The following is a 57,671-nucleotide window of genomic DNA, read 5'->3' as shown; positions in this document are numbered from 1 at the left end:
AAGATTCCCCTTTCAGATGCCTCTCATATACTGATCACCATTTTTAACCATTGGATGAAATTATCACGTTTTTCCATCTATTCTGAAGGAAATACCCTATAAAGATTGGAATAACTGAGCGAAGGACTACTGCTTACAAATCATGGTTTTTTACTAGTCCATTGTATGGACCCCAAATCACCATGAGGGTGACTATGTGCTTGAAATATTCTATATTCATTTTCTAGTTCTGTTAGTGTTAACTCCAAAAGATGCTTATCTTCTTTTTTATATACATGAAAAGCAATCAGTTTATTTATTAATATTTTGCGTCGATCCTCCACAGTTTTCCGTTGGCTCATTCGAACCCCTCCTTTTTATAGATTCATCTAAATGAAATAAATAAAAACCCTCCTTCTTAAAGATAAGAAGAGGGTTTCCAAATGAGTGGGACCGCCTCAACTTATCTTCCAAGCGGTTAAGCTTGTTGGAGTTAGCACAGTCTTCTAAAAAGAAGCTGTTGCTGAGGTTTCAATGGGCCATTCCCTCCACCTCTCTGGATAAGTTTCTGTATGATATTGATCTGAATAATTATATACATTATAATTATATACTATCTTAATCAAACAAAACACATAAGTCAAGTATGAATTAAATTTCTAATACACAAATTCAAGGTGTGTTCTTATTTTATACTATACAAGATAATAGATATGTGACTGATAGTAAAGATGGTATATGAATCTACTCTCATCACCAATATATCCCAGTATTACACAAAATCACTAAGTGTTTTTAGACTGTTTTCATGTAGCTTTAACATCCTGGGTAGTGATTGACACTTCCTTACTGGACGATTCTGTATTGGAAATATACGGCATTATTTAGAATAGCGCTTTTTTATGACATCGGGCGGATGGACTATGCTTGCATTCAGACTCCCTACATGTGCTCTATGAATCCCTATAACCTGATTTTTGGTGTTGAGCATCATCACAAGAAATACTTCTCTATCTTCATCCGCGATAAATGAAACCACTAATTTAATCCAACGAATATGCTGAGAGGTCACTAAAAGAGCTAATTGGCTCTATTAACAGGTCAATCCTTCACTAATCCTGCTCTCAATTTATTAACACCAATTTTTACCTAACCCTTCATGATAGGCCCACAAAAAAGGCTACTCATAAAGGGCAGCCAATATTAGTGAAGGTTAACCCATTATATGTACCTTCATGTCTGCCCGTTCATCACACGAGACAGTCTATGATTGAATTACCTATGCCTGCATGCAGGATACAAACTACAAACAATCAAGATTTTTTTCAAATTCATATCTATTAAAAAAACAAAATTGATACATATTTAAATAGAAAATACTCTGGAGAATATCTCATCCCCAGAGTATTTTCTATTTAATAGATCTATTTATATTATTTTACAGCCTCTTTTAATTCCTTACCTGGTTTAAAAGCAGGTACTTTAGAAGCAGCAATTTGCATCTCTTCTCCTGTTTGTGGATTTCTACCTGTTCGAGCTGCCCGTTCACGTACTTCAAATGTGCCAAATCCAATTAATTGAATTTTCTCTTCTTTAGCAAGCGTATTTGAGATTGTTTCAATCAATGCAGCGTGCATAATAAATTTCGTAGGTTTATCACCAATAGATTCTTCTTAGATGTGATCTTTATTTCGAATAAGTTCTGATTCAGCTTTATGAGTTTTATTATGTCTAATATCTCTAATTATAGTACGTTTTTCAGCTATAGCTTTTAAAGGTTCTAGAAATTTAGAGTCTTGCATCTTAGGTGTTTTACTAAGATTCGTGAAGTTATATAGTGATACCTCTTCAATATTTTTATTAATATCTTCAACAACATTAATAAATTGAGCCTATTCTGTTCTATTAATCTCCAACAGAAATTATCTTTATTTTTTGTAAGTAATCAGACAATGTATTTTTGCCAATTGGTATAGCAGCCCTGCTGCCACCTTTCTTTTTCACATCTTCAAGCACTATTGCAAGAGATATTTTAGAAGAATCTAAATCTGTTACAATGAACCAGCCATCTTCACTTCCATCTTCATCATCTTGAGATACTTTTATTTCAGCTGTTCCTGTTTTTCCAGCTAATTGAACTCCTGAGATTTTTGAAGCAGTTGCTGTTCCACCTTCTTCATGAATTACAGCAGTAAATGCACTTTGCAATGTAGATAGATGCTCAGGTGATATGGCTGATTCTTTCCAAATCTCTACTTCCTGATCTTCTGTTTGAATAAGTGATGGTACCATTATATTTCCATCATTTGATAATGCACTATAAGCAAGAGCCATATTTAAGGATGTAACCATGACTTCTCCTTGTCCGTATCCTGAATCAGCAAGAAGAATATCACGACCAATGCTTCCATCATTTGAGATTTGGCTATTGCCTAAAGGATAACCAATTTCTAATTCTTCCCCAATTCCAAATTTTTTCGCTCCAGCAATAAAATCATCATTTCCCAGATCAAGAGCACTCATGGCGAAATAGATATTATCCGAGTATTTCACTGCACCTTTTAAGTTGACAGATGATTGATCATTCACCCTTGTAATACTATAGTTCCCCCAGGAACTATCTTTTTTCCATGAACGACCATTGATGGAAATTTGCTTCTCTGGATCAATTGTTCCTTTTTCAAGTCCAGTTGCAGCAGTAATTAATTTAAAGACAGAACCTGGTGAGTACAGTTTACTAAATCTATTTACTTGATCAGCAAAATCACTTTCTTCACGCTTTTGTTGTTCTTCTCTCGTTACATATGTTGTGTAGCGATTAGAATTATAAGAAGGAGAACTAACAAGAGCAAGAATTTCTCCAGTTTTTGGATTAACAGCTGTTGCTGAACCTTTCCCGCCATTCATTTCATCATAAATTTTAGCTTGTAAATCAGAGTCAATTGACAATTTAATATCCTGACCCTTTTGTGGTTCATGTTTTGCAATTGTTTCTACCTTTTCTTCGTCTCTTTCAATATAAATCTCTGCTCCATCTATTCCTCTTAATGTATCTTCATATACCTGCTCAAGACCCGCTTTTCCAATGAGTGAAGTAGTACTATATCCTTTTTCTTTGTTCTTTTCCATTTCCTCAGCAGTAATACTTCCTACGTATCCAAGAAGTCTTCCGAAAGCTTCATGATTCATATATCCCCTTGAATCTTTACTGTTTACGAAAATTCCGTCATCTCCTCTATCTTGTAACTTTCTTAGTTTTTCATCATCGGATAGAATATCGACAATTGGAACAAAGTAATTTGGTTTTGTATTATCATCTAGTTTTTTCATAATATTTTCTTCACTTATGTCTAAAATAGTTGCCATTTCTTTTATTTTCTCTTCTTGATTGCTTTGATCAAACACCTCTGGATTTATTCCAACTGTTTTGATTACTCCATCTTTAGCAAGTGGATTTCCATCTCTATCAAGAATACTGCCTCTTATTGCTTTATCAATATCTACCTTGACCTTATCTCCTTTTTTCATATTAGGGAAAATCAAGCTCTCATCCCATTGGATTTTCCATTCTTTCTCTTCCTTTACTAACTTTAACTGATAATCCGATATATTAACCTTGCCTGCTACAGTTTCCATTCCTATAGAGAATGGAATCACATTATCTTCATTATCTATTTCCTTTTCTAAGTTTATATCAATGGCTTGAATACCAGAGTAAATATTTGTATATCTTGTCACAAAGTCTTCCTCTGTTATGTATTCTTTTGATTCTTTCGATAATAAAGCATACAGCTTACCGTAATCTTGTTTCGTTAACATTTCAGAAAAGCCCTCAAATATCTCTTCTTGTTTACTCTCTTTTGAGCATCCAGATATAAATAAGAAGCATAAAATCATCATCATAAACAGTTTATTTTTTTTCATTACGTTACCTCCTAAAAAACAACTTGTTAACTCTCTCCATTCCATGAATTTTTTAAGGTTAATTTATTATCTTATTCCACTAAATGTGCTGACTTTGTTAAGCTTTTGAGAGATTGTATCCTACTTCGTCATTATTTAAGGCTTTAACTTTTCTATGACATTAGTTTCTCCCATCTATTATGCTATATCCCCTATCTACCACTTATTCGAATAATAAAACTTACAAGTGTAAGTTTTAAGAACATTATACTTGTAAGATTTAAATTCAATACCTTTTTTCTTAAATTGATAACTATATACTTAAAATATTACAAATGTAAGTTTTAGAAGGTGAAGAGTAGTATACTAATAGAATATTTTAAAAATATCCTACTTTTTGCTATTATTCTTCATTATTAAAACTTTGATTTGATTGCCGATGTTCCTTTAAATCAAAATATGCTTTTAAGATTTTTTGACCGATATATTTATTAACTGGATCTGAATCTGTATCTAAATATGGAACCGCAATCGAGAATGCAACCTCTGGATTATTGTACGGAGCATAGCCGACAAGTGTTAAATTGTAAGTGGAATGAGTTTTTTTCGTATTTGGATCTTGATAAAAAGACTCTGCTGTCCCTGTTTTTCCTGCTGCTTGAAATCCTCGGAACCTACTATCCCCTCCAAAATATTTATAAGCAGTCCCACCAGGACTTTGGTACACTTGTCTAAATCCTTCTTGCACATTACGTAAGTACGCATCATTCATTGTTATTATATTTAAAACTTCTGGTTGAAATTGTGTATATACTGCCCCTATTTCATCAGTATTTGAGGGTTCATGAATTTCTTTCACCAAATGAGGCTCAAGTCTGTAGCCGCCATTTGCGATTGTTGATACATACTGTGCTAATTGCATCGTTGTATAATTATCGTACTGGCCTATTGAAAGGTCAAGGAATAAACCAGGTTTATTATATGCTTCTTTACCTAACAACCCCTCCGATTCATTCGGAAGGTCGATTCCCGTTTTAATTCCTAAACCGAACTGACCAAATGAATTTCGGAAATCTTGTACAGCATCAGGCGTTCTAGGAAGTGACATTCCAGAGTGGTATTCTTTCCCCATCATTTGGATGACTGTTTTAAACATATAAACATTCGAAGACTTTTTTAATGCATCTACAATTCCATTAGTACCTAATGAGGTCGAATACGATCCTTTAAGTGGTGTACCTTTTAAATTTAATTTTTCATCACTAAAGGTAGTTCCAGTTGAAATTGCACCTGATTCTAATCCAGCTAAAATGGTCGCACCTTTTACTACAGAACCCATTTCATACTGTGAATTAATTGTTCCTAATGCATAATCATTAAAAACATATTTGCCGTTTTCGCGAACAAGTTGTTTCCCCGCCATTGAAAGAACTTCCCCAGTATTAGGGTCCATCATGACGACAAAGGCACGGTCTAAAAATCTATTTCTTCCCTTCGTTCTGCGAAGCTCATCTTGAATTACTTGTTCTACTGCCTCCTGCAGGTCAAAATCAATCGATAGGACTAGATCTTTCCCTTTTTGGCCTTCAGAGATGATCTCTGTTTCTAAAAGGTTGCCGCCTTTATCCGTAACATTTTTCATCTTTGCTTTTTGACCATGCAGCACATCTTCATAATATAATTCTAGCTGACTTTTTCCAACACGGTCGTTTTTGTTATATCCTCTAGATAAAAAGTAATCTAAGTTAGAGCTTGGCAAACCTTCTTTTGACGATGTCACATTCCCTATTACAGAACGGAAAATGCTTTCGTGCGGATAGTGACGATCCCAATCAGTTGAAATATCAACATTCGGCAAATCTGCTAAATGCTCAGCTACGATTGCGAATTCCTCTTCAGTCGCATTTCTCTTGATGACTTGTGGAGTGAGAGCATAGCCACTATTCATGTTCCTAAATAGCTTCGCAACTTTTAGCTCTTCTTTAGTAATTTCTTTTAAGTCATTAGACGTAATTCGTTCGATTTGCCGATCATACCGATCCTTATTCGTTAACTCTTCATCTTTTAATTCACTTTCTTTTATTTTCTTTTTCGCCTCATCTGGTCTAGTGACGATCCAATAATCCTTTAAATCCCGCGGTTTAATTTCTTCTGCTTCAACGTCGATTATTTGCGCAAGCTTCTTTGCGGTTTCAACCATTTCTTCTGAAGTTGTCCCCTGTAGCCTAGTATACGTGATTGCATTGACAGGAACATTGCCAACAATGACTTCCTCGTTGCGGTCATAAATTACCCCACGAGGAACCGGCGTGCTGACGACCCCATCCTTTGTTCTTCCAACTTCCTTTTTGTAATCCTCTCCATAAACGACTTGGAGAATTACAAGTCTTAAAATTAGAGCGACAAACAATAAAAATACAACAAAAAAGAAGACATTAAAGCGAATACGTATTGTTTTTCTCAGCTTGCGTTGTTCTTTACTACTTTCCCCATCCTCTGTCACATCTTTATCTCCTTTCAATATTTAATTCATAGTAAACAATGAATATACACCCTGTCCTTTATCAATTCTAAGTATTACATCAGTGCACTCGATTTCCTCCTAGGGACTTTATTAAAAATATGATATTAATACACAATTATCATTCTCATAATCTTTTATGGTTCCAAGAACAACCACGCCAAACCCTTTTTTCATTCAATCTTCAGAAATGTAGTGATAGAAAACAAAACTTTCAATTGTAGTTTTTAAAAGTATTACACATGTAATATTTAAATTCAATATTTTTTTACTTAAATTAATAACCATATATTTTAAATTCTTACAACTGTAGGTTTTTAGGACAATTGCAGTCTACTGAATCTTTTTTAAAAGCAAATAGTAGTAAGTAGCATGAAATGAAGTTACAACCAAAAATAGAGTCAATAATAGAAAAATTAATGTAAAAAACCAATAACGCTAATTTTTTTGTGACGATCGAGCTTTCGTTGTGATGATTGAGCCAAACACCACAGATGAAGTATTAGCCAAGTTTGGTAAACAAGTTGTGAAGGATGACGCATCAGAAAAAAAGAGATATAGGATTATAATTAACTGGTATTTGTTGAAATTCTAAATTCTAAAGTATCTTTTTCAATAGGAATACTTTGTGCTTCTTCCATTGTTTTCTTTGAATCTATTCAAAGAACTGACATCAACTGTCATCATCGGTGCTAAAATACCCAATATCAACGGTTTAAAATTCCTAAAAAATAACAGATACTCTTCTCATCACTTAATAGGATTGGAGTGTTCGAGACGATGCTGAAAACTGGGGAATTTTTTATGATTAGTGACTTACAGCTTGATTGCTATTCTCATATAAACAGATTAGAAATTTGAAATATTATCCATTTACTATTAGCGGTTTGCCATCAATAATGACTTTCAGTCTTTCTTTATGTATGACCAATTCTTGTTGTTTTATGATTTGCTCTTCAATCGGGACAACAAATTCCTTCGTTTGTTCCCATTCACTTTCATTTTGATTGATCAACGTTAGTTGGACACCCCCTCTAGCAAGTGTAAAGTGACAATAAAGTTATTTAATTTTAAAACCTCAAACACGTATAACCCCGTTCTTCTTTTAGGTCGGGGTTAAAATTAATTGTTTAATTTTTGATGTAAATAATTTTGTCGCACTTAAAAATATAACAATAAAATCGTTTAAATCTAAGGATTTATCCTACAATTTCACCCTTTAATGGAATATCATAAAGTTGTTTTATAAATACGGGAATTATCACCCCACGGATGATAACTTGTACCGATATATTCAAATCCATATTTTTCATAATAACCGATATGATCTGTACAGAGGCATAAATAGTTAAAACCGCCTTCTTTTGCGTTTTTCTTCGTTTTCTCCAATAAAATGGTACCATAAGCATTTCCTCTGTATTCCTCTTCAATATATAAGACGCACACCCAAGGATATAAGTCCATTCGGCTAATAAAATCATTTGTAACAAGACCCGCACAACCAATTATTTTATCATCGTCCATCAACAAATACCATTGTGGCAAAGGATTAGAGGGGTTAGTACAATGGGTTATACAGTCCTCATATACCATCATACTTTGTTCGCTTGCCCATTTACTTTGAAAATATCTAATTGCTCTATCCATAAATTTAGGATTTTCTTTTACAGAAATGAGTTTCATTTTCTTTACACCTCACCATTTAACTTTCCTATTAGATAATTAATAACACTGTTTGATCACTACTTCGACATTCTTATTTAACCTCCTTATTCCACAATTTGGCCCTTTAATGGAATAAGAGATTGAAGTTTTTAAACAACTTTATTGTAAACTAAACGACTTTATTTGTAATTAAACACCTTTATTGTTATTTAACAGCAAAAGTAATAGAATCTTTATGATTAAGAGGAAATGGCTGGTTATGTTATAAGCTTAAGCCATTTATTTCAATCCCATGTTTGCTTTTTAAATCTATTATTGTGTAGTAGTCATTTTGATATTGAAAGACCGCATGTCTTCTCGAAATATAAGGATTCGTTTCTGAAAAACCCTGTCCTTTATCAATTCTAAGTATTACATCATGCACTTGATTTCCTCCTAGTTGCACTTTATTAAAAATATAATCTTAATTTAATCCACAATTGTCATTCCCTAATCTTTTTTGGTTCCAAGAACAACCACGCCAAATCCTTTTTTGTTCTTTTATTTTTTCTCTATACGAGAACGATATTTTTCCGACATTTCTTTGTTTCTCCTACCATTTTTTCATTCAATCTACTGAAATGTAGCGTCTTAAATATTACAAACCTAATATTTAAGACCAATGTTTTTTCTTTATCCTATTGTTCAATTGACTACTTAAGATAAGAACAATATAATAAAAATATTACAATCGTAAGTTTAAGGATGGTTTATATGAAAAAATTACCTCAAATTTCAGAAGCAGAATTAGAAGTTATGAAAGTAATCTGGAAACACCCTTCTATCAATACCAATGAGGTTATTGAAAAGTTGGCCAAAACTAGTAATTGGAGCCCTAAAACAATTCAAACAATGTTGTTACGGCTAATAAAAAAAGGAGCACTGAATCATTATAAGGAAAGTCGTGTATTTGTTTATACACCAAATGTAGCTGAAATTGATTACGTAGAAATTGAGAGTCATAGTTTTTTAAATCGTTTTTATAATGGTACTCTTAATTCTATGGTATTAAACTTTTTGGAACAAGATAAGCTATCAGATGATGAAATTAATGAGTTGTATCAAATTTTAGAAGAACGCAAGAACAGAAAGAAGGAATAACATGGGCAATTCTTTCTTTACTCTCTTTCTCATTAGTAATATCATATTATCTGTGATTTTTTGCATCATCATACTCATAAAAAAATTATTAAAGGCCCAAATAACTGTAAACACCCAATATCATATCAGTGTGATTTCTCTTTTGACATTGATTGCTCCTTTTATCCCCTTTCATTTTCTAAAAATAAACTCTTTTTTTGACTGGATGATAAACTTTGGAGCAAGTAATTCAAAATTATCTGATATCCGTTCTGCAGGTAAAACTACAGAAACAATTAACCAAAATGCAAATTGGCTACAAGACTTTTCTATGTCAATTGAGCAATCGTCTTTCGGAATGATGGATTCTGTCTTTTTCATAGTGTGGATATTAGGAATGATTGTTATCCTTATGGCTACTTTATATAGCAATCTAAGAATCGTCAAAATAAAAAAAAGCCTACAAGTAGTTGAAAACAAAGAGTTATCAACACTTTTTTATACATGTAAAGAGGAAGTCCATTTTCATAAAATGGTTGTTTTAGGATATTCCTCATTGATAAAATCACCCATTACCTTCGGAATTATCTATCCATATATTGTCATACCAAAAGATATTTCCACGCTTTCTACTAACGAGATGAAATGTGTATTGCTTCACGAGTTATACCATTGTAAACGTAGAGATATGCTAGTAAACTACTTCATGTGTCTGTCTAGAACTGTTTATTGGTTTAATCCTCTCGTATGGTATTTCTTAAAGGAAATGAAAACAGAGATGGAGATTTCTTGCGATTATGCAGTTTTAAAAACGCTAGATAAGGAATCACACCTTAAATATAGTGAGGTTATTTTAAAATTTGCTTCTATTTCGCAACGAACATCATCTTTGTTAGCTGCTTCAGATATCAGTAGCTCTTACAAACAAGTAAAAAGGCGTATTGTTACAATCGTAAATTTCCAAGTAGAATCACATCTGTTAAAAATGAAAAGTGCTCTAGTATTCATCATTGTTCTTGCGATCATTTTGATTAGTATTCCTTCTATATCTATATTGGCTGTGAACAAAGAATCACATCCTTTTTCTAATACCAATGTAGTGTACAAAGATTACAGTAGCTTTTTTGATGAACTTTCAGGGAGTGCTGTACTGTATGATTTAAAAATGAAACAGTATACTATATACAATAAGGAAGAAAGTACTACTAGATTCGCACCTGCTTCCACTTATAAAATATTCAATGCATTGTTTGCTCTAGAATCTGGGATTATTACAAGGGACAATTCTCAAATGACTTGGGATGGAACTCTCTATCCATATGAGGAATGGAATCAAGATCAAGATTTATTCTCTGCTATGGAAAGCTCCGCCTCATGGTATTTTCAAAATCTTGATCAACAGATGGGCAAGAAGAAATTGCAGAACTACTACGAACAAATAAATTATGGAAACGGCGATTTATCGGGCAATATCACTAATTATTGGCTAAATGACTCTCTAAAAATTTCTCCTGTTGAACAGGTAGATATTTTGAAAAAGTTTTATGATAATGAATTCGCTTTTGAACAATCTAGTATTCAAACTGTGAAAGACTCCTTACTTCTAGAAGAATCAAATGGTAATCGTTTATCTGGAAAAACGGGAACCACAGTTTTAAACGGGGAAAATATTGAAGGTTGGTTTGTAGGTTATGTAGAAACTGTAGATAATACTTTTTTCTTTGCTGTTCATAGTCAAGGTGAAAAGCAGGCAGGTGGAAGCACCTTATCCAAGATAGTACTTTCCATTTTGGAGAAGGAAGGTATTTATCAATCTATTTTCTCATGATAGAAATGATTTTATATCTAGTTTTTCTTATTACTTTATTGGTAAATAAAATACGTAAGGTATATAATAAATTGCAAATTTGTGAAAAAGGTGATGTTGTTCGGATTATCTGATGTCACACAATCGGTGGCATAAATATTACTTGAGAAGAGGAAATAATATCAAATGGAATAGGCTAAAATCAACTGTTCAAGCAGTTTCTTTTCTATTCCTAATATTTGATTTTATTTTACTATACACTTATCTTCACCATTAGAGGATTAGCCGCAGAGTAAAATCTGCGGTTTTTCAATATAAAACCAATCGATTGAATGGGCAGTTGTTGGCATCCATTTCTTACGACGGATTCTAATCTTTTCGTGATTTGTATAGTGTGGATAAATCACGGTGGACTTCATACCTTTTACATTGGATTATTGAATACTTTCAATCTCATTCCAGTAGACTTTATTCCCTTGTAGGTCAATTACAATCCCTTCATCATTCCAATAAAACCCCTTACCCTCTCTTCTTTTTCTTAAGAGATAAAAGGAATACCCTAAAAATACAGATGAAAAAAATAACCCAACAATAGAGATGAATATATTTGAGAGAATGTCTATTAAACCCGTAAAGCAAAATGAGAAGAACATTATTCCACCAGTAAATATTAGAGCCAATATTGTGTAGTTAATAAATTGCTTTCCAATTAATATTACCCATTTTCTAACGTTATTCTGTAAATATATCTACACCATTTACCAAAATACAATTTTTCACAAATTCATAAATATCCCCCTATTTTCACACAAATTGAAGTAATGTATTATCATTTAATTGTATTTTAGAGGGATGGAGTGATTTATATGTTTTTAAATGGTAAAGGACGTGTCATTTCTTGTGGACATTTTAATACAAAGAAAAACAATAAGAAAATGAGAGTTTTAAATATTCAAGTTAATGGTGAGGTCCGTAAATTTTTTGGAAGTGGAAAGGTTCCTAATTTTAACTTTGGTGACATCATTGAATTTACTGTCATAGCCCAAAAATAAAAAGGATTAGATTATACTTTCTATCTTGCAAAAGCAGAAAATATAAAGCCAAATGAGAATATTTAAAAATAACTATAATAGCATCACCAATATTCGAACTGAAGCCAGAACAGGCAAAACCTATAAATGTTTGTTTGTGAAATAATTTTCATTTTGCCGTATCATATCAATGTGTGACGTGCCAAGGTCTCTGACTCCAGAGAGGTTTTATCCTTCTTGCCTTTAACGATGGATAAAATGTAGCTTTCTGCTGTGCTGAAGGCATCAGCCCTCTCGATTTACTAACATTATAGAGCTCAATCCCTTCAACCGTTTGGCTTTCGGCCCGCCACCTAACTGTCTACGCTTAAAGGCTAATGTTACCATTAGCCCTCCAAAACTCGCTACGAGTGAATGGCTAGTTCTTTCTCGACGGGAATCCCACCCGCTATATGATACGACCTAGGCTCGGCCGCACACCTGCTTCGTAGTTTAAGTGAGACTCTTCACAATATCAATTATTATTCTAACGTTATACGTGATAGCGATCCTCAACAATCTGGACCTATAATGGAAATAAGCGCTGTTGCTTGTTACAGAAAAGCGCCCTTCGTATTATAAGGTCAGCCAGAAGATATTTCTGGTTGACCTTTTTTTATATCGATATATGCTAACCGTCGCCGGGGTAGAACGTAAGCGCCCTTGGGACTTGATCCCGTCCATTAAACAGTTCGCCCCCTACTTGTAGAAACATGATTGAGGCTGGTTGGGACTTAGATCTCGTATAACAAGCGAAGCTATGACACTACATGGAGGAATAGGGGTTACCGGTTAATAATTTTCAAGGGGGAGATAGAAATGATTCCAGTCATTGGTCTGGATGTGCCAAAAGGTGAAAGGAGCCCCTGCTTTTCGTAGTCATTTCCTAGAATTTATCATCGAGGAGTTGGAGGGTGAAGTAGATGTAACCGAAGGAAAAAATCAGGGATTAAGTAAAGATTTAATTCTTATATTTTTTGGAGCTGCCATCGTAGAGTTAGTAGAAGCGTGGATCACCAATGGAATATCTGAACCAACTCGAGTCGTGGCAGAACAAGTGGGGATTTTGTTAGATAGGAATTTATAGTTAGTGAATAGTTTATCATATACAACGAAGATTGTGGAGGAATACACTTAAACAAACGGGTGCGTTAGTTTAACAAGACATATACTTATAATCTTCCATAATTGGGCGCTACTCCGAAGTAATGATAGAAGTCCAATTTCTTAATTTTAATGTTGAGAAATTGGGCTTTTTATATTTACTTATACTGCAAAATAACTCCTAAAGTGACATTTTAAACATCTTTATTGTAAATTAAATGACTTTATTTGTAATCAAACAACTTTATTGTCAGTCCACAATATCGTGCGAACTAATACTCAACAATAAATAAAAAGAATCCATTTTGAGTAAAGAATGATCAAAATGGATTCTAGATATTCAAGGAAAAATCAAATTTTTTATTAAAAAGTTTAATAAAACTGTTAAATTATTTTAAAGCATTTTTCATATGAACTAAGTGATGATTACCATGCCATGATACTTTAATTAAGATACTATTTTATTGATAGACGAATAGAAAGGACATCGTAGGCAGGTATAATATATTTTTCATTATACTGAACTTCTTCAATAGCATTAACTATTTCTGGATTTCGGCCATTAAAATATATCTCATCTAATCTAATAGGGTTAGATGTGGGGTTTTGTATCCTAATTAGAAACTTATTCTTATCATAAAATGAAGGATGGCATGCCGTTACAAGATATTCTTCAGGTAATTTCAGCATTTCAAATTCTTTACTCACTTTAAGATTTTTTTCAGATTTCTGAATTTTATTGTCAATACGATGTAAAAAATAATTATATGCTTGTAATTGGTAATCAATATTTGCATATATATATTGACTATTTCGAACAGCAGTTTCATGCTCATTAAACTCTATATCCCCTACAAAAACAGCAAACATAAATTCGTGTTTTCCAATTAACTGTGCTTTAGGTGTTGGAATTAAAACATGCCCTTTTTTTGTAGTATCACCAGATGCACGACCTGGACGATATAATAAATCTGGTTTTCCTAATTGACCTGTAGTAGCTAATAACGTAATAGCAATCGTATCTTGCACATGTTGATACTCTTTTATGCCTTTTGTAAAAACTGTACAACACTCATTTGAAGATGTAATAGATACATTTTGTACTAATGGTTCGATATCTACAGGCATTTCAATATATGTTTCTGACCAATTTTTTCGACATTGATTCTCTCGCTTGATATAGCCAAATGGCAAGGATGCTATATTGAAATTAGTGTGGATACCTGATTTAACATGTATACGTAGTCTATGGCTAAAGATCTGGTTATCAACTTCTAAACGACACTCTATTAACTCATTTGCTTTCTGAAGCGTAATAAATAATTTTGCTTTTAAGTACCCATAATTAGTTTCTTTTTGTCGATCTTCTAATTCAAGAGGTAATTTAAATTTTCCTTCTAATATCAAACACTCTGTTGTATTAGAGGTTTCTGCATATGCATGCTCAAATGATAGAAATCTTGGCTTATCATTTGGAAGCGGAGAAAAGTCGTATGTGTCACCAGCATTAGATATATTTTCTAGTTGTATAAATGATGGTACCTTCTCACCATTTGGTTTCACTAATACAACATCTTGATTCTCGAACAATATTTTATAAAAAGCATTTTCAATAGAAACACAATTTTTTTGCCTCATTTGTTCTAGAGGCTCTTCACATTTAGAAAATGAAATTACCTTATATCCTAATCCTGGTAGCTGTATCTCTATTCTTACCTTCAAAATGAAGTATCCCGATTCCTCGATAAAGATATTTCCTGCAGATGTTTCTTGTAAGATATTTTCTCGAGATTCAATGTATTTTTCTTCCAAAACCGTTACATTGGGATACCCAGGAAAATAAATATTCTTATCTTTTGTAACTACTTGAATATCTTTAAATCCAATAAAAGGATGTAGCTCTGTATTAAAAACAATTATTTCTTGATCAGTTAATCTTAAGCCATCTGCAATTTTTTTGACAATCGTATTTTCTATACTAGCTGCCATTTCTTCTGCTTCTTTCATTCGATGAAGAATATCGTCCGCAACGGTATCAGAAACACATCCTGCTAAACTATCATGTGCTTGTCCTTCTAATACTTTTTTCCATGTCTGCATTAATAATCTTACGCTGATAAATATTCCATTTTCTTGGGCAATGACCATTAGAGGTTCAACCCGTTTTAATAAGATCTGCTCTAAACGATCATTAGCTAATTTAATATTCATACGACTGGATCCGATGGTTTTATGAACTCTTGCTAATACAGGTTCGCGGAATTCACCTTGATATATTTCAAGGTTATCTAATGATTTTATATATTCAAGGAATGTAGTATACGTACTTATTTCATACTGATGTTTCCCCATCTCATTAATTGTTTTTAACTTAGAAGAAAAATCATGTATTATGTTTAACTGATCGTTTCCTGATGGGATTAGTACTTCCTCTGTATTACTATGTTTTTCTATGAAATCAATAGCTGGATCTAAACGGCCGTCTACATAGGCACTTGTTGGTTCCAATAACATTCCGGTACCATAACCTTGTGGCATATTTATTGCGTAAACTTCTTTCTCACCACCAAGTCCACGCCATTTAAAATACGTAGATTGAACATGTTTTCCTAAATGAATCCCTCTCCAAAATACAATATTATCAAATCCAGCTTGTCTTAATAATGTAGGCATTTGTGCATTAAAACCAAATGTGTCAGGCAAGTACCCAATAGGCATGTATTGTCCAAAGCGTTTACTATCAAAGATGCCAATCATTGCATTTCGTAAGACTGATTCACCTTGAGTAAAGAAAGCATCGGTTTGTGTATACCAAGGACCAATAAAAAGTCGTTTTTCTTCTACTAATTGTTTAATGTCGGATAATTTCTCAGGATAAAGATTTACATAATCATCTAGTATAGACATTTGTCCATCCAGAACAAAGTTTGCTTCTGGATGATCAATTAATTCATCAATTACTTCTGTAAAGAGTTGTTCACTTAATACTAATGCATCTGCTGATGTAAAGTACCATTCTCTATCCCAATGCGTGTGATTTACGATATGTGCTTTAACCATCACAACCTCCTCCTCAGACCAATATTCTTACGCTTCCCATTCTGCTTCGTCAAAATCATCTTCTTCCACTTTATCTTCTACTACCAGTGGATTTCCACGTAAAAGTATACTTAAACCTGCAACTATGAGTGTTCCTATTAATATTGAGAGGATATACAAGGGCCATTGTATAATTGTAAACCAACCGTAAAACCCACTTATAGGTGCTTGATTAATAGATCCTAATCCTACCGCTAGAGCTCCACCTGCCGCGGAACCTAGAACAGTAGCTGGAATGACCTTAAGTGGGGATTCCACTGCAAACGGTATGGCCCCTTCACTAATCCCTACTAGTCCCATTACAAGAGAAGATTTCCCAGCTTCACGAAGTTCCGTATTATATTTTCTCTTAGCCAACACAGTTGCCAGTCCTAAACCTAAAGGAGGAATAATAATAGCTACTTGAGCTGCAGTGTTTGGGGCGTATATTCCACTTGCTAATAGTGCCATTGCAGTTGTTACGGCAGCTTTATTAACAGGTCCACCTAAATCAAATCCCACCATTGCTCCAATTATTGCTGCCATTAATATTTGGTTCGATCCTGATAATCCATTTAGCCAATTTTCAAGTCCAAAATTAAGATTTGCAAACGGTATTCCAATGACATAGTTAATTAATAAAACAGTAATTAATGTTCCTAAAACCGGAACTAAAAATACAGGGACAATCGATGCAGCAGCTTTAGGTAATTTAATATGTTTCTTTATTAATAGACAGGCATAACCAGCTATCAATCCAGCAGCTAAAGCTCCTAAAAATCCTGACCCAATATCTTTTGCTAACAATCCACCAACAAGTGCAGGGGCAATAGCTAATTTATCCGCAATTGAGTAGCCAATAAATGCAGCGATGACCGGAAACATAAGTCCAAGAGCTATACCACCAAAACCATCTAAACTGTGCAATAGTTTAATAATTCCGTTTGAATTTTCCGCATAATTTGAATCCCATATATCAGTAATACCATAGAACGATCCACCAACTCGTGCGATGGCCATAATAACAGCCCCAGCAATTACGAGTGGAATCATATAAGAAATTCCTGTTAGGACATGTTTCTTTAATTCACTACCAATTTTCTTAACCATCTACATCCCTCTTCTCACTTTTCATCTATTAATCTAAGTGCGTCACTAATTACTTTTTCTGCATTTTTAATGGGTGCATTAACAGGGACTTCTAAAATGATTTTCCCATCAAAGCGACCTTTATTCCTCACTTTTGTATCGACTGCGAAAATTACTACTTCAGCAATGTTTACATCTTTTTCAGTTAACTCATTTTCTACTCCTGTAGCTCCCTGTGTTTCTACCTTAATTAAATTCCCCATCAATTTAGCACCTTTTTTTAAAGCTGAAGCTGCCATAAATGTATGGGCAACACCTGTAGCACACGCTGTAACTGCAATTATTTTTCTTTTCATAATTCAATATCTCCCTCATTAAATATTTTAATAACTTCATCAGCTGTTTGAGTTTTTTGAAGACCTAAAACAATGTCATCGTCCATTAACTTCGAAGCAATTTGAGACAATAGTCTCAAATGACCATTTGTTTGATCTAGTTCACTAATGGCTAATAAAAATATAAGATTTACTGGTTTTTCATCAAGCGATTCCCATTCAATATCTTTTTTGGTTTTTGCGAATACAATGGCTGATTTAGTCACTGAATTGCTCTTACCATGTGGAATAGCAATATTATTTCCAATTCCAGTCGTGGAATGATTTTCTCTTTGCAATACTGCCTTAATATACTCATCTTTATTTAATAAAAAACCTTGTTCCATTAATATATTACTTAATTCCACTATAGCTTTTTCTTTCGTATCACTATCAAGATTAAAAATTATTCGATCCTTTGATAAAACATCTTTTACTTCCATTAAAGTTCACCCTTTTCTATACTCTTGGTTACATCACTTGGTGTTTCCGCTTGTTTAAGAAGATCCATCATTTTTTTACTCTCAAGATAATCAAAGAAACCATCATAAATTTCATCTAATTTTAATGAATGTTCCTCTTGCAAAGCTATGAAAAAAACTTTATCTACTTTGTGTTTCCCCCATTGAATAGGTTTTTTCAGTGTTGACACGAGAATCGTAGACTTTTTGATGAATTCACTATTGGCATGCGGTGTCGCAATATCTTTAAAAGAAGTAAAAGATAATTCTTCTCTTCTTAGTGCGCTTTCTACAACACCTACTTTGCCATACTCATTTTGAATCAAATGATTTCCAAGGATAGTGATAACTTCATCCATGGATGCTACATCTAATTGCAATAGGATATTACTTTCATCGAATAGATCAACAAATGATTGCCCCAATTTTTTTTGTTCTTTAGGATTTATTAAGATTCTCCTTTCCAATAATTGGATATCTTCTTGAGTCATCATTGGACTTACAATTATTGTCGGAATAGATGTTAACTCAAGATGGATAGTGCTAATCACTATATCAGCTTTTACTTCTTCAACCATTAATTCCTGGACAGACAATATTTTTTCAATTTTTATTGTAGGAAAGTACTTATTAATTCGTGCAGCTAATAATCTTGATGATCCTAAACCCGTACTACATACGAGAATCGCACTAATTTCATTGGGTAAACCACGTAACCTCTCATAATAAGCTTCAAAATGCAGAGCGATATATGCTGTTTCATTATCGTCAATTGAGATGTTAAACTGTTCCTCCACCTTTTCTTTCACATATAGAGCTTGTTCGAATGATCTCTTAAAATTCCTCTTAATTTTTTCAGTAAAAGGATTTTTTATATTCATTCCCAATTTAAGCCTATTAATTGCTGACTGCATATGAGTTGTAAGCCCTTCAACCAATAATAGATCATAAGAAATGGTTTTTAGGCACTCTTCTATAAATTGTGATAACTCATCCATATGTTGATTCAAAGAAAAATTATTGGGCTTCTTAACAAGATTATCATTCAATTGATTGTAGGCAGCTGCTAAATGAACATTGATATAGCCCTTTTCAAATTTTGGAATAACTATATCTAATTGTTTCTCTAACATTTGAATTAGTATTGACGTATCCTCTTCTACTTTTCGATATATCTCATTGGACCTGTGAGTATCTTCAACTTCTACATATTTTCCTTTCCTAATTCTTTCAACTGCGATAGCTAAATGAATGACAATAGATTGAAAAGAATAATCCGTAAAATGGAAGTCTTGTAATTCACTAAATTCCCTAACTAGGTCAATGATCTCTTTAAATCCCTCTTCCAGAAATAGTCCTTTTACATCAATTTGAATCTCATCAAATGACTGAAATAATCTATTCCCTTCTTGTTTTAGATACCAATTATTCCCCCAAAAGTTTTGAATGAATATAGACATCAATGCTCTCTTTTTTCTCTCACTTATTTGTAATTTGATACCTTTACTTGGTTTCTTATGAAGTAAAACTCCTTCTTTCTTTAATAATAGTTCAACCTCCTGTAGATCTTTTTCAATTGTGCCACGACTAATAAATAACTCATCAGAAAGCTGTTGAATGGTTAAATAACCACCTGTTTTTAGCAAACATAAGAATATATAAATGACTCGATCTTCTTTTTCTACTGGAATGATTCGAGTATTGTCCAAAATTCGTAAGACATGATACACATCTTCTGAATTCCCATCAATATAAACTCCAACTTTTGGTTTACGGATAACAGCCATATTATATTCATTAAGGAAAGAATCGATCGTTTTTAAGGAATTTGAAACAGTTTTCTCAGATATCCGCATATATTCTGCAATTTTCTTTATTCGTGTATTCCCTTCTTTAAGAATAAAATGAATAATTTTCTTTTCACGATTTTGAATCATATTTGCTACCGCTTTCATTTTTATTTTCCTTTCCTTAGTCCTTATTCTAGTGCACACAAGTACCACTGAAAACAATCAAAATTACGGTATTTATTACGGTAATTTTGGTGTATTGCCAGTAATTAGATGACGATGATAGATTAAAAAATAGATTGAACAACTTATAGAAAGGTAACCAACTATGCTAATGTATCTCATCGCATTACTTCCTGTTCTTGGATGGGGATTGATGCCTATTATTGCCAATTTAAAAAAGAGTAATCCTGAAGAACAGTTACTTGGCACATCGATAAGTGCACTTCTTTTTTCGGTTGTTTTATTTATAATCATAAAACCGGAAATTTCTGGGATATCTTTTTGTGTCAGCTTTATCTCTGGTGGGTTTTGGAGTATTGGTCAACTATTACAATTTACAGGCATTCGATTATCAAGCGTGTCTAAAGCTATGCCTGTTTCTAATGGAACTCAACTAACTTTTACAACCCTGTTTGCTGTCCTAATTTTTAATGAGTGGAAAACTGTAAATATGATGTTGATTGGGATCATGGCAATACTAATTATTATCATTGGCATTACACTCACTAGTTATCAGAAAAAGCAATCAAAAATTACAACAAGCCCAACACTCAGTATCTACCTTATTCTTAGCTTCTCGTCACTATTTTTATCTCTTTATGTAGTAATAAATCAATTATTTTCTGTAAGTGGCTTTGCTATCATACTTCCTCAATCGATTGGAATGCTATGTTCAGCTTTACTAATTTATAAATTCACTCATAAAGGGCCTAGTAATATCCAGAATATTTCATTTAATTTTATAACTGGATTTGTTTGGTCTTTTGCAAATCTTGGTATGTTCTTAACCTCAATTCAACTAGGAGTTGCTACCAGTTTCTCCATTTCACAAGCATGTGTCATTGTAGCAACAATTGGAGGTATCCTTATCTTTAAAGAAAAGAAACAAAGATTAGAATGGATTATCATTTTATCAGGAATATCTCTCATTATGTTAGGGGTAACTTTACTCAGTTTACTAAAGTAAAAGTATTTAAAGAAAGAATCAATAAGCTCCACCAACTCTTTTTATACAATATACCAATAATGAAAGGTAGTTTTTATATAAAAACCACTTACTAAAACAATTAAAAATGAGGTGAACAACATGAAAGAACCAATCTTTTTTTCCCCAGTTTTCCACGAAAGATTATGGGGTGGATATAAACTAAAAACAGAATTTAATTATAATATCCATTCCAATAATATTGGAGAATGTTGGGCTATTTCTGCTCATCCGAATGGCCAATCCGTGATTCGAGATGGCTTATATAAGGGTCTTACCTTAGGAGAGTTATGGGAAGGTAAAAAAGAGCTTTTTGGTAGTATTATTGGAGATAAATTTCCTCTATTAATAAAAATTTTAGATGCGAATGATGATCTATCAGTTCAAGTTCACCCTAATGATATGTATGCAAATCAACATGAAAATGGAGAACTTGGTAAAACAGAATGTTGGTATATTATAGATTGTGAAAAAGATGCAGAACTTATTTTCGGCCATTATGCACAGTCTAAAGAAGAGTTAGTGAAAATGATTGATGAAGGAAGTTGGGACACATTTCTACGTCGAGTAAGAATCAAAAAAGGTGACTTTATCAGTGTCCCTAGTGGGACTGTACACGCACTTTGCAAAGGTACCCTAGTACTTGAAATACAGCAAAATTCTGACACAACCTATCGATTATATGACTACAACAGAAAAGGCGAAGATGGGAACATGCGTGATTTGCACCTTGAAAAATCAAAAGAAGTGATAACAGTACCATATCATGATGAAAAAATAATATTTCAAGATAAAACTACTGATACAATGAAAATTACTACATTTTTAAATGGCGATTATTTCACTGTATATAAGTGGGTACTGGATGGGAAAGAAACCATTAATCAGGAATTTCCATTTTTGTTATGTAGTGTTATTGAAGGCGAAGGATTATTGATAAAAAATGAAAAGGTTCATTCTCTAACAAAAGGAACACATTTTCTATTACCACATGGTTTTAATGAGTTTCAATTAAAGGGAATGATGGAACTCATAGTATCTCATGTTTAATGGATATATGGATAGAAATACAAAATAATAAGAAACAGTGAAGGCATTATAAATGATTGAGAAGAAATCAATCTGGTATTGGCCATTTGTTATCTAATATTGTCGAATTTTGTCGAAAAGGTTAATTTTTTAAGTTACATTTTATACTTTATAATAGAGCTTTCTCCTTTAGATGAGTGTTGAGTTTGTGTGTACTCTCATCTAAAGGAGGGGTCTTTTTTTATCAAAGTTAAGTTTTAAAGCTATATAGAGATGCTATCCTGCTAGATAAGAAATAAGATACCGTACCAATTCCCTATCATAAAAGCATCTTATACTTAAGTTTGGAGTTTAACAAACTATTAGCTAGCGGCGTATGAAAGTTTAATTGGCCGTGAATACGTCGACGATTATACCAGCCTTCAATAAACTGAAACAAGGCTACGTTCGCTGATTCGAAATTTAAATAGGTTACGTGTTGGACTTCTTCCTTCTTTAAAATGGCATGAAAAGACTCAATACATGCATTAATGTCCTATTGATAATACTTCTTCTTTTAACAACTCTTCGTTTACATCCCATAAGTCCTTCTTTAATAGATTTATTATGATAGCTATACATATTATACCGAAAGCAATAATCACTAATGTCTTTTTAGATTTCATGTCTATGCTCCCCCTTGAACTGCAATTTTCCTAACGACAATTCCCTGTTTTATTATAACAAATATTACCAATATATATATATATATATGGATTCTTATTGAACTAAACTGCCCCGTTAGTTGAATATGAAAATGAAACCCAATGTCTTTCAGGCGACAGTATAATCTTAGTTTGGAAATATACAACTGTTTGGGCATAAAAAAGACCATCGAAATGATGGTCTTGCAGACTGTAGACAAATGCTTAAAATAGAGGATGAACCTTTCTCTGTACACTTACTTTACTTCTTTCATAAATACTCTAACGTTTTCAGTGATTTCTTTGAATTTGGTATGGTGTAAATAATGTGATCCATCCATGGTTACTACTTTTCCATGTACCGAGTCTTTGATCTGCCCTTCATGCAGAGGTATCCATCCTGCTACACCTTCATTATTCGCTTGTACAAAGAGAAGAAGTGGAAGATCTTTAGGGAAGGTTAAACCTCGAGCCCCTTTAAAATTAGACGAAATATGGTCCATCTCATTCAAGGTAGTGTCATTATACATGTTTTTATTCGAAATCATTTTCATTTGCTCTACGGTTTTTTCATCAAATGCCAGTCCAGCATAGGGGTCAGCACTTATTTTCATGGTCAATCTTAAGAGACCTGATTTTTTGAGAAATGCAAACGTTTTTAATGGGAATTTGATATCCATACCCGGTTGTGTTGCAACACTGCTATCGATTCCGACAAATGCAGTCACCTCGTTTGGATATTTGTTCACATAATCAATTCCGTAAATACCTGTAATGGAATGGCCCATGAGCATGTATCTGTTAATATTAAGCTGCTGTAGAACTTCATGAACTTCACTTACCATATTCTCCGTGGTTCGCTCTTTTTCAGTTTCATCACTTAATCCATAACCGAAAGGCTCTACCGCAACAACTTTGTAAAATGGAGATAATTCATCGATAAGAAGCTTAAAATCAAGCCCTGGTGTAGCTGTTCCATAACCAGGCAGGAGCACGATCGTTTCCTCGCCCTCACCTTGAATTAACACATTCATATTTTTCCCGTCTATAGATACGTGCTGACCGTAGGGCACTATTCGTTTTTGCTCCGAATGACTACTCATCACATTAGCGATATAAACAATACCTAGAAAAAGAACAATGGCTATAACGATTGCTCCTATGATTTTAAGTAAGATGTTTCGCACTTTCTTTATTTTCGTTCCACTCCCCGTTTTCTTTTCCTCTTGTTGTGTCACTGTCATCTTCTCCTGTCCTGATCTGTTTGTTTGGCTTCCTTCATGTGCCGCTAATGAAATCTTAACTAATGAAGATATACTCCCCATGACGACAATATGAACTGAATATGAACAAGCAAAAAAATACTACGGCTCACATACAAGAAAGCTTGCATGTGAGCCGTAGCATAGAGAATGTCGGAAATGTAAGATGACTGCTGTTATTGGTGGCCATGGTAGACATTGGAGCTAGCATCGTTAGCACGAGGGTTACTGCGATTATTGAAGTTCGTTTTCTACCTGTTCTCGTGCACATCCTCATTTTCATTACCTCTCATATTTTCATTCGTATCTTCTCCTATCATTATCTGTTTATTGGGCTACCTTAACGGTCCCTAAGGAAAGCCTATACGATGAAGATGGACAGTATGAACAAGTGAAAAAACCGTCCTAAAGGGCGGTTTTTTGTCACTTATGATCATGTACAAAATCGTGGAGGGACCTTTTTCAATGCACTTATTTTATTCCTTCCATATACGCCCTGAAGTTTTCAACGATTTCCTTTGATCTGGTATGGTGTAAATAATGTCCTCCTTCAAATGTCATCACTTTTCCATGTACAGAATCTTTGACTTGCTCTTCATGCAGTGGTATCCATCCTTCCGTTTCGGTATCATTCGCTTGTAAAAAGAAAATAACAGGAAGATTCTTGGGGAAGGTCAAGTTTTCAGCAGCTTTAAAATTAGGGCTAAAATGTCCGCCTTCACTTAGGATGTTCGGATTAAACATGTTTTTGAGCGTGAGGATTCTGATTTGTTCTCTTGTTTCATCATCTACGGTTGGTGCAACCAATTGGTCAGGGGTCAGTTTCATTAACAATCGGGAGAAACCTGATTTTTTGAGCAGTTTATATGTTCCTGATGGAAATGGATCATCCGTACCACCCTGCGTTGGAACACTGCTATCGATCCCGACAAATGCACTTACTTCGTTTTCATATTTGTTCACATAATCCAGTCCGTAAATGCCTGAAATGGAGTGACCCATTAGAATATATCGGTCAATGTTCAGACTCTGCAATGCTTCATGTATTTCATTTACCATATTGTCCATGGTTCGTTCCTTTTCCGTTACATCACTTAGTCCATAACCAAAAGGCTCGATCACGACGACCTTGTAATAAAGAGACAACTCTTTCACCAACGGCTCAAAATCAAGAGCTGGTGCTGCCGTTCCATACCCTGGTAGTAGCACGACGGTTTCTTCGCCTTTTCCTTGAATTGTAACATTCATATTTTTCCCGTCTACAGATACGTGCTGACCATAGGACTCTATTCTTTTTTGCTCCGAATGATTGCTGATCACATTAACGGTATAAACACTGCCTAGAAAAAGAACAATTGCTAGAACGATTGCTCCTATGATTCCAAGCAAAATGCTTCGTACTTTCTTTGATTTCGTTCCATTCCTCGTTTTCATCTCCTCTGTTTGTGTCACTCTCATCTTCTCCTGTCCTAATCTGTTTATTCAGCTACCTTAACGGTGCGACTAATGAAAGTTTAACCAACAAAGATGTACTCCCCATGACAACAATATGAACTGAATATGAACTGTCAAAAAAATGCTACGGCTCATATGCAAGGAAGCTTGCATATGAGCCGTAGCATAGAGAATGAATCTAACTAATCTGTTGGCGTAGTGATTGGCAAGGTGACAATGAGGGTCGTTCCTTGACCAGGTTCACTTTCCACTCGGATGTCACCTTGATGAAGCGATACGATCTGTTTAACGATGGCGAGTCCCATACCACTACCGTCATACTTACGACTGTGGGAACGATCGGCCTTAAAAAACCGCTCGAATATACGCTTCTGGTCCTCAAGGGGAATACCAATGCCAGTGTCGGATATTCGGACTATCGCGTTTTTGATATCTTGTTTGAAGCTTACGTTAATCATGCCGCCATCCTCGGAAAATTTGATACTATTTCTGAGGATATTCGTCCATACCTGATTTAACTGGTCATGATCAGCCGTTACTTTAACTGTCTGTAAATCAAGCTCGAAATGTATGTTGCGAGCAGACCATTGCGGCTGGAGCGCCACGATTACCCGTCGGATTTGTTCATCGAGGCTGAGCGTGACGAGCCGCAGTTGCTTTGACTGCGATTCAAGCATACTCAGCTTTAGCAGGCTATCGCTCATTTTGGACATCCTTTTAGCTTCAGCGATGATAATATCAAGATAACGGCTTCGTTCGTGATCAGAGAGGTCAACTTGCTTAAGCGCTAGAGCATAACCGGATATCGAAGTGAGCGGAGACTGAACCTCGTGCGACACGTTCGTTACGAATTCCCTGCGCATCTGCTCAAGTTGCTGCAGATCGTGCATCATTTCTTCGAAGCTGCGAGCCAAAGTACCCAGCTCACTCGTTTGCTTAATATTCAGCTTGACGTTGAAATCTCCAGATGCTATCCGCTTGGTCGCTTTTGTCAGCTTTTTGATCGGTCTTACCAGGAATACAGAGGCAACTAGAATCAATAAGCTTCCTGCAATCAACGAACAGGTTGCAAAGATCAATGCCCACTTTGTGACAAAAGAGGCAGAAGGGGGGGCGAGCGTTTCCAAAAACATCGCTTTCGTTCCCATTTCCGTTTTCAACGGCAACCCTAAGAGGACCGTAGCAATACCATTCGGAGTGTCCTGAACAACGCCTCCATCTAATACTTTCTTTAGTTGCTCCATCGTCACAGGCGCAAGTTTGTGTCCGTAAAGTTTTCCGTAAGACTGGAACTGACCCGTTGCTTCGTAAATTCGAATATAATAGGAATCGAGCTGCTTCATTTCACTTACGAACGAGTCCGCTTCACGTAACGGAAGGGTCTTGTAAATCCGGACGATGTCTTGGCCAAAGTTACGTAAGTTGATTTGAGCGCTTTCGTTCAATTTATCTTCGAATATCCAAGTTGACACAAAAAAAGAAATGATCGTGCCCCCGATGACGGAGACTAGAAATGTCAGGACAACACGTATATATAAGGATCTGATCATTCGTAAACCTCAAGCCGATACCCAAGCCCGCGCACCGTTTCGATCCGAAAATCGGGTGTCGTCGCGAACCGTTCACGCAGGCGTTTAATATGTACGTCTACCGTTCGATCATCTCCGGCGTAATCGATACCCCAAATCTGATCGATCAACTGCTCGCGCGTATAGACTTGTCCGGGTGTTCCAGCGAGCTTATACAGCAATTCGAACTCCTTTAGCGGCAACGTAAGCGACTCCGTCCCACTCATCACCTTATAGGTCTGTCGATCAAGGATGACGTTCCCGAAATGGATCGTCTGCGTGGAGCCAATCTTGTATCGTTTGAGTAGTGCCCTAACACGAACCGTCAATTCTAACGGATCGAATGGTTTCGTTAAATAATCGTCCGTCCCAAGTTCGAAACCTTTCACTTTCTCCCATGTTTCTCCTCTCGCAGTCAGCATAAGTAAAGGAAGATCAGGATTGGCTCTTCGGAGCTCCTTGCATAACGTCCAACCATCCATAATCGGCATCATAATGTCGAGCACGACAAGATCGACATGCGTTGAAGTGTAGACGGCCAGTGCTTCCTTGCCGTCCGCGGCTTCGGCTGTTGCGAATCCGTCTTTGCGTAGAAATAAACAGACGAGTTCGCGAATGTTCGCATCGTCGTCAGCAACCAGTATAGTAGGCATCGGTTCCCTCTTTTCCATCGCATTATTTCAAGTAATCATTATACTATAAATTAACACGTATGTTGATTAACCAAAGTTATACAGTTTCTTGATTTATCGACCTGTAAAATTCCAGTGTTTCTTTCAAACTAATTTGCCACTCAATCGACAGGGCATCACAAAGAAACAGGCGTGTGAAACCTGCAAATGACAAGCGTTTTCTTTTGTTTTTTCTTCTGGCCTTGTACATGAAGAAATTCCAGCAAAACATAGGCAATCATAGCTGTGAATAACTAATTGAACAACGCATTGGATGTTGTGCCTGTGCCAAACAATACGGAAACGTTCAAATTCTGCTTAATCCAGCGGAAAAATGACTCAATGGCCCAGCTCGATTTGTGCATAGCGGCGATTTCTTCTACTGTTACGTCCATCAAACTGGTTACAACACCCGATTCCTTCGGACTGATAGCTTGGTAGAACACATATTCCACAAACTACTCCAGTAATTATACCATCTGAACTAACACGTCCCATACCCACTAATTGTTTTTCATCAAATGCGTAAATGGCGTACCAACTTTGATTGCACATTCGTTCCAAATCATTATTTGTTAATTTAAGTGAATTCCATCCTAATGATTCATATAGGGTTAGCAATTGGTCAAAGTTATTAGGGGTTCTGTCGTATAATTTATATATTTTACCATATAATCACCTCCTGATTTTTGTATATTATAGTTCTACATCGACACATAATATATAATTTTTTCTCATTGCTTATTCAACTAATTGCCCCGTTAGTTTAAGTGTAACATTTCACATTGTATCGGTGAAATCACTCTTGATGTTTTGGACGTAAAAATAGACCATCGTAATGATGGTCTTGTTTAACTAAACCAGCTAATAGGAAGCCAATATCTTTCTCTAAAATTTTCATTTCCCTTATGATATACTATTTTTAGTCATGACAAATAACCCTCCAAAACCCTTTTGGAAGGATTTTTCTCTGTTTCACAAAACCGTTAATTAGGTTAAATCTAGGAACATTTCTTTTCTCTTTAATAAAGCGTAAATCCAATGAAGAAGCTTATTAATACAGGCATCGATTGCCACTTTGGCTGGCTCTCCTTCTGATTTTTTCTTATCATAGAAAGCTTTAAGCTTTTTGTTTCTTGAACTCCTTATCCCGTATAAAACGGCAAGATACAGGGAATGACGTAGTCTGCTCGAACCTCTTTTAGTAATACGATTGATGGTTGCCGTAAATTTACCTGATGAGTGAACACTAGGGTCGATTCCAGCGTAGGCAACGAGTTTTTTCGGATGATTAAACCGATCGATTTCACCAATCTCAGAGATAATCATGGCAGCGATTTTTTCTCCGATTCCCGGAATCGATTGGATGATCTTGTATTCCTCCACTTCATTTGTCAAGGCAACGATACGTTCTTCCAAATCAGAAAGGTGTCCCTGGTAATGAAAAAGCAGATCAATATACATACGCAGATTAATTAAGTGACTTTGATACACGCTTGTTCGAAATGGATTTCGAGATGCGGAATCCATTATTTTTTTGGCTTTTTCCCATGCCCATTGACCAGATCGGCTAGGACAGAACTCCATTACACTCTCTGCTAGTTTACTTTCCCCGACTGTTAATACTGCCTCTGAAGTAGGGTATTCTTTTAACATCAATAATGAAACCTTTGAAAATAAATCGCCAAAAACCTTTCGGTATTCAGGAAACACTTGATCTAAAATAGTATGAAACTGAAGTTTAGCTTCCACATACATATTCATTACGATTTCCTGTTGTCTTGACAAATTCCGAAGGTCTAAAAGCTGAATCCCTCTAATTTTATGAGGTTCAAAATCCTCTTTGTAATACAACACGCACAACTGGTACGCATCGATTGCGTCTGTTTTTACCTTTCGTAAACTAGACTTCTTTGCCTTTTAAGAAATAATGGGATTTAGTAAGATATATAGAACCCCTTGTTCCTCCAAGTATTGAATAACGGGAGTATGGTAATGCCCTGTAGATTCTAAAATGATCATAGGCATTTTCCCTGTCACCTCTTCGATCTCTTTTAAAAATCCTATAAAATGATCTAATTCCTCTCTAGTATGCTTTATTGAAAAGCTCTTTCCATACGGTTTTGATTTATTTAAAAAGGCCTGAACTTGGCTCTCTCCCTTTGCCACATCCAGACCAACTACTGGATTCATCGTTTTTTCCTCCTCTACGTACTAACCAGTACCCCTAGTCCTCCATATAGTGTCATAGCTTCGCTTGTTATACGAGATCTACGTCCCAACCAGCCTCAAACATGTTTGTACAAGTAGGGGGCGCGGACAGTTTAGCTCACGGGATCATGTCCCACGCACCCGTACGTCCTACCCTGGCTACTGATATAATAGATTCTATTAAAAAAAGGTCAACCAGTAATTTTTACTGGTTAACCTTATAATACGAAGCACCCGTTAGTTTAAGTGTAATGGTTCACAAAGTTTTATCTAATGAATATTATTTTTTCTAAAATTACCGCCCTTTACTTCTGCTACTTCATAAACTGTAACAAAAGATTTTGGGTCAATATCATTTATAATTTCCTTTAGTTTAGTTTCTTCTAAACGATTAATGACACAGGTGATTTCTTTAAACTTTTCGCGGGAAAACCCTCCATAAACTTCATTGAACGTTGCACTTCGACCTAAGCGGTCACGTATAGTTTCAACCATTAGTTCAGGTTGAGTTGTGATAATTTTAAAGGTTTTAGAACCACTTAAACCTTCTTCTACAATGTGAATTACTTTAGAAGCAATAAAGTAAGCAATTGCCGAAAGAATTGCCCCTTGAAGACCGAACACGATTGAAACGATCATAAACACAAATACATTTAAGAAAAGAATGAAATCACTTGTCCCAAATGGTAATTTTCGAGATAGTAGTACGGCAAGCATATCAATTCCATCTAATGCACCACCATTACGCAAAGCTAATCCCATCCCAAAACCAAGGATAATACCACCAACAATAGTAATTAACAAAGAATCCCCTTTAATAATCGCTGGAGTATGGTGAAATAAAATTGTACCAACAGCTAGTGAAACAATTCCGATAATCGAAAAAAATGCGAAGGTCTTTCCAATTTGTTGATAACCTAACCAGATAAATGGGATATTTATTATAGCAATAAGAGCTCCTAATGGTAGTCCAAATAATTGAGAACCAACAATGCTTAGTCCGGTCACACCTCCATCTGATACGTTGTTTGGGATTAATACTGTTTCTAGTCCATATGCAGCTATAAATCCCCCCATAATGACTAATAATCCTCGTAAAATCATTCTTAGTTTATTGGTCTTTTGCTTCTTGTTTGTACTCATATAATTCCTCACTTCAGATTTTTTTGTTATTTAAGTGTACCACAATATCTTCTTAAATTTCTGCACATTTGCCATAGTAGATATGAACAAGGAACTCGTTATTAAGCAATAGTTAACCCCTGTACTATTTTGTTAAATAAACTTATTTTCGATTTCTGCCTTATTTAACTAAACTGCCCCGTTACTTGAAGAAGAAGAATGGATCTAGGTCAATATCCTGGACACAAATAAGTTAACTTTTCATGCTGATTGATGGAACTGATTTTCAACTTCTTGCGGCGTATGAAAGTTTAATTGGCCGTGAATACGGCGACGATTATACCAGCCTTCAATAAACTGAAACAAGGCTGCGTTCGCCGATTCGAAATTTAAATAGGTTACGTGATGGACTTCTTCCTTCTTTAAAATGGAATGAAAAGATTCAATACATGCATTATCGTATGGGCAACCTTTGCGACTAAAAGATGGAATAATTTTCTGTTCTTTAAGCGCTTGGCTAAAACCTTCACTTGTGTATTGCGAGCCAAGATCTGTATGCAAAATGAGGCCAGGCGTTGGCTGTTGGATAGAAACGGCATTGTTTAAAGCATGCAAAACAAGTTCAGTCGTCATGGAACGAGAGAAAGAATACCCAATGATTTTTTTAGAATACAGATCTAAGACCGTCGCTAAATAACACCAGCCATCTCGCAAAGTGTGGATATAGGTGATATCGGCCACCCATTTTTCGTTCAATTTAGACGTGGAAAAATCCTGTTGTAGCACGTTCTCACGTGCCTCAATCGGTTTTCTATTTGTTTGTGGACGAAATTTTTTAATCGTAATCGAATAGATTCCCGCCTTTCTCATGATTCGTTGAACTCGTTTAAGACTAACCGAAAACCCTGCTTTTAATAGAAGGAAATGAATCTTAGGTGCTCCATATCGGCCTTTACTCTTGATGTGGATCAACTGAATCTGTTCAAGAAGCAGTCGGTTTTCCCGGTCACGTGCTGATTCTGTTTTAATCAAGGACTGATAGTAAGTGCTTCTTGGCATATCCAACACTTCACACATGAACTGGATGGGGAACACTTCTTTTTGATCGTGAATCAAGTTTGTTAGCTCGGTATCGGTTACTTTCTGGCGAATATGGCCATAGCCTTTTTTAAGATTTCAATTTCCTGTTTCATTCGAAGATTCTCTTTTTGGATTTCAGTTATATCCTGTGGTGTTAGACTATTTTCCTCTCCATTCACTGGAGTAAGAGCTTTAATCCATTTATAAATTGTGACTTCAGATACACCATATTCGCTGCTTAACGTACTCACCGAGCTACCAGTGTGATAAAGTTCCACCACCATTTTCTTAAAATCATCGTTATAATTACGCTTGTTTATTGATTCCATGCCGGACACTTCCCCTCTTATTTTTTATCATAGAGAGTTAACTAAACCGTGTCCAAGAAACTATACTAACTCCAGAAGGTGCTTTAAGAAGAAAGATGTATAAAAATATAAATTACTTTTACTTATTATTTTTAGTACTCGAATTAAGTTTTTTAACTTCTACAATTAAACAAACTAATAATCCTGCAATAATCCCCAACTGTAGATAAATCCCTATTAAATGGAAAATGAGCGCTTCCTTATTCAAGAAAGGCGCCCTATAATTCAATGGTCATTTTCACAATTTCTGCAAATTGTACATCAGGTTTTGTTTTCGAAATAATTCATTAAAGTAATTTTAAAACTCAACAGTTTTGGCAATGCTTTCGTTTTACTAGGGGTCTTCAAAATTTAATATCAATCGTAGTTCCATGACCAATCTCACTGTTAATCGTAAGCTCTCCATTATGTTCCTGAATAATATCTTTGGCTATGGCCATTCCTAGTCCAGAACCTCTATGTGCATCTCCAGTGTTTGTTCCTCGATAGTAACGGTCAAAAATTCTATCGAGTTCTTCTTTCTTTATGCCTTTTCCATCATCTTTTATGGTTATATGTGTTCGTTTATTTTTTTCTATCCTTACATTTATTTTCACATTTTCATCATTGTGAACAATTGCATTATAAATTAAATTATTTATTGCTCTTCGAAATAGAATTTCATCAATTGCTACAGGAATCTTCTCCTGATTTACATGAAATACGATATTACGATTAGAATATTTAGGATCATTTAATATATCAATCACAATATTTCTTAATAAAGCAACAATATTAACAGTTTTTTTGTTTAACGATAGTGCTTTATTTTTCAATCTTGTGGTTAAATTTAAATCTTCCATAACTTCTTTTATATATAATGACTTTTGTTCAATAATTTCAGCGTACTCCCTTATTTCTTCTAAAGAAAAATGATAATCTGGATCTTTAATCAATTCAGCATATCCTTGTATAGATGCTAGTGGTGTTTTTATATCATGGGAAATGTTTCCTATCCAATCCTCTCTCATCATCTCCAATTTCTTTCTTTCCTTTTCATTGGCTGTTAGCTGATTGGATAAAAAATTGACATTATTAAAGACATCTTTATAAACTCCTTTAGACTCATAATTGACAGTATAATCTTTATTTGCCAATCTCTTGATCCCATTAATGAGTATTTGTAAGGGTTGTGTTAGTCGTTTACTAAAAAAGTAGCCAATTAGTAAGGCGATGAATATGTCTATTATAAAAACAATGCCAACAACCTTAATCACTTGATATATGTCTCGATTATTATAAGAAATAAAATAGCGATTTAAATTTGGGTTCTCGATCCCTATAAAATAACTGTAATTGTTGGCTCTTTCCTTTTTCTCACCGACAAAAACCGTCGTGTCCGCATTAATTTCCTTATACTTATACGTTTGAACTATTTCTGATGGCGTGTATTTTTCCTTTATTCCCACAGGTGCTCTAAAGCTATAGACTACCATACCATTTTCGTCTAAAATTTGTATCCATGCATTCTTTTTAATTAATGCTTTTTTTCCTGATTCGGTAATAGTCACATAATTACTTGTTATATTTATATTATCTTGAAATTGTCTTGCAAAATGTTCAGGAGATGTTTTGTTTCCTTGAAATATTTGCATGTTAAAAATAGACTGGGCTATTAATAAAGCAAACATAATAAAAATGTTTATGAAAACAACTAGGATAACGACTAAGACGATGGAAAGTATATATCTTCCAGTTAGCTTCCACTTCACGAACTATTCATCCTCTACAGTGAATTTATAGCCCAAGCCTTTTACGGTAATTAAAAATTTTGGGTGAGAGGGATCTGCTTCAATTTTTTCTCTCAGTCGCCGGATATGAACCATTACCGTATTATCAGAGCCAAAATATTCCTCACCCCAGACTGTATCATATAGCTTTTCTTTACTAGTCACCTTTTTAGTATTTTGGAGGAAATACTTTATTAATCCTATTTCTTTTGGCTTTAATTCAATGAATTCCCCATGCTTTAATAATTCCGCTTTTTGCTCGTTTAATTCAAAGGGGCCGGCTTTTATAATAGAGTCTGTCTTGTCACTCGTCTGCATATAGTCTGCTCTTCGCAACTGCGCTTTTACTCGATAAGCAACCTCTTTAGGACTAAATGGCTTTGTTATATAATCATCACCACCTATAGCAAAGCCTAAAATCTTATCTAATTCCTCCGTTTTCGCTGATATAAATAAAATCGGCACATTCGAGATATTCCTTATTTGTTTACATACATCATAACCTTCACCATCTGGTAACATAATGTCTAATAGAACAAGATCTGGTTGTGTTTGTTGGAATTCTGCGAATCCTTCTTTTGCAGTAGTAGATGTGACAACTTTTTCAATTCCTTCTTTTACCAAGACTGTTTTAATAATTCTCAAAATATCTTCCTCATCGTCAATAATTAATACTTTTTTGTTCAGAGTCATTCATCACTACCTCCATACCTTCAGTGTCCTTATTATAAAGGAAATAAATCCAAAACCCATCATAATATTTATCATCATTTGTACGCAAAAAAGAACCCTTTCGGTCAAGGATTCTTACAAATTGGTATTGGCAAAATGTTAGTCCAACATTTCAACGGCTTTTCCAGGTAATTCATCAGAAGTCACTTCCTGATAAGATGTAACTCCTTTTCCATCTTTCACAAACAGGAGTAAATACGCATTTTCTCGAAGCTGTTTGCCAGCAGTAAATGTGAATGTTTTTTGGTTGCCATCTTTATCATAAGCTGGTAATTCATATTCATATCTTATAAAAATCGTTCCACCGCTCCCTTTCTCCTCTATTTTAGTTCCTTCCCCATTTATTTGTGTGTAATATTCATTAGCACCTAACCGATTAAAATTTACATTTTGCATAAAAATTAAACCAACAACTAAAATCACTAATACTATTCCAATAACTATCATTGATTTTTTCATTCATATACTCCTCACTCTATTTCATTTGGTTACAATTTTATAGTAGGTACGCACTGTTAAGAAGTAATAGATCACATAGATTAAAATATATATGCCTATACATATGAATACAGGAATCACTAGGTTTGTTTGCAATAGCCTAGATAAGGCAGTTAAAGCCACTGCGGAATGTGCTATACCAGCTAATAATGGTAAGGCAAATATAAAGAATACCTGTTTAGCAATTGATTTTCTTACTTCCTTTTTATTCACACCGATTTTGTGTAGAATGACATAACGCTCTTTATCAGAATTTGCTTCTGTCAACTGTTTAAAGTAGATGATGCTCCCTGTTGCAGCAAGGAATACTAATCCCAAGAAGGCACCGATAAAGATAATTAACCCTGCTGTCTCCATTCCTAGAGCATAATCATTGTAAAAGCTAGAAAAGCTTGCATTATCAGGTAGAATAGATTCAATTTCCTTATTTATTATTTCGGCATAACTTTCGTTCGTAAATTTGTAGGCTTCCATGTTTACATGGTCTGTTTCTTTTTCCAACTTAGAAAATAACTCATCACCTATCACCACAGTAATATTTGCTGTCTTGGGATTAAGAACGTTATATTTCATCAATTTTTTAAACGTAATGTCTTCCGCTAGAATATCTACGTGCAATGGAATGCTAGAACCTACATATTCTGGTGACAATCCTTCATAGTAGCCTGCATCTAGTACAGCTGCATTATTGCCTTCCAGTGAAAGATGATCTTTTCTCTCTTGAAGTCCTGCCATTTCATTGAATGTTTTAGTAGAGATGATTGTATATTCCTGTATGATTTCGCCCATTTTGCTATTTAAACTAGATGTATCCACCTTTATTTGCATTGTCGGTATCGTTTTATGATAGATGATCTCATGGTTTCCTTCTTGTAAAATCTTATCATTCACCTTATTCGCTATATGTTCGTCATGATTAATAAACATGATGCTATTTGGATTTGCCAACTCGGCATTACTTTTATTGTTATAATACAAACTATAAGATGCCCCGACAGCTGTCAATGTGGTAGCACTAAGAATGGCAATGATGGTTAAGGTTCGCGCATTTCCTTTCATACGATACAGAAGTTGAGATGTACTTATTAAGTTAATCCCTTTCCAAAGCTTTCTTTTATTCTTTTTTGAAAGCTTCAAAAGATAGACAATTAAAGTATTAAATAATAAATAAGTACCCAGAATAACGGATACGATGATAACAAGTGGTGTTAGCATGATACCGATTTTTCTCCAAGCTTCTGACTCCAATATATTTTGAAGTGCAAGCCAATAACCAATCCCTATAAAGATAATGGATAATACTGCAATGAAAAAAGAAGCTCCTAGCTCTTCTCCCTCTTTGTCTGCTTGAAATAAATCAATCAGTTTAAAACGATAAATTAATCTATATCCATGAAACGAGGTAATGACTGTAATAAGTATGAATACAATAATGGTGTTTATAATTGCAGCAGATGAAACGGCAAAATTTGCAATCACATCATAGCCCATCACCTTCATCAAAATGGTTACAAAAAACTTTGATAAAACAGAACCAAGTAAAATACCAATAAAAAGGGCTATAATCCCCATTAAAAAGTTTTCATAAAATAGCAATCGGCCTATTTGTTTCTTACGTACACCTAGTAATGAATAAAGTCCGATCTCCTTTTTTCGTTTCCTTGTAAAAAAAGAGTTTGAATACCAAATAAAAATGGCTACAAAGATGATCAAGACGAACGATGCAGCATTGAAAACAGAGCTAATTCTTGTTGAGGATTCCGTTGTAGCAGCGATCATTTCATCATATTTTAAAGAAACGAATGTAAAGTAAATCACAATACTAAAAATCATGGAAGAAAAATATAAAAAGTAATTGGTAAAATTTTTCCTTATATTTTTCCTAGCAATGCCGAACAGTGTCATTTAATTCCCACCTCCAAGTGAAGCAAGAACATCTAATATTTTTTGAAAGAACTCCTTACGAGTTTGTTGCAATTTATGAATTTCAGCATCAATCCTACCATCTTTAATAAATAATATTCGTTTACAAAAGCTTGCAGCAAAAGCATCATGTGTAACCATCATGATGGTAGAGTTATTCTGCTCGTTTAACATAGATAAGCTTTCAAGTAAACTGGTTGCGGATTTGGAGTCTAACGCACCTGTTGGTTCGTCCGCCAATATTAGGCTTGGATTAGTAATAATCGCCCGAGAAGCTGCTGTTCGCTGTTTTTGACCACCTGATATGTGATATGGATATTTATCAAGTAATTCACTTATTCCAAATGTCCCCGCGATTCTTTCAACACGTTTTTCAATCTCACTAGTCGAAACTTTTGATAATGCAAGTGGAAGTAAAATATTTTCTTTAACCGTTAACGTATCAAGAAGGTTATAATCTTGAAATATAAAGCCTAGCTGATTTCGGCGGAAGTCGGCCAGTTGTTTTTCTTTCATGCCTACAATATGTTGGCCGTTGATAGTAATATCCCCTGACGATGGTGTGTCTATAGTAGATAAAACATTTAATAATGTCGATTTCCCAGCACCCGAAGGCCCCATGATTCCGATAAATTCTCCTTCTTTAATCTCCAAATTAATATCTTCTAATGCTTTATAAACATTTCCCTTTGTACCAAATACTTTTTGAACATTTTTTGCTTGTAAAATAATTGTCATTGATGAATCCTCCCCGTAACTACAAAGATGATTATATGCCCTAAACCTTACATCATTTTAATATAAACCTTACATAAACCTTAAAAATAACAGCAAACCCCGAAGTGGGATTTGCTGTTTTGGATAATATTTATTTTTTCCTTGGTACTAAATCCGCTACATAGTCAAAGTAAAAGTTCCGTTTCCCTCTTTTAATTAGGATGAACATAGTATGGATAAATAATACGGCCCACATAATGATGAGAAATGCAAATATAGTCACAGTGATCCATACATGATAAGGATAAAGATTTGAAGTTATATCTAACTCAATGCCGGCGAATATCGTTAGGAACCATGATGTTGCCAAAGGTAAATATAGCGCAAAGAATCTTTTTAGCAAGTACTGCCACATAGGTACTTCTCCATCAACATTAATTAGTTTAAAACGCAGTATATTTGTTCCAATTGTTTTTCCATCCCAAATAAATGGAACTACATAGAAAAGAATAAAAAAGCAAATCGTTTTATAAACAAATTCTGCGAATCCGCTTGTTGTAAAGAGTCCAACTGTAAGGGTCCAACTAATCTTAATCAATAGATAGTCTATAAACACAGCCAATAATTGCGACAACGGAGGTACCAAAGGACTTTCTTGCATTTTTTCTCCCTTAGCAATAAGGTTGTTTCGAGACGGAAACAGAGCAAGTATGACAGGGGCAATGATGAATCCAAACAAAGCACTAGTACTATTTAATAAAAGATCATCCACATCAAAGATACGATATGGGCAATTATAGATCCCATAAATACCTGTTATTTGTGTTGTCTCAAAAAAAAGGGATAACGCAAATCCCAAACCAAGTGCTTTCTTCCAAAATCGTTTGTGTTGGAAAAAATACCTTAGATAAACACCAAGAGGCAGCAATAATAGGAAATTGAATGCCGCTTGCAAAAATGCGCTTTGTTTAAATATTTGAATATAGGTAGATGGTTGTGACCAAACAACTGAACTACTATTAATAACATCCCAGATAAAATAAAACGGGACAAGTGAATAATGCACCGTATCAGGTGATTGCAAAGCACAAGTATTTCGAGTATCCGGAAGTGGCAAAAGAACTAAAAATAAAGCCGATAACATATAGAAAATAAAGGAATAAGCCACTATTGAAGCCCAAAGACTTAAATAACCATATTTTCTATAACTGTAAATTAGCCAAGGGATAATAAGAAAAAAGCCCAATAGAATAAATGTAAGAAATGCGGTTCTGGTGCAAGAATTCCAAGAAAATTGCAATGAATCTCTAAATCTTGGACATACTGATACTATTACTCTAAAAAAGGTGTGTGATCGGTATGGAAAAGGAAGATTTGTTCAAATGGAAGCACTATCAGCCTGACATTATTTTGTTAACAGTAAGGTGGTACCTACGGTACAACTTAAGTTTTCGTGATTTGGTGGAAATGATGGAGGAACGTGGCTTATCCATGGCTCACACAACGATTATGCGTTGGGTACATCAATATGGACCTGAATTAGATGAAAGAGTACGGCGTCATCTTAAGTCAACCAATGACTCCTGGAGAGTAGATGAAACCTATGTGAAAGTCAAAGGTCAATGGATGTATCTGTATCGTGCCGTTGATTCAGAAGGGAATACCATTGATTTTTGTCTAAGCGAATCAAGAGATAAACAAGCAGCCAAATGCTTTTTTAAGAAAGCCTTGGCTTTTTCGCACGTTTCTAAGCCTCGTGTGATAACAGTAGACAAAAACCCGGCTTATCCAATCGCTATCCAAGAGTTACAAGAAGAAAAGCAGATGCCTGAAGGCATCCAACTAAGGCAAGTTAAATATCTCAACAATATCGTGGAGCAGGATCATCGCTTTATTAAAAAACGAATTCGCCCGATGCTTGGATTAAAGTCCTTACGGACTGCCAAACGAATTATTGCGGGGATAGAGGCTATGCACATGATCAAAAAAGGACAGACTCTCCAAAGGGAGAAGTCTGTCCAAAATCAAAAAGAATTCATCCATCAACTGTTTGGACTAATTGCTTAGGATCAGGGGTCACTAGAAAACTTTCGCTTTTTTATATTTTCTTCAAGTATTTGCACCAGAACCGAACAGAATACCTTATAATCCAAAAGCTCGCTAATTCCAATGCATTGGAATTAGCGAGCTTCATTAGTAGTTTTCTTTTCATACATGATACATTAGAAAATTTCTTCTCCATTTGTTGCAATTACATTCTTATACCAATTAAATGATTTTTTCTTCATTCTCTTTAAAGAACCAGAACCGTCATTCTCTCTATCCACATAAATGAAGCCGTAACGTTTTTTCATTTCTCCAGTAGTGAAGGAAATTGGGTCAATACATCCCCAAGTTGTGTAACCTAGAACCTCTACACCATCTTCTTCTACAGCCTTTTTCATTTCAATAATATGAGAAGCTAAATAATCAATTCGGTTTTGGTCCTCAATATTTCCATCTTCTTCGACACGATCGGTTGCACCGAATCCGTTCTCTACAACAAAAATCGGAAGCTCATAACGACTATACATCATATTTAAATAATATCTGAAGCCAATTGGATCAATTGTCCAACCCCAATCTGATACTTTTAAATATGGATTATTTACGGCATCTCCACCACCAGCTAAATCACTACCTGTACGTTCTACATCTTCATCCGCTGTAAGAGTATTTGTTAGATAATAACTACAACCAATAAAATCTACCGTACCTTCTTGCAAAATTTCTTTATCTTCCTTAGTGATTTCAATTGAAAAATTGTTCTTTTTCCATATATTCAATGTTCGTTGAGGGTAATGACCGCGCACATGAACATCCGTGAACATTAATTGTTCTTGATCCGCCTCAAAGGCCTTCATCACATCATTAGGATTACAAGTATAAGGATAATTTGGTAATGCTGCAACCATACAACCAATTTTAAAATCCGGATTGATATTATGCCCTAACTTCACGACTTTTGCGCTGGCTACTAATTCGTGGTGAACGGCTTGATACATAACTTCTAATTTGTCTTCTTCTTCATCATAAATGACACCTGAATTGGTGAAAGCATAAATAGGATTACTTATAATTGTTTGATTGTTGATCTCGTTAAATGTCATCCAATATTTCACTTTGTCTTTATATCTATTCATTACTACCTCACTAAATCGAACAAAGAAATCAATTAATTTACGATTTCTCCATCCTCCGTATTCCTTAACCAAATGATAAGGCATTTCGAAATGGCTTAGTGTGACCACTGGTTCTATTCCATATTTTTGTAATTCATCAAATAAATCATCATAGAATTGTAATCCTTCTTCATTCGGTTCATTTTCATCACCTTTTGGAAAAATCCTTGTCCAAGCGATGCTAGTTCTGAAGCACTTAAAGCCCATTTCCGCAAAAAGCTTGATATCTTCTTTATAACGAGCATAAAAGTTGATTCCTTCATGGTTTGGATAATATTCACCTTCCAAGACACCATCCGTAATTTTACGTGGTATAGTATGTGTCCCAGCAGTCATAACATCTGTAATACTAATACCTTTTCCACCTTGATTCCAACCACCTTCAACTTGATGAGCTGCTACAGCTCCACCCCATAAAAAATTCTTTTGAAATGCCATTTTGTTCCCTCCAATTTTTACTCTTTAATTAATTTCATCACGATATTATTATTTGTGACTAGATCTTGTTCCTCAATTACAATAGCTTTATACTCAGCTGAATTTGTTACAATTACAGGCGTTACCATACTAAATCCTTCTGATTTAATTTTCTCTATATCAAATGTAACCAATAAATCGCCTTTTTTAATTTTATCTCCGTTTTGTACGTGAGTTTCATAATACTTTCCATCCAACGAAACAGTGTTCAAACCAACGTGAATCAATATTTCAGCTCCTCCGTTGGAAGTGATACCGATAGCATGTTTAGACGGAAAAACAGTTGTAACAATCCCATCAACAGGTGACCAAACCTTTCCTTGTTCCGGGTAAATAGCTAATCCTTGACCGACTGCTCCAGATGCAAACACTTTATCTTCCACTTCAGAAAGTTTGATTTGTTTCCCTGTCATTGGTGATATAACTTCTTCAAAAGGTTGATTTACTCTTTCAGTTTCTAATTCTGTATCAGACTTTGTATTAATTATTTCTTTTTCCATATTTTCCATTTCTTCTTTATTTAATCCGAAGAAGTAAGCTAATACCGCACCTAACACTAAGGCTGCTCCAATTCCAAATAAATAACCAATAAATGGTGAATATACTGGCATAGAGAAAACATTATGGAAAACATAAGCATTGCAAGTAACACCAAGTCCACCTAAGATAGCTCCTCCAACACCACCAGCGATAGCAACAATCGGAATAGTTCGCTTATATCTCATTATGATTCCGTAAACAATTGGTTCAGTTACACCAGCCAAAATACCAGTAATGGCAGTTGGTCCAGCCAAGGATCTTAATTGAGAATGTTTTTTTGCTTTTAAGAAAAGGCCAATAGCAATACCTATTTCAGCAAAGACCGCCGCAACGGCTGCACCTTCAATTGGGTCTCCACCCATTGTTGCTAAATTTTGTAATGTAATTGGTGTGAATCCCCAATGTAATCCGAAAATAACCATAAATGGCATACCCGCACCAAGAACAATACCCGCAATAAGGGGGCTCTTATCAATCAACCACATAACACTTCCTGCTAATACATCACCAACTGTTGTTCCCATTGGACCAAATAATAGGATTGTAAGAGGAACCATAATTAATAACGATAACATCGGTTCTAAGAATAATCTCAAATCTTTCATTATGACTTTTGAAAGACCTTTGTATACGAAATAATAAATAAATATTGCCACGAAAATCGGAAATACACTTGAAGCATAATCAATTGGTGTAACAGGAAGACCAAAAAGTGTTACAACTTTTTCCGATTCAATTAATCCCGTGAAATTTGGTTCTAAAAGTGCTGCACCAATTACACCACCTACATAGGGATTCGCGCCCATCTTAATGGATAGTGTAATTCCTAAAAAGATTGGAAGGAAATAAAAAACTGCATTTCCTGCTGAAGAAAGAATAGCATATGTTGTTCCTTGATCAGACATCCATTCAAAAGTAGTCAAAACAGTTAACAATGCTTTTATCATACCTGCCCCAGCCAATGCAGGAATTAAAGGAGAAAATGCACCAGAGATAACTTCAAAAACTCTCGAAATCAACGAAACTTTTTCTCCTTTTCCGTCATCCTTAGACTCTTGAGCAAGTCCTAGCTCAGCTACTATCGTATCGTAATAGTCTGTCACTTTGTTTCCAATAACAACCTGATACTGCCCGCCACTGTTTACTACTGAAAGAACATCTTTCATTTTCTCCAGTTCTTTTTTGTTTGTTTGTTTGCTATCTTTTAGCTTGAAACGTAAACGCGTGGCACAATGTACTAAGCTGACCACATTCCCACGCCCGCCTACGAATTCAATAATTTGTAAGGCTTCTTTTTCAAATTTCATATTCTCCACCTCTACACTTCTTATTTTTTGGCACTATACATAAAAAGACCTAAGCCAATAAAGAAGAAACAGATATGGATAAATTCCATTCTATTTATTTCTCCTTTATTGACTTAGGTCACGCCTGCTAACCAGTAACGATCCTATATCGATTCAGTCTATTCAATTGTATAGTTAACTAAATTAATTCGTCTTTATTAATTTCCCAACGATAAGTTGTCTCTAAAAACTTTTTAATCTTTTTACAAAATATCTAAGATAAGATATGAACCTTGAAAAATCATATGATTTACCATCTAGCTCTATACAATAATGGTATTTCACAACGTTCAAAATTTGATCAATAATTTTGGTCAACAACATAGTTTCTTCCATTACACTATTATTTTTTTGGCACTATACATAAAAAAACCTAAGCCAATAAAGAATAAATAGATATAGATAGATTCCATTCTATTTATTTCTCCTTTATTGACTTAGGTCACGCCTGCTAACCAGTAACGATCCTATGTCGATTCAGTCTATTCAAATGTATAGTTAAATAAAGTAATTCGTCTTCACTAATTTCCCAACGATAAGTTGTTTCTAAAAACTTTTTAATCTTTTCACCACATTTGAAATCATATGGATACTGTAATTTGATCAAGGATAAAAAAGATGAATCGACTTTATTCTCTTCGTTCTTCAATTGCCTTTTTACAAAATATCTAAGATGAGTTATGAACCTTGAAAAATCATATGATTTACCATCTAGCTCTATACTATAATGGTATTTCACAACGTCTAAAATTTGATCAATAATCTTGGTCAACAACATGGTTTCTTCCATTCCTTTCATTTCCAAATGGGCATTCGCAAAATGCAAGGAAATGAAAGCTGCCTCTGAAATTGGAATCTCAAGCCCGGTTTTATCTTTCAAAAATTCCACAGCTTTTTCACCAAAAGCGTATTCTTTTGGGTATATGTGCTTGATTTCCCATTGTAATGGACTGTTGAAAAAAAGACCTCTTTTGACCCTTTCAAGCATATGACTAATATGATCAGATAACGTTATAAGAATACAATCGCTCAATGGAACTAATAAATCCTGCTTACCCATTTCCACAATTTCACTTGCCAATTCCACATCATGTAAAGGAATTCTCCCTACCATCTGATAAAATCGGTTAACATCATCCTGTCCTTGAAAAATAAATTGTTTCTCAACTAGTTCTGAATCAATAACATCCCCAGGGAACTTATTAAAACCTATACCTTTTCCCATTACTATTTCTTCCGTAGATGTATCATTCACTACTAGTACAACATTATTGTTGAACACCTTTTTTACTATCACTTTTAAACCTCCAATCATTGACTTGGAGAAGGATATAAAAGCTCTTCAAAAATGGATAAATTACGAATTCATTCATCATTTTTCCCTTCTCATTATAACAAAAGGAATACTAATGTTGATGTAAGTTATTATAATGCGACAATTACGATTTGTAAATAAAAAATGTAAACGGTTGACGAAGAATAATTTTTTTAAAAATTATTCTTACAAAAAGAAACACTTATTTGGGTTCTGGTGCAAATACTTGAAGAAAATATAAAAAAGCGAAAGTTTTCTAGTGACCCCTGATCCTAAGCAATTAGTCCAAACAGTTGATGGATGAATTCTTTTTGATTTTGGACAGACTTCTCCCTTTGGAGAGTCTGTCCTTTTTTGATCATGTGCATAGCCTCTATCCCCGCAATAATTCGTTTGGCAGTCCGTAAAGACTTTAATCCAAGCATCGGGCGAATTCATTTTTTAATAAAGCGATGATCCTGCTCCACGATATTGTTGAGATATTTAACTTGCCTTAGTTGGATGCCTTCAGGCATCTGCTTTTCTTCTTTTAACTCTTGGATAGCTATTGGATAAGCTGGGTTTTTGTCTATTGTTATCACACGAGGCTTAGAAACGTGCGAAAAAGCCAAGGCTTTCTTAAAAAAGCGTTTGGCTGCTTGTTTATCTCTTGATTCGCTTAGACAAAAATCAATGGTATTCCCTTCTGAATCAACGGCACGATACAGATACATCCATTGACCTTTGACTTTCACATAGGTTTCATCTACTCTCCAGGAGTCATTGGTTGACTTAAGATGACGCCGTACTCTTTCATCTAATTCAGGCCCGTATTGATGTACCCAACGCATAATCGTTGTGTGAGCCATGGATAAGCCTCGTTCCTCCATCAATTCCACCAAATCACGAAAGCTGAGGCTGTACCGTAGGTACCATCTAACCGTTAATAAAATAATGTCAGGCTGATAATGTTTCCATTTGAATTCTACTGGTTTTTTCATACCGATACACGTCCTTTTTAGTTTAGTAGTATCCGTATGTCCGAGATTTAGAGATTAGTTTCAAGTTAGCTGAAATTTTTGCACCAGAACCTTCTTATCTAACTCAGGACTTCGACAATAATAAGAAAGAGAGATACATAAAAATAATGAAAATTAAAAAGGAAATTAGGGTAGATACAAAAACAATAGAATGGTTAGAAGGAATAAAAATACCTTCTTGAATTTCTCTTCTTTTCTTTGAATATTGAAGAGTTGACAATATTCCTGTTATAAAACCAACAATACATGCAAAGATTCCTAGGAATATAGCTAAAGTATTAATATGCTGATTAAAGCTAAGTTTAATAGTAAAATGCAATGAAGTTGTCAAAAAGCCTACCCCTACAATAGATACAGCCGTCCGTACCCAGGCTAAATAAGTTCTTTCGTTAGCTAAATGTTGTTGTGCATATATTACACTTTCTCCCGGTACTTCTTTCTTTTTACTTAAAGCTTCCATGAATTGTAATCCCCCAATATTAATCAACTTTAATAAAGAAACAATGCAAATGTGACTAATACTCCTGAAAACATTTCAGCACTTTGTTCTAATAGGTATAAAAGTTAATAATTAGCAGCACAACGAAATCCCATATGACTTGTTGTGCTGTCTGGAGTATTGGAACTGCGTGCTGCTACTCTATAACGGTTGCAGTAAGACTTATGACAAAGATAAGATCCTCCACGAATTACCTTAGCTTCTCCTGTCGCTGGTCCTTTCGGATTAACATGACTTTCATAAGTTTGAAATGTAGCACTAAACCAATCAGAGCACCATTCCCACACGTTTCCTGCTACGTTATAAAGTCCATATCCATTTGGTGGAAAGGATTTTACTGGAGCAGTACTTAAATATCCATCAGATCCATTGTTTCTTTCTGGGAATTCCCCTTGCCAAATATTGCAGTAATGTTTCCCATTTGGGGTTAAATCATCACCCCATGGATATGTTTTTTGTTCAAGTCCCCCTCGAGCGGCATACTCCCATTCAGCTTCGGTTGGTAATCGTTTCCCTGCCCATTTACAATACGCGCTTGCATCGTGCCATGAAACATGAACAACCGGGTGATCCATCCGATCTTCAATCATCGAATCAGGTCCTTCGGGATTTCTCCAATAAGCTCCCTCCACAGCCCACCACCAAGGGGTTTGTTGAACAAATTGTTTTACGTGTTTTTTTGTTTCTTTAGATACAAAATGATAAAAAACAAAAGACCATCCGTACAACTCCGCTTCTGTCTTATACCCAGTATCTTTTACGAATGCTTCAAATTGAGCGTTAGAAACTGTACAAGAATCGATATAAAAAGGATCCAACTTAATTTTCCTTACTGGTCCCTCACCATCTGCGGGAAACCCTTCAATACTATCGGTACCCATAAGAAACTCTCCACCTGGTAGGTAAATCATTTCGTCTCTTAATGATCTGCTAGATTGCTTTCTTATATGTTGATCCAACTCTGGAATTTTGGTTGACTTTGGCCTACTGGCGGCACAACAAGCTCTTTTTATTTTACCTTCCACTTTCAATCCCTCCCACCTTTTTCATTTTGTTCAATAATAGAGATTTTTATTTTTATAAGCTGGTATCAAACGTGGATATTAATTCATATTGGAAACTTTAAAGGATGCAAAATTTATAAGAAACAGCCTGCTCTATATAGAAACAGGCTGTTTCTTGAAAATCATTTTAGCTTAAAACAAAATTCAGTAAAAATAGGAATGCTATCAAAACTAGCGGAAAGCTTACTTCATTTTTTCTTCCTAAAGCTAATTTAAGAAGAGGGTAAGCAATAAAACCAAATGCGATTCCGTCAACAATACTATAAGACAATGGAATTAGAGCTATAATTAAAAAGGCAGGAAATGCTTCTGAAAAATCTTTCAATTCAATCTTTTGTATATTTTGAATCATTAAGCTGCCAACAACGATGAGCACAGGTGCAATTACGTTTTCCGGTATTATTTTTAATACTGGAATAAACAATATGGCTGGTAAGAATAAAATACCTGCAACAATTGCTGTAATTCCTGTTTTCCCGCCTACAGCAATACCTGCAGCACTTTCTACAGTTGCAATGGTAGGGCTTGTCCCGAATATACCTGCAGTAATGGTCGAAACCGCACTTACCTTATATGAGCGTCTAAACTTAACGGGTTGTTGTAATAACCCATATAGAGCCCCCATATTCTCAAAAACAATTACCATCGTTAAAGAAAAGGTCGCAATCCAGAATGCTAACGATGTTATACTTTCAAAAGACATTGCACCTAACACAGACTTATAACTACCAAATGAAACTTCTGAATATTTAACATCGTTTAAATCAACTAAACCAAATAGTGCGGATATGACCGACCCTACTACAATACTTAGAAGAAAACTCCCTTTTACATTACGACTAAACAAAATAACAGTAATAGTTAACGTTAAAAAAGTGACGATTGTATGAGGATTGCTTAAATCACCAAGCTTTACAAAAGTTGTATCACTTGCCGTAACAATTCCACCCTTTTGAAGGCCTATAAAGGTTAGAAAAAAACCTAAACCCACAACAATGGCTTCTTTTAACGATTGCGGTACCGCACGGGAAAGAACCAATGCCAAAGGTGAAAATGCTATCAATGCAAAAATAATACCGGACGTAAACACTACCGCTAACGCTTCTTGCCAAGATAGCCCCATCGACTGAACCATGGAATAAGAGAAGAATGCGTTTATTCCCATACCAGGAGCAAGTACAATAGGTGCATTTGCCCAGAATCCCATAATCATACAACCAACAAAAGAAGTAATAATGGTTGCCATAACCGCAGCATTATACGGGATACCCGCTTGTTCTAAAAATGAAGCGTTAACAATGATAATATAGGATACTGTGATAAAAGAAGTTATTCCGGCAATAGCTTCCTTTTTTAATGTTGTCTCATGGTCTTGTATATCAAACCATCTTTGCATAAATTTGTCCAAGAAAGAATCACTGCTTTCAAAAATACCCTCTCCCACCCGTGATTTTTTTATAAATCACCAATTTTTTTTATAAATCACCAAATTTCTTTCTTTTTAATTGTCCTCTTTCAAAAGTGCTTTAAAATCACGAATTTTTGGATGTTTGACCCACCTTAAACAACCTTCCTTCTTGGTTAAAAGTAGGTTTGTCCTCATTACTTGGATTCACTAAATTACTTTGTCCTGTTCCTGTTACTGGCTGTCGAGCCCCATCAATCCGAGGATCAACATATTGTAAAAACCACCTATCTAACTCACTTCGTAAAACTCGAATTTGATCCTGATAGTCAGGATCATCGTATAAATTATTACCTTCCTGCTGGTCTTTTATCAGATCATAGAACTCAAATGGGCCAAACGGATAGCGATGAATATATTTGTAAGATTTCGTACGAATCATGCGAACAGGTCCGTATTCATCATAGACGACTACATGCTTTCTTTCATCATCTGCTTTTCCTTCTAATATCGATACAAAGCTTGATCCTGGTAATTCATTGGACTCTGGGTTGTCAATATGAAGATAGTCGAGCAGTGTTGGCATGATATCATATTGACTAAGTAAAGCATCGTGAATCTGACCTGTTGGTATTCTGCCAGGTTGACTAAATATTGCTGGTACTTTAACCGAGTTATCAAACATGTTTTGTGGATATGTTCCGTTGCCTTTTCCCCAAATTCCGTTTTGACCACAGCTAAATCCATTATCACTCATAAAGCATATCAGTGTATTTTCACGTACCCCGAGTTTATTTAATTTATCTATAATCAAGCCCACATTGTAATCCATAGCTGTTACAGCAGCAAAGTATCCCTTAAGGTTTTCTCGAGGGTTGTCACGAACATTAGAAGGATTTGACAATGGTAAAAACCAAGGGTGTTCAGTTTCTTGTGGACATGATTCAAAAGAACAATCATCATACATATCCACATATTCTTGCGGGTGTTCTCCCACCCACAAATGATGAGGAGCTGTATAATGAACGCTTAGATAGAACGGCTGATCATTATTTGAACCCTCTTCTAAGAAGGTAAGTGCATCTTGCGTGATAAGATCAGTTAAATACCCCGTTCCATTAACGACTTCCCCATTACGTACCATCTTTGGATTAAAATAATGCCCTCCATCATAAAGATTTACATACCAGTGACTGAACCCTTTTTGGGGTTCATAGTCGTTTCCAAGGCCCCACTTTCCACTTATTCCGCAAACATACCCTTCCTTTGCAAGTAATTCAGTGTAAGATACATGCTCATTCAAATATGGAAGATGTGGATTATCGTTCTCTCTTATAAAATCATGTATCCCATGTTGTGAAGGTATTTTTCCAGTAAGTATAGAAGCACGCGCGGGTGAACAAACTGGTGATGTACAAAAAAAGTTTTCAAAGCGCATTCCTTCTTCAGCCAACCGATCCAAATTAGGAGTTTTAATTTCATGATTTCCAGCACAACCAAGGGCCCAAGGACCCTGATCATCTGTCAGTATAAAAATTATATTGGGTTTGTCTTTGTTAAGGTTTGTCATGTTTAACACAATCCATTCTCTTATTTATTTTGTTAGTTAAACAAATAATTATTAATGGTATATAACGTTAGAAACCTACTTACTTGCTCAAAAGTATCATTGAATTAGATTTCGTCAATAATCCCCACAACAAGATTAAGAAATTTTCCCTTTACATTTTCAGCAGCTTCCATTACTTCATGGTGGGATAGTGGTTGTTCCAAGATACCGGCAGCCATATTCGTTATACAAGAAATTCCAAGTACTTCGATATCTGCGTGCTTTGCAACAATTACTTCTGGAACTGTAGACATTCCAACAGCATCAGCTCCTAAAATTCGAGCAATTCGAACTTCGGCAGGAGTTTCATATGTCGGTCCTAGATTAGCCATGTAAACTCCTTCTCTTAGATTGAAATTTTGCTTTGAAGCTACTCTTTTTGCTACTCCTAAAAAACGTCTACTATAAGCTTCCGACATATCTGGAAATCTGACCCCGAAATTTGAATCATTTGGGCCAATCAACGGATTTCTTCCCATATTGTTAATGTGATCAGTAATTAGCATTAATTCTCCGACTTGAAAATTCATGTTTACCGCCCCAGCAGCATTGGTGACAATGAGCTTTTCCACTCCAAGTGCTTTTAGCACACGGACAGGAAAAGTAACAGCCTGTCCCTCATAACCTTCATATAAGTGGAAACGACCTTTTAACATTACAACACCTTTCCCCTTAATTTCACCTGCTACCAGTTCACCTGCATGTCCTTCTACTGTCGAAGAAGGAAAGTGTGGAATGGTTTCATAAGGAATCACTTTCGAATTTTCAATTAAATCCGCTAAAACCCCTAGACCCGATCCAAGAACTAGACCTATTTCTGGTCGAAATCCAATTATATTTTGAATGAATGAAGTTGATTCCTGAATGTGTGCTTTAATATCTCTCACTATATTTACCCCTTTCTAATGTCGACTTTCCAAAAATCAAAATAACTTTTTCTAAATGATACTGCGATATATTATTCAAAAATGGGTATGTCTATATTTTATTTTAAAGTAATAAGTAAGTTATGTAAATAACCTTTTATCAAAATTGAATAGAAGTAATGAAAATAACATGTAAAAAGTAACTAAAAACAAATATTTTTAGTTTTTAAGCAACGCATTCTTATACTTATATCGAAATTGAATATTTGTATTAATTTTTTCTTATTCTTGTTCCATAATCACATATCGTTTAAACTTTAATAATAGTTGTTTATTTTTGTGGAGGTAATTATGTTAAAACAATTTACAGGGCTAATGTCCCCTAGAATGAAAGGTTTAAAAAGTATATACCAATTAATCCGAAAATTTGGTCCTGTAGACAAAAACCAATTAGTTGAATTATCTGGGTACAAACAGTCTACATGCGCTCGTTTAATAGAGGAGTTACTCCAAGCAAACCTCATTTATGAAAGTGGATTAGGAGAATCCAGTGGTGGGAGAAGACCATCCATGTATGTTATCAAACCAGATACATACTATTTAATCGGCGTTGATATCGCTGGAGCATTTACAAGGGTAATACTTCTTGATTTAAACCTTACTATTTTGGAGGTTGCAAAGTTAGAGATGAGCGATCAGTATACACCTGATGATGTTCTGGAGTTTATATATCAAAAAATCGAACAGATGATGAGAGATCACCATGTACAAACTGAAAAACTTCTCGGGATTGGTGTTGGATCATTTGGACAATTGGATCGTGCCAAGGGAATCATCCTTTCTCCAGAACGATTCATGTCTGATGAATGGATCAATGTCAACATAACCGAGCTACTACAGCGGCGGTTTAATACACTTGTTATTTTGGATAACGGCGCCAACTTGGCGGCTCTAGGTGAATATAGAAGTAAATATTGGAAAAAGGTAGACAGCCTTGTCTATACCATGTCCGGAATTGGAATTAGGTGTGGGATCGTATCTGAAGAGAAGTTGGTTGGTGGTAAAGTTGATTTGGAGGGTTCATTTGGGCATATCATAGTGGACATACACGGACGTAAGTGCTCATGTGGATCATATGGATGTCTGAATGTATATTGTACTCTTCCTTATGTTCAAGAAGAATTGATTCGTCAGCTGAAACGTGGCAAAGAGTCAATAATTAGAGATATGATTATTAATATTGAAGATATTCGTTTGGATCACATTTTAGATGCCTTAGACCAAAATGATCCGCTTTGTTGTAGTATCATTCAAGATGCAGCCTATTTTTACGGTATAGGTCTTTCAAACCTAATTTATCTGGTTCGTCCAGATGTAGTTATAATTGGTGGAGCTTTAGCTTCTCATCCAATTTTTTATGAAATGGCAACTAAAACAGCAAAGCAAAGAGTCCAATATTATCCCGAATTCGAAGTAGAATTTTGCACACCGTCTACAGGGTATAACGTTGTAGCTGTTGGTGCAGGATGTATGATTTTAGATTATTATGTGGAGACAAATGGTGAGATATGATAATCACTCCAAATTGAGAAAATAGAATTTGAAATTTTATATATGAGAAAACATTTCATTAAAAAATGGTAAGGAACTTGTGAGTGTTCCTTACCATTTTTTCCTCTAAATTACTTCTTCACTTAAAACCTTAACTTTACCCACCTGATTGAATCTTTTATCAAATACTTTTACAAAGATTAATGTAGCTACTGCAATTAAAATCATCAGAATAAAAGCAGAGTTACTGAATTGTGCGGTATGCTCATTCCCGGAGAAATCTAATATCTTATTATTCATAAAGGATTGTCCATATAGCATGGCAATAAACGCTCCACCTAACGAACTTCCAATATTAAGAACTAATTTCTCTAATCCAATACCTACACCGCGCTGTTCTTCCGGCAACAACTGAGTGTAATTCGTCAGGTACCCTGAAAAGAAGAGTGTATAACCAATGTTAAAAAGACCCATACCTAGGAATACAAATACAACCGAATAACCGACTAAAAATGCAACAATTGCTAATCCAGAAAAGATCAATCCCCCGCCTAATAGTGTAATGTTACGATAACCACTATATCTAATAATACGGCCGGTCTGCATACCAGTGATAAAAGCTGCTATGTTTGTAATGGTAAAAAAGACACCCATTGTACTAACTGACATTCCATATGTCTCGGTTATGATGAATGGGAATATAAAAGAAAAGCCCACTTGCGTTCCATAAAACAACGCACACACTATTAAAGACCACACAACCCCTTTAATCTTAAATAACTCGGGTTTGATTAAAGGATCTTTACTTTTTAACGTATAGGCGACAAATACTGCAGTACTAATTAGTGCTAAAATGAGAAGTACTGGGTATTGCATTTTAAAAGTCATAAATGTAATGAAAAATGAAGTAATCGCCGTTACTAAAATTATACCTATAAAATCAAATGAACCCTTTTTACTTTCCTCTTTAGGTAAATTTTTTATCAAGATCGGAATTCCTATAAATGTTAGTGCTGGAATCAGGAACACCATGTTCCAATGTAAATATTCAGTAATGTATCCTCCAAATAAGTTACCGCTTGAAGAAGCGAGTTGGAATATGGCCGTATTGTAACCAAAGTATTTTGCCGCAGTCAACTTGTCAAAATACTTCAAAGCCATAATAATTTGCAAAGCCACAGGGGCTGCAATTGTAATACAGAACAAAATTCGAAAAATGACTAATAACGAGAAACTATAATCAGAAAATACTCCCATTAAAGTTACTAAAGGAAAAGAACAACATGTAAATAATATTAATTTCCTTATACTAATGAAATCAGACAAGGCTGCAAAAACTATCGAGGCAATTCCAAAGGACAATTTACCTACTGTAACCACTAAACTAACTGTTGAAGGTGATACTGCAAATTCTTCTACAAGATTTGGAGTAATCAAGTTGAATACGTTTTCATTAAATACAAAGAAAAATTCAAATAACAATATCCAAGGCATACACCTTGCAACTCTGCGACGCATTTCTTCGTTATTCATTATTAACCCCCTGTGTATAGATCATGATCGTTTATCGTCGACGGTAAATACATCATAATTTATTTTTATCCACTTGTAAATATCTTTTATTCATTTTTAATATAAGTATGAATATATATATCCTATCAATGTTGTTTATCATTTATGTTATCGTATTATCCCACAACAAAAATCAATTTTGAATATAAGTTTTACTTTTTGATCAGGCCCTACCCCTTAAGTAGAATTAGAAACGTCAAATCCGGCAAGCGCTTTTTAAAAAAAGTCTTGGCTTTTTCACATGTATCCACTCCTCATGTCATTACTATTGATAAAAATCAAGCGTATTCATTTCTCAATTCAGGAGTTAAAAGAAGAAAATGAGATGCCAGAATGCATCCAAATAAGGGCAAGTGAACTATCTTAACAACACCGTGGTGTAGCGTTGAAAAAAAGTTTAATCAAAATAATGCGAGTTAACGTGATACACGGGCAAATAGATAAGAATGTTTTGATAAATTTTGATTGAGCAAATAGTTTAAGCTCTATTAAGCTACGTTTTCGGGATAAGAGCTTACATAAACGGGATAATAAAGAAAAAACAACGGAGAAAAGCATATTTATACCCGGTAATTTACAATAAACATTCTTTTTTTTCCACAAATGGGTGAATGAGAGTGAGAATCTTATTATTAATTTATAATGAAACAGATATAGTAAATTTATTTTTAATATGATCCAGTTTATATAGTCATATTGGACACTCTTAATCCCGTTTATGTAGTGGTTTATAGTTTCATCTTGTTTATGTATCTATATCGGTCAAATTCTGGAGGGATTCTTTACAGGTTCCGGGGATGAAATGATTAATTATTCAATGGAATACCTCTCCCCTCTTCTCGTATATAGTAATGTAAAAGGTCTAGGTCACTATTCATAATGGAGATAAAGTGGAATTTACATTTATGATTGCTTTCTTTTGAATCGTTTTAATATAAATAAAAAAAGTGTAGATTTATAATAAAGTTAAACTAAAAACCTCTCCTTAACCCTAAGTTTATAGCAAATAAAAAAGCTCCATTTTGAAAAAGGATTAATTGTAGCTTTAAAATAAAAGTTGATCAAAAATACCTCACAAATCCATATTTTATGATAAATAAAAAGACTCCATTCTGAAAAAATATTGATCAAAATGGAGTCTTAACCAGCAGATTTAAGTCTGGCTTTTATAAAAAAGATTGATCATTTGTAAATATGATCTTCCACAATCGCGCCCGATTCTTGAGCATCGTTATTAGAAAATGGTCATCTAACATTTAAATTGGAACTTCAATCAAGACCACCTTTCGTTGAAGAAGAAATGACTATTATTCAAATGCTAGGTGGAGCACTCCTTTTGGGCTCTACATTTGTTAGTGAAACTAAATTTATTAGATTATCAAAACAGAGAACAAAAATTTTATCGAAATAGTGATAAGAGCAGTGGGTCATTTTTCACCACTGCTCTTATTTTATGTTATCTAAAATAACTAAACTATATTAATATCTTCTTTCACTAATGCTTTTCTAATTTCAGGACAATTCTTCGAACTTCTTCTAAACTAAAACTTTTGTTCAAGAAAATGGACCGTTTGTGGAACAAGAAAAAATCCTGCATATCAACACAGGACTTCCATTGTAGGGCGCTATTGTGGAAAATGAAGTAAGAGGTTTTATGTAGCCCCCATGACTGCCCGTTCATCACGAGACAGTTTATGATTGGATTATGTATCCCTGCAAGGGTTATTACAAATTCATATCTATTGAAAAAAATAGAAAAAATACTTATTTAAATAGAAAAGACTCTGGAGAGCATCTCATCCCCAGAGCATTTTTACACAATTATAAATATATTTATTTTATATATTTTCGTACATTCAAATCCTTGATAACAGTGGGTCCTTTTGATAAACCACCAATATCATACGTTGAATGTACGATATCGGAGAAAAATCATGAAAGAAAAGAACGTGCAGCCGTTGCGAACGGTCAAAGAAATTGAGGATATGAAATGGGCGTTGCGGTGATATGGTTCCGAACGGGACTATTTTTTGTTTGTCTTTGGGATTAATACCGGGCTTCGGGTCAGTGATATTGTGCCGTTGACCGTTGGAGATGTTCGTGATAAAAGTCATGTGGTGATTCGGGAGAAAAAAACGAATAAAACGAAGCGATTTATGTTGCCAATTAAGCTGCGGGAAGAAATCGAAGATTATACAGCTCATATGAGCGACGGAGAGTACCTGTTTCTAAGCCGGAACAATGGCCACACAAGCCTACAGAGCGCTGGTGAGGGCCAGCGAAGTGCTAGGTCAGGGATGACATCGGCACGCATACGATACGTAAGACATTCGGATATGCGTATTATCGGAGAACGAAAGACTTGGCATTCCTGCAAAATATTTTTAACCATGCCGCCCCGTCGATCACCAAACGATATATCGGGATTACGCAAGACGAAATCGACGAAACACTAAAGGATTTCTCTTTATAAGGGGTAACTTCAGGAACATGCGTAAGTTTCTCAACATAAAAGTCTAGACTTATCTCTTCATTCCATAGATAAGTCTGTTTTTTACTAGTCGAGTAGAAGGGAACCTCTCTACCTTGCGGTAGATTGTGTTCCTCCCCCCTCACAGAACCGTGCTTGCGCTATTTACGCACACGGCTCCTCCTAGTCACCATTCACAAAATATAGCTAATCTCTTTCGCTCAGATTTTGCTAATTCTGCTATCCTTAATAGTTTTGTGTCCATTTATTATCCCTACCTCTGCGTGTAGTAAATGTGTCCCTAGTAAGGGTGATAACTTGGTAGCAGCCTTTCCTCCATCGGCATTACCCAACTTCATTGGTACTACGCTGCTATCCGACTCCCTACAACGGCATTTGGCTTCCTTGCTTATTATCGCTTGTACACCATACTCTTCTATAAGAAGAAAAGACCGGTAGGGC

The 57,671-nt window shown here is 34.9% G+C and carries 43 protein-coding genes, 6 pseudogenes and 1 riboswitch; of the genes and pseudogenes, 9 read left to right on the top strand and 40 right to left on the bottom strand.

Annotated elements, in window-relative coordinates:
• Positions 1-140 precede the first annotated feature (140 nt).
• The 8 genes and pseudogenes from fbpA to AC625_RS25640 form a co-directional block, all read right to left on the bottom strand.
• Complete coding sequence (gene fbpA, locus AC625_RS09400) at positions 141-341, bottom strand: Fur-regulated basic protein FbpA (protein ID WP_049681068.1); 201 nt, start codon at positions 339-341, stop codon at positions 141-143.
• A 98-nt stretch (positions 342-439) separates the two neighbouring features.
• Positions 440-546, bottom strand: a riboswitch (SAM riboswitch).
• A gap of 313 nt (positions 547-859) precedes the next feature.
• The gene (locus AC625_RS25645; protein ID WP_342671011.1) at positions 860-970 is read right to left on the bottom strand and encodes a JAB domain-containing protein; all 111 of its coding nucleotides are present in this window, start codon (positions 968-970) and stop codon (positions 860-862) included.
• Between the two features lie 442 nt (positions 971-1,412).
• Positions 1,413-1,598, bottom strand: a pseudogene (locus AC625_RS09395) (HU family DNA-binding protein); the annotation flags it as partial.
• A 286-nt stretch (positions 1,599-1,884) separates the two neighbouring features.
• The gene (locus tag AC625_RS09390) at positions 1,885-3,903 is read right to left on the bottom strand and encodes a penicillin-binding transpeptidase domain-containing protein (protein ID WP_049681066.1); all 2,019 of its coding nucleotides are present in this window, start codon (positions 3,901-3,903) and stop codon (positions 1,885-1,887) included.
• 382 nt (positions 3,904-4,285) lie between these two features.
• Positions 4,286-6,385: a peptidoglycan D,D-transpeptidase FtsI family protein gene (locus AC625_RS09385; protein WP_049681065.1), complete on the bottom strand. Its 2,100-nt coding sequence runs from the start codon at positions 6,383-6,385 to the stop codon at positions 4,286-4,288.
• A gap of 883 nt (positions 6,386-7,268) precedes the next feature.
• Complete coding sequence (locus AC625_RS26635; protein WP_156187486.1) at positions 7,269-7,418, bottom strand: hypothetical protein; 150 nt, start codon at positions 7,416-7,418, stop codon at positions 7,269-7,271.
• Positions 7,419-7,633: 215 nt separating this feature from the next.
• Positions 7,634-8,086: a GNAT family N-acetyltransferase gene (locus tag AC625_RS09380; RefSeq protein ID WP_049681064.1), complete on the bottom strand. Its 453-nt coding sequence runs from the start codon at positions 8,084-8,086 to the stop codon at positions 7,634-7,636.
• Positions 8,087-8,330: 244 nt separating this feature from the next.
• On the bottom strand, positions 8,331-8,492 hold the full coding sequence (locus tag AC625_RS25640; protein WP_245644969.1) for an FHA domain-containing protein: 162 nt from the start codon (positions 8,490-8,492) through the stop codon (positions 8,331-8,333).
• Between the two features lie 329 nt (positions 8,493-8,821).
• Here AC625_RS25640 and AC625_RS09375 point away from each other — a divergent pair, with 329 nt between their 5' ends.
• From AC625_RS09375 to AC625_RS09355, 4 genes are all read left to right on the top strand, one after another.
• Positions 8,822-9,208 carry a BlaI/MecI/CopY family transcriptional regulator gene (locus AC625_RS09375; RefSeq protein ID WP_049681063.1) on the top strand — a complete coding sequence of 129 codons (387 nt, stop codon included), beginning with the start codon at positions 8,822-8,824 and terminating at the stop codon, positions 9,206-9,208.
• Between the two features lies 1 nt (position 9,209).
• The gene (locus AC625_RS09370) at positions 9,210-11,015 is read left to right on the top strand and encodes a BlaR1 family beta-lactam sensor/signal transducer (RefSeq protein WP_049681062.1); all 1,806 of its coding nucleotides are present in this window, start codon (positions 9,210-9,212) and stop codon (positions 11,013-11,015) included.
• 845 nt (positions 11,016-11,860) lie between these two features.
• On the top strand, positions 11,861-12,046 hold the full coding sequence (locus tag AC625_RS09360; protein WP_049681061.1) for a hypothetical protein: 186 nt from the start codon (positions 11,861-11,863) through the stop codon (positions 12,044-12,046).
• Between the two features lie 871 nt (positions 12,047-12,917).
• The gene (locus AC625_RS09355; protein WP_245644968.1) at positions 12,918-13,151 is read left to right on the top strand and encodes a TetR-like C-terminal domain-containing protein; all 234 of its coding nucleotides are present in this window, start codon (positions 12,918-12,920) and stop codon (positions 13,149-13,151) included.
• 473 nt (positions 13,152-13,624) lie between these two features.
• Here the strand turns inward: AC625_RS09355 and AC625_RS09350 are convergent, their stop codons facing one another.
• From AC625_RS09350 to AC625_RS09330, 5 genes are read right to left on the bottom strand one after another with little or no spacing between them, the layout of a single operon-like run.
• Complete coding sequence (locus tag AC625_RS09350) at positions 13,625-16,228, bottom strand: alpha-mannosidase (RefSeq protein WP_049681060.1); 2,604 nt, start codon at positions 16,226-16,228, stop codon at positions 13,625-13,627.
• Between the two features lie 27 nt (positions 16,229-16,255).
• Positions 16,256-17,356 carry a PTS fructose transporter subunit IIC gene (locus AC625_RS09345; protein WP_049681059.1) on the bottom strand — a complete coding sequence of 367 codons (1,101 nt, stop codon included), beginning with the start codon at positions 17,354-17,356 and terminating at the stop codon, positions 16,256-16,258.
• 14 nt (positions 17,357-17,370) lie between these two features.
• The gene (locus AC625_RS09340; protein WP_049681058.1) at positions 17,371-17,691 is read right to left on the bottom strand and encodes a PTS fructose transporter subunit IIB; all 321 of its coding nucleotides are present in this window, start codon (positions 17,689-17,691) and stop codon (positions 17,371-17,373) included.
• A complete protein-coding gene (locus tag AC625_RS09335) occupies positions 17,688-18,152 on the bottom strand; it encodes a PTS sugar transporter subunit IIA (RefSeq protein WP_049681057.1) in 465 nt (154 codons plus the stop codon). Before AC625_RS09335 ends, AC625_RS09340 begins: the two co-directional genes overlap by 4 nt.
• The gene (locus tag AC625_RS09330; RefSeq protein WP_049681056.1) at positions 18,152-20,125 is read right to left on the bottom strand and encodes a BglG family transcription antiterminator; all 1,974 of its coding nucleotides are present in this window, start codon (positions 20,123-20,125) and stop codon (positions 18,152-18,154) included. The genes AC625_RS09335 and AC625_RS09330 overlap by 1 nt, the downstream gene beginning before the upstream one ends.
• Before the next feature lie 163 nt (positions 20,126-20,288).
• Between AC625_RS09330 and AC625_RS09325 the strand changes: the two genes are divergently transcribed.
• Both AC625_RS09325 and manA read left to right on the top strand, forming a co-directional pair.
• Positions 20,289-21,149 (top strand): GRP family sugar transporter, encoded by an 861-nt coding sequence (locus AC625_RS09325; protein ID WP_049681055.1) that lies wholly within the window; start codon positions 20,289-20,291, stop codon positions 21,147-21,149.
• 120 nt (positions 21,150-21,269) lie between these two features.
• A complete protein-coding gene (gene manA, locus AC625_RS09320; RefSeq protein WP_049681054.1) occupies positions 21,270-22,217 on the top strand; it encodes a mannose-6-phosphate isomerase, class I in 948 nt (315 codons plus the stop codon).
• 298 nt (positions 22,218-22,515) lie between these two features.
• On the opposite strand, the pseudogene AC625_RS25635 reads toward manA, so the two are convergent.
• From AC625_RS25635 to AC625_RS09240, 17 genes and pseudogenes are all read right to left on the bottom strand, one after another.
• Positions 22,516-22,725: pseudogene (locus AC625_RS25635) on the bottom strand (IS3 family transposase); the annotation flags it as partial.
• Positions 22,724-22,861 carry a hypothetical protein gene (locus AC625_RS26625; protein WP_156187484.1) on the bottom strand — a complete coding sequence of 46 codons (138 nt, stop codon included), beginning with the start codon at positions 22,859-22,861 and terminating at the stop codon, positions 22,724-22,726. The gene AC625_RS26625 and the pseudogene AC625_RS25635, both read right to left, overlap by 2 nt.
• Before the next feature lie 275 nt (positions 22,862-23,136).
• A complete protein-coding gene (locus AC625_RS09310; protein ID WP_049681052.1) occupies positions 23,137-24,117 on the bottom strand; it encodes an alpha/beta hydrolase in 981 nt (326 codons plus the stop codon).
• 495 nt (positions 24,118-24,612) lie between these two features.
• Positions 24,613-25,593 carry an alpha/beta fold hydrolase gene (locus tag AC625_RS09305; protein WP_049681051.1) on the bottom strand — a complete coding sequence of 327 codons (981 nt, stop codon included), beginning with the start codon at positions 25,591-25,593 and terminating at the stop codon, positions 24,613-24,615.
• 185 nt (positions 25,594-25,778) lie between these two features.
• On the bottom strand, positions 25,779-27,146 hold the full coding sequence (locus AC625_RS09300; RefSeq protein WP_049681050.1) for a sensor histidine kinase: 1,368 nt from the start codon (positions 27,144-27,146) through the stop codon (positions 25,779-25,781).
• Complete coding sequence (locus tag AC625_RS09295) at positions 27,143-27,817, bottom strand: response regulator transcription factor (RefSeq protein ID WP_049681049.1); 675 nt, start codon at positions 27,815-27,817, stop codon at positions 27,143-27,145. Before AC625_RS09295 ends, AC625_RS09300 begins: the two co-directional genes overlap by 4 nt.
• 272 nt (positions 27,818-28,089) lie before the next feature.
• Complete coding sequence (locus tag AC625_RS27645; RefSeq protein ID WP_053178048.1) at positions 28,090-28,290, bottom strand: hypothetical protein; 201 nt, start codon at positions 28,288-28,290, stop codon at positions 28,090-28,092.
• Positions 28,247-28,506, bottom strand: a pseudogene (locus AC625_RS25630) (GNAT family N-acetyltransferase); the annotation flags it as partial. The pseudogene AC625_RS25630 and the gene AC625_RS27645, both read right to left, overlap by 44 nt.
• Before the next feature lie 319 nt (positions 28,507-28,825).
• Positions 28,826-30,028, bottom strand: a pseudogene (locus AC625_RS09285) (IS110 family RNA-guided transposase).
• Positions 30,029-30,316: 288 nt separating this feature from the next.
• Positions 30,317-31,189 (bottom strand): YitT family protein, encoded by an 873-nt coding sequence (locus tag AC625_RS09280; protein WP_049681048.1) that lies wholly within the window; start codon positions 31,187-31,189, stop codon positions 30,317-30,319.
• 240 nt (positions 31,190-31,429) lie between these two features.
• A protein-coding gene (locus tag AC625_RS09275; protein ID WP_425415440.1) for an IS3 family transposase occupies positions 31,430-32,577 on the bottom strand; the annotation gives its coding sequence in 2 pieces (ribosomal slippage) (positions 31,430-32,331 and positions 32,331-32,577; 1,149 coding nt in all).
• 383 nt (positions 32,578-32,960) lie between these two features.
• Entirely contained in the window at positions 32,961-34,367 is a 1,407-nt protein-coding gene (locus AC625_RS09265) for a sensor histidine kinase (RefSeq protein WP_049681045.1), read from the bottom strand.
• A gap of 3 nt (positions 34,368-34,370) precedes the next feature.
• The gene (locus tag AC625_RS09260) at positions 34,371-35,078 is read right to left on the bottom strand and encodes a response regulator transcription factor (RefSeq protein WP_049681044.1); all 708 of its coding nucleotides are present in this window, start codon (positions 35,076-35,078) and stop codon (positions 34,371-34,373) included.
• A gap of 138 nt (positions 35,079-35,216) precedes the next feature.
• Entirely contained in the window at positions 35,217-35,576 is a 360-nt protein-coding gene (locus AC625_RS09255) for a YxeA family protein (RefSeq protein ID WP_049681043.1), read from the bottom strand.
• Between the two features lie 21 nt (positions 35,577-35,597).
• Positions 35,598-37,520, bottom strand: a complete 1,923-nt coding sequence (locus AC625_RS09250) for an ABC transporter permease (protein WP_049681042.1) — start codon at positions 37,518-37,520, stop codon at positions 35,598-35,600.
• Complete coding sequence (locus tag AC625_RS09245; protein ID WP_049681041.1) at positions 37,521-38,276, bottom strand: ABC transporter ATP-binding protein; 756 nt, start codon at positions 38,274-38,276, stop codon at positions 37,521-37,523.
• Positions 38,277-38,406: 130 nt separating this feature from the next.
• Complete coding sequence (locus AC625_RS09240) at positions 38,407-39,423, bottom strand: VanZ family protein (RefSeq protein WP_245644966.1); 1,017 nt, start codon at positions 39,421-39,423, stop codon at positions 38,407-38,409.
• Positions 39,424-39,614: 191 nt separating this feature from the next.
• Between AC625_RS09240 and AC625_RS09235 the strand changes: the two genes are divergently transcribed.
• Complete coding sequence (locus AC625_RS09235) at positions 39,615-40,322, top strand: IS6 family transposase (protein WP_049681039.1); 708 nt, start codon at positions 39,615-39,617, stop codon at positions 40,320-40,322.
• Between the two features lie 155 nt (positions 40,323-40,477).
• Here AC625_RS09235 and AC625_RS09230 read toward each other — a convergent pair whose 3' ends face one another.
• From AC625_RS09230 to AC625_RS09190, 9 genes and pseudogenes are all read right to left on the bottom strand, one after another.
• Positions 40,478-41,914, bottom strand: coding sequence for a 6-phospho-beta-glucosidase (locus tag AC625_RS09230; RefSeq protein ID WP_049681038.1), 1,437 nt, complete (start codon positions 41,912-41,914; stop codon positions 40,478-40,480).
• A 17-nt stretch (positions 41,915-41,931) separates the two neighbouring features.
• A complete protein-coding gene (locus AC625_RS09225) occupies positions 41,932-43,800 on the bottom strand; it encodes a beta-glucoside-specific PTS transporter subunit IIABC (protein WP_049681037.1) in 1,869 nt (622 codons plus the stop codon).
• A 490-nt stretch (positions 43,801-44,290) separates the two neighbouring features.
• Complete coding sequence (licT, locus tag AC625_RS09220; RefSeq protein ID WP_156187483.1) at positions 44,291-45,136, bottom strand: BglG family transcription antiterminator LicT; 846 nt, start codon at positions 45,134-45,136, stop codon at positions 44,291-44,293.
• A gap of 290 nt (positions 45,137-45,426) precedes the next feature.
• Positions 45,427-46,134, bottom strand: a pseudogene (locus AC625_RS09215) (IS6 family transposase).
• 103 nt (positions 46,135-46,237) lie between these two features.
• Entirely contained in the window at positions 46,238-46,633 is a 396-nt protein-coding gene (locus AC625_RS09210; protein WP_049681035.1) for a YidH family protein, read from the bottom strand.
• 104 nt (positions 46,634-46,737) lie between these two features.
• Positions 46,738-47,640 (bottom strand): formylglycine-generating enzyme family protein, encoded by a 903-nt coding sequence (locus tag AC625_RS09205; protein WP_245645089.1) that lies wholly within the window; start codon positions 47,638-47,640, stop codon positions 46,738-46,740.
• 223 nt (positions 47,641-47,863) lie between these two features.
• Entirely contained in the window at positions 47,864-49,144 is a 1,281-nt protein-coding gene (locus AC625_RS09200) for an NCS2 family permease (RefSeq protein ID WP_156187482.1), read from the bottom strand.
• Positions 49,145-49,268: 124 nt separating this feature from the next.
• Positions 49,269-50,711 carry a sulfatase family protein gene (locus AC625_RS09195; protein ID WP_049683658.1) on the bottom strand — a complete coding sequence of 481 codons (1,443 nt, stop codon included), beginning with the start codon at positions 50,709-50,711 and terminating at the stop codon, positions 49,269-49,271.
• 104 nt (positions 50,712-50,815) lie between these two features.
• Positions 50,816-51,628: a purine-nucleoside phosphorylase gene (locus tag AC625_RS09190; protein WP_425415483.1), complete on the bottom strand. Its 813-nt coding sequence runs from the start codon at positions 51,626-51,628 to the stop codon at positions 50,816-50,818.
• Positions 51,629-51,967: 339 nt separating this feature from the next.
• Between AC625_RS09190 and AC625_RS09185 the strand changes: the two genes are divergently transcribed.
• Positions 51,968-53,188: an ROK family protein gene (locus AC625_RS09185; protein ID WP_049681032.1), complete on the top strand. Its 1,221-nt coding sequence runs from the start codon at positions 51,968-51,970 to the stop codon at positions 53,186-53,188.
• A 105-nt stretch (positions 53,189-53,293) separates the two neighbouring features.
• Here AC625_RS09185 and AC625_RS09180 read toward each other — a convergent pair whose 3' ends face one another.
• Positions 53,294-54,700, bottom strand: a complete 1,407-nt coding sequence (locus AC625_RS09180) for an MFS transporter (protein WP_049681031.1) — start codon at positions 54,698-54,700, stop codon at positions 53,294-53,296.
• A gap of 1,973 nt (positions 54,701-56,673) precedes the next feature.
• Between AC625_RS09180 and AC625_RS25625 the strand changes: the two are divergent.
• Positions 56,674-57,212 (top strand): annotated as a pseudogene (locus AC625_RS25625) (tyrosine-type recombinase/integrase).
• The last annotated feature ends 459 nt before the right edge of the window (positions 57,213-57,671 follow it).

The sequence above is a fragment of the Peribacillus loiseleuriae genome (assembly GCF_001183985.1).
GTDB lineage: Bacteria > Bacillota > Bacilli > Bacillales > DSM-1321 > Peribacillus > Peribacillus loiseleuriae.
This window is presented reverse-complemented; position numbering and strand designations above follow the sequence as displayed.

Bases quoted from the DNA above. Each gene is read 5' to 3' on its own strand.
- fbpA (WP_049681068.1), bottom strand. From the start codon at position 341: ATGAGCCAACGGAAAACTGTGGAGGATCGACGCAAAATATTAATAAAT.
- AC625_RS25645 (WP_342671011.1), bottom strand. From the start codon at position 970: ATGCTCAACACCAAAAATCAGGTTATAGGGATTCATAGAGCACATGTA.
- AC625_RS09390 (WP_049681066.1), bottom strand. From the start codon at position 3,903: ATGAAAAAAAATAAACTGTTTATGATGATGATTTTATGCTTCTTATTT.
- AC625_RS09380 (WP_049681064.1), bottom strand. From the start codon at position 8,086: ATGAAACTCATTTCTGTAAAAGAAAATCCTAAATTTATGGATAGAGCA.
- AC625_RS09375 (WP_049681063.1), top strand. From the start codon at position 8,822: ATGAAAAAATTACCTCAAATTTCAGAAGCAGAATTAGAAGTTATGAAA.
- AC625_RS09370 (WP_049681062.1), top strand. From the start codon at position 9,210: ATGGGCAATTCTTTCTTTACTCTCTTTCTCATTAGTAATATCATATTA.
- AC625_RS09360 (WP_049681061.1), top strand. From the start codon at position 11,861: ATGTTTTTAAATGGTAAAGGACGTGTCATTTCTTGTGGACATTTTAAT.
- AC625_RS09350 (WP_049681060.1), bottom strand. From the start codon at position 16,228: ATGGTTAAAGCACATATCGTAAATCACACGCATTGGGATAGAGAATGG.
- AC625_RS09345 (WP_049681059.1), bottom strand. From the start codon at position 17,356: ATGGTTAAGAAAATTGGTAGTGAATTAAAGAAACATGTCCTAACAGGA.
- AC625_RS09340 (WP_049681058.1), bottom strand. From the start codon at position 17,691: ATGAAAAGAAAAATAATTGCAGTTACAGCGTGTGCTACAGGTGTTGCC.
- AC625_RS09335 (WP_049681057.1), bottom strand. From the start codon at position 18,152: ATGGAAGTAAAAGATGTTTTATCAAAGGATCGAATAATTTTTAATCTT.
- AC625_RS09330 (WP_049681056.1), bottom strand. From the start codon at position 20,125: ATGAAAGCGGTAGCAAATATGATTCAAAATCGTGAAAAGAAAATTATT.
- AC625_RS09325 (WP_049681055.1), top strand. From the start codon at position 20,289: ATGCTAATGTATCTCATCGCATTACTTCCTGTTCTTGGATGGGGATTG.
- manA (WP_049681054.1), top strand. From the start codon at position 21,270: ATGAAAGAACCAATCTTTTTTTCCCCAGTTTTCCACGAAAGATTATGG.
- AC625_RS26625 (WP_156187484.1), bottom strand. From the start codon at position 22,861: ATGAAATCTAAAAAGACATTAGTGATTATTGCTTTCGGTATAATATGT.
- AC625_RS09300 (WP_049681050.1), bottom strand. From the start codon at position 27,146: ATGATCAGATCCTTATATATACGTGTTGTCCTGACATTTCTAGTCTCC.
- AC625_RS09295 (WP_049681049.1), bottom strand. From the start codon at position 27,817: ATGCCTACTATACTGGTTGCTGACGACGATGCGAACATTCGCGAACTC.
- AC625_RS09280 (WP_049681048.1), bottom strand. From the start codon at position 31,189: ATGAGTACAAACAAGAAGCAAAAGACCAATAAACTAAGAATGATTTTA.
- AC625_RS09260 (WP_049681044.1), bottom strand. From the start codon at position 35,078: ATGACTCTGAACAAAAAAGTATTAATTATTGACGATGAGGAAGATATT.
- AC625_RS09255 (WP_049681043.1), bottom strand. From the start codon at position 35,576: ATGAAAAAATCAATGATAGTTATTGGAATAGTATTAGTGATTTTAGTT.
- AC625_RS09250 (WP_049681042.1), bottom strand. From the start codon at position 37,520: ATGACACTGTTCGGCATTGCTAGGAAAAATATAAGGAAAAATTTTACC.
- AC625_RS09245 (WP_049681041.1), bottom strand. From the start codon at position 38,276: ATGACAATTATTTTACAAGCAAAAAATGTTCAAAAAGTATTTGGTACA.
- AC625_RS09235 (WP_049681039.1), top strand. From the start codon at position 39,615: ATGGAAAAGGAAGATTTGTTCAAATGGAAGCACTATCAGCCTGACATT.
- AC625_RS09230 (WP_049681038.1), bottom strand. From the start codon at position 41,914: ATGGCATTTCAAAAGAATTTTTTATGGGGTGGAGCTGTAGCAGCTCAT.
- AC625_RS09225 (WP_049681037.1), bottom strand. From the start codon at position 43,800: ATGAAATTTGAAAAAGAAGCCTTACAAATTATTGAATTCGTAGGCGGG.
- AC625_RS09210 (WP_049681035.1), bottom strand. From the start codon at position 46,633: ATGGAAGCTTTAAGTAAAAAGAAAGAAGTACCGGGAGAAAGTGTAATA.
- AC625_RS09195 (WP_049683658.1), bottom strand. From the start codon at position 50,711: ATGACAAACCTTAACAAAGACAAACCCAATATAATTTTTATACTGACA.
- AC625_RS09185 (WP_049681032.1), top strand. From the start codon at position 51,968: ATGTTAAAACAATTTACAGGGCTAATGTCCCCTAGAATGAAAGGTTTA.
- AC625_RS09180 (WP_049681031.1), bottom strand. From the start codon at position 54,700: ATGAATAACGAAGAAATGCGTCGCAGAGTTGCAAGGTGTATGCCTTGG.